The 54,382-nt window shown below is 67.8% G+C and carries 52 protein-coding genes and 3 pseudogenes; 35 read left to right on the forward strand and 20 right to left on the reverse strand.

Annotated features, from left to right (window positions below):
- The 3 genes and pseudogenes from CVUC_RS02765 to CVUC_RS02775 form a co-directional block, all read right to left on the reverse strand.
- Positions 1–692 (reverse strand): flagellin (locus CVUC_RS02765; protein ID WP_101685784.1); only part of this gene is annotated, 692 nt, incomplete at its 3' end.
- A 318-nt stretch (positions 693–1,010) separates the two neighbouring features.
- Positions 1,011–1,127: pseudogene (locus CVUC_RS20765) on the reverse strand (hypothetical protein); the annotation flags it as partial.
- Between the two features lie 78 nt (positions 1,128–1,205).
- The gene (locus CVUC_RS02775) at positions 1,206–2,027 is read right to left on the reverse strand and encodes a flagellin (protein ID WP_010918677.1); all 822 of its coding nucleotides are present in this window, start codon (positions 2,025–2,027) and stop codon (positions 1,206–1,208) included.
- A gap of 171 nt (positions 2,028–2,198) precedes the next feature.
- Between CVUC_RS02775 and CVUC_RS02780 the strand changes: the two genes are divergently transcribed.
- Entirely contained in the window at positions 2,199–2,333 is a 135-nt protein-coding gene (locus tag CVUC_RS02780; RefSeq protein WP_101685786.1) for a hypothetical protein, read from the forward strand.
- A gap of 132 nt (positions 2,334–2,465) precedes the next feature.
- Here CVUC_RS02780 and wrbA read toward each other — a convergent pair whose 3' ends face one another.
- On the reverse strand, positions 2,466–3,065 hold the full coding sequence (wrbA, locus tag CVUC_RS02785) for an NAD(P)H:quinone oxidoreductase (RefSeq protein ID WP_096032612.1): 600 nt from the start codon (positions 3,063–3,065) through the stop codon (positions 2,466–2,468).
- A 138-nt stretch (positions 3,066–3,203) separates the two neighbouring features.
- On the opposite strand from wrbA, the gene CVUC_RS02790 reads away from it, so the two are divergent.
- Positions 3,204–4,103 carry a LysR family transcriptional regulator gene (locus CVUC_RS02790; protein ID WP_096032611.1) on the forward strand — a complete coding sequence of 300 codons (900 nt, stop codon included), beginning with the start codon at positions 3,204–3,206 and terminating at the stop codon, positions 4,101–4,103.
- A 126-nt stretch (positions 4,104–4,229) separates the two neighbouring features.
- Here the strand turns inward: CVUC_RS02790 and CVUC_RS02795 are convergent, their stop codons facing one another.
- From CVUC_RS02795 to CVUC_RS02810, 4 genes are all read right to left on the reverse strand, one after another.
- Complete coding sequence (locus CVUC_RS02795) at positions 4,230–7,181, reverse strand: TIM-barrel domain-containing protein (RefSeq protein ID WP_096032610.1); 2,952 nt, start codon at positions 7,179–7,181, stop codon at positions 4,230–4,232.
- A complete protein-coding gene (locus CVUC_RS02800; protein ID WP_096032609.1) occupies positions 7,082–8,731 on the reverse strand; it encodes a beta-galactosidase in 1,650 nt (549 codons plus the stop codon). Before CVUC_RS02800 ends, CVUC_RS02795 begins: the two co-directional genes overlap by 100 nt.
- A gap of 306 nt (positions 8,732–9,037) precedes the next feature.
- Positions 9,038–10,552 carry a tryptophan halogenase family protein gene (locus CVUC_RS02805; protein WP_096032608.1) on the reverse strand — a complete coding sequence of 505 codons (1,515 nt, stop codon included), beginning with the start codon at positions 10,550–10,552 and terminating at the stop codon, positions 9,038–9,040.
- Between the two features lie 126 nt (positions 10,553–10,678).
- Positions 10,679–13,606, reverse strand: coding sequence for a TonB-dependent receptor (locus CVUC_RS02810; protein WP_096032607.1), 2,928 nt, complete (start codon positions 13,604–13,606; stop codon positions 10,679–10,681).
- Positions 13,607–13,942: 336 nt separating this feature from the next.
- On the opposite strand from CVUC_RS02810, the gene CVUC_RS02815 reads away from it, so the two are divergent.
- From CVUC_RS02815 to CVUC_RS02880, 15 genes and pseudogenes are all read left to right on the forward strand, one after another.
- Entirely contained in the window at positions 13,943–14,863 is a 921-nt protein-coding gene (locus CVUC_RS02815; RefSeq protein ID WP_096032606.1) for a 2-dehydro-3-deoxygalactonokinase, read from the forward strand.
- Positions 14,860–15,468: a 2-dehydro-3-deoxy-6-phosphogalactonate aldolase gene (locus CVUC_RS02820; RefSeq protein ID WP_096032605.1), complete on the forward strand. Its 609-nt coding sequence runs from the start codon at positions 14,860–14,862 to the stop codon at positions 15,466–15,468. Before CVUC_RS02815 ends, CVUC_RS02820 begins: the two co-directional genes overlap by 4 nt.
- A 162-nt stretch (positions 15,469–15,630) precedes the next feature.
- Positions 15,631–16,359 (forward strand): FadR/GntR family transcriptional regulator, encoded by a 729-nt coding sequence (locus CVUC_RS02825; RefSeq protein WP_010918668.1) that lies wholly within the window; start codon positions 15,631–15,633, stop codon positions 16,357–16,359.
- Positions 16,360–16,440: 81 nt separating this feature from the next.
- The gene (locus tag CVUC_RS20770) at positions 16,441–17,244 is read left to right on the forward strand and encodes a helix-turn-helix domain-containing protein (protein WP_164468270.1); all 804 of its coding nucleotides are present in this window, start codon (positions 16,441–16,443) and stop codon (positions 17,242–17,244) included.
- A gap of 135 nt (positions 17,245–17,379) precedes the next feature.
- On the forward strand, positions 17,380–17,724 hold the full coding sequence (locus CVUC_RS02835; protein ID WP_024265624.1) for a hypothetical protein: 345 nt from the start codon (positions 17,380–17,382) through the stop codon (positions 17,722–17,724).
- A 71-nt stretch (positions 17,725–17,795) separates the two neighbouring features.
- A complete protein-coding gene (locus tag CVUC_RS02840) occupies positions 17,796–18,245 on the forward strand; it encodes a hypothetical protein (RefSeq protein WP_096032603.1) in 450 nt (149 codons plus the stop codon).
- A gap of 44 nt (positions 18,246–18,289) precedes the next feature.
- Positions 18,290–19,462: an acetyl-CoA C-acetyltransferase gene (locus CVUC_RS02845; protein WP_096032602.1), complete on the forward strand. Its 1,173-nt coding sequence runs from the start codon at positions 18,290–18,292 to the stop codon at positions 19,460–19,462.
- Positions 19,463–19,606: 144 nt separating this feature from the next.
- Positions 19,607–20,239, forward strand: a complete 633-nt coding sequence (locus CVUC_RS02850; protein WP_205685768.1) for a glutathione S-transferase family protein — start codon at positions 19,607–19,609, stop codon at positions 20,237–20,239.
- 159 nt (positions 20,240–20,398) lie between these two features.
- Complete coding sequence (locus CVUC_RS02855; protein ID WP_096032601.1) at positions 20,399–21,727, forward strand: PQQ-dependent sugar dehydrogenase; 1,329 nt, start codon at positions 20,399–20,401, stop codon at positions 21,725–21,727.
- Between the two features lie 154 nt (positions 21,728–21,881).
- The gene (locus CVUC_RS02860) at positions 21,882–22,283 is read left to right on the forward strand and encodes a hypothetical protein (protein WP_096032600.1); all 402 of its coding nucleotides are present in this window, start codon (positions 21,882–21,884) and stop codon (positions 22,281–22,283) included.
- A gap of 38 nt (positions 22,284–22,321) precedes the next feature.
- Positions 22,322–22,441, forward strand: a complete 120-nt coding sequence (locus tag CVUC_RS02865) for a hypothetical protein (protein ID WP_096032599.1) — start codon at positions 22,322–22,324, stop codon at positions 22,439–22,441.
- A gap of 80 nt (positions 22,442–22,521) precedes the next feature.
- Positions 22,522–22,599 (forward strand): annotated as a pseudogene (locus tag CVUC_RS20235) (hypothetical protein); the annotation flags it as partial.
- A complete protein-coding gene (locus tag CVUC_RS02870) occupies positions 22,596–24,047 on the forward strand; it encodes a carotenoid oxygenase family protein (RefSeq protein WP_096032598.1) in 1,452 nt (483 codons plus the stop codon). The pseudogene CVUC_RS20235 and the gene CVUC_RS02870, both read left to right, overlap by 4 nt.
- Positions 24,048–24,145: 98 nt before the next feature.
- The gene (locus tag CVUC_RS02875) at positions 24,146–24,469 is read left to right on the forward strand and encodes a hypothetical protein (RefSeq protein WP_096032597.1); all 324 of its coding nucleotides are present in this window, start codon (positions 24,146–24,148) and stop codon (positions 24,467–24,469) included.
- A 226-nt stretch (positions 24,470–24,695) separates the two neighbouring features.
- Positions 24,696–26,072, forward strand: a complete 1,377-nt coding sequence (locus CVUC_RS02880) for a flavin-containing monooxygenase (protein WP_096032596.1) — start codon at positions 24,696–24,698, stop codon at positions 26,070–26,072.
- On the opposite strand, the pseudogene CVUC_RS20240 reads toward CVUC_RS02880, so the two are convergent.
- Positions 26,071–26,189, reverse strand: a pseudogene (locus tag CVUC_RS20240) (hypothetical protein); the annotation flags it as partial. The gene CVUC_RS02880 and the pseudogene CVUC_RS20240 sit on opposite strands and share 2 nt — an antisense overlap.
- An 11-nt stretch (positions 26,190–26,200) precedes the next feature.
- On the opposite strand from CVUC_RS20240, the gene CVUC_RS02885 reads away from it, so the two are divergent.
- The 9 genes from CVUC_RS02885 (at position 26,201) to CVUC_RS02925 (ending at position 33,647) form a co-directional block, all read left to right on the forward strand.
- Positions 26,201–26,452, forward strand: a complete 252-nt coding sequence (locus CVUC_RS02885; protein ID WP_096032595.1) for a DUF2164 domain-containing protein — start codon at positions 26,201–26,203, stop codon at positions 26,450–26,452.
- Positions 26,453–26,535: 83 nt separating this feature from the next.
- Positions 26,536–27,171 carry a TetR/AcrR family transcriptional regulator gene (locus tag CVUC_RS02890; RefSeq protein ID WP_024265622.1) on the forward strand — a complete coding sequence of 212 codons (636 nt, stop codon included), beginning with the start codon at positions 26,536–26,538 and terminating at the stop codon, positions 27,169–27,171.
- Positions 27,172–27,202: 31 nt separating this feature from the next.
- The gene (locus tag CVUC_RS02895; RefSeq protein WP_096032594.1) at positions 27,203–28,345 is read left to right on the forward strand and encodes an alpha/beta hydrolase; all 1,143 of its coding nucleotides are present in this window, start codon (positions 27,203–27,205) and stop codon (positions 28,343–28,345) included.
- Between the two features lie 159 nt (positions 28,346–28,504).
- Positions 28,505–29,500 carry an NADPH:quinone oxidoreductase family protein gene (locus tag CVUC_RS02900; protein ID WP_164468072.1) on the forward strand — a complete coding sequence of 332 codons (996 nt, stop codon included), beginning with the start codon at positions 28,505–28,507 and terminating at the stop codon, positions 29,498–29,500.
- A gap of 213 nt (positions 29,501–29,713) precedes the next feature.
- Positions 29,714–29,848, forward strand: a complete 135-nt coding sequence (gene rpmH, locus CVUC_RS02905; RefSeq protein ID WP_004622337.1) for a 50S ribosomal protein L34 — start codon at positions 29,714–29,716, stop codon at positions 29,846–29,848.
- A 93-nt stretch (positions 29,849–29,941) separates the two neighbouring features.
- Positions 29,942–30,391: a ribonuclease P protein component gene (rnpA, locus tag CVUC_RS02910; RefSeq protein WP_096032592.1), complete on the forward strand. Its 450-nt coding sequence runs from the start codon at positions 29,942–29,944 to the stop codon at positions 30,389–30,391.
- A 7-nt stretch (positions 30,392–30,398) separates the two neighbouring features.
- Positions 30,399–32,246: a membrane protein insertase YidC gene (gene yidC, locus CVUC_RS02915; RefSeq protein ID WP_096032591.1), complete on the forward strand. Its 1,848-nt coding sequence runs from the start codon at positions 30,399–30,401 to the stop codon at positions 32,244–32,246.
- Positions 32,246–32,935, forward strand: a complete 690-nt coding sequence (yihA, locus tag CVUC_RS02920; RefSeq protein ID WP_096032590.1) for a ribosome biogenesis GTP-binding protein YihA/YsxC — start codon at positions 32,246–32,248, stop codon at positions 32,933–32,935. Before yidC ends, yihA begins: the two co-directional genes overlap by 1 nt.
- Positions 32,936–33,161: 226 nt before the next feature.
- Positions 33,162–33,647: an ASCH/PUA domain-containing protein gene (locus CVUC_RS02925; protein WP_096032589.1), complete on the forward strand. Its 486-nt coding sequence runs from the start codon at positions 33,162–33,164 to the stop codon at positions 33,645–33,647.
- 64 nt (positions 33,648–33,711) lie between these two features.
- Here the strand turns inward: CVUC_RS02925 and CVUC_RS02930 are convergent, their stop codons facing one another.
- From CVUC_RS02930 to CVUC_RS02945, 4 genes are all read right to left on the reverse strand, one after another.
- Positions 33,712–34,167 (reverse strand): chemotaxis protein CheW, encoded by a 456-nt coding sequence (locus CVUC_RS02930; RefSeq protein ID WP_164468071.1) that lies wholly within the window; start codon positions 34,165–34,167, stop codon positions 33,712–33,714.
- Positions 34,168–34,326: 159 nt separating this feature from the next.
- The gene (gene cydX, locus CVUC_RS02935; RefSeq protein ID WP_096032587.1) at positions 34,327–34,446 is read right to left on the reverse strand and encodes a cytochrome bd-I oxidase subunit CydX; all 120 of its coding nucleotides are present in this window, start codon (positions 34,444–34,446) and stop codon (positions 34,327–34,329) included.
- An 18-nt stretch (positions 34,447–34,464) separates the two neighbouring features.
- Positions 34,465–35,616 carry a cytochrome d ubiquinol oxidase subunit II gene (cydB, locus tag CVUC_RS02940; RefSeq protein WP_096032586.1) on the reverse strand — a complete coding sequence of 384 codons (1,152 nt, stop codon included), beginning with the start codon at positions 35,614–35,616 and terminating at the stop codon, positions 34,465–34,467.
- A gap of 14 nt (positions 35,617–35,630) precedes the next feature.
- Positions 35,631–37,193: a cytochrome ubiquinol oxidase subunit I gene (locus CVUC_RS02945; RefSeq protein WP_096032585.1), complete on the reverse strand. Its 1,563-nt coding sequence runs from the start codon at positions 37,191–37,193 to the stop codon at positions 35,631–35,633.
- Between the two features lie 123 nt (positions 37,194–37,316).
- Here CVUC_RS02945 and cydD point away from each other — a divergent pair, with 123 nt between their 5' ends.
- Together cydD and CVUC_RS02955 are read left to right on the forward strand one after the other, a co-directional pair.
- On the forward strand, positions 37,317–38,957 hold the full coding sequence (cydD, locus tag CVUC_RS02950; RefSeq protein ID WP_101685787.1) for a thiol reductant ABC exporter subunit CydD: 1,641 nt from the start codon (positions 37,317–37,319) through the stop codon (positions 38,955–38,957).
- Positions 38,954–40,555, forward strand: coding sequence for an ATP-binding cassette domain-containing protein (locus CVUC_RS02955; protein ID WP_096032584.1), 1,602 nt, complete (start codon positions 38,954–38,956; stop codon positions 40,553–40,555). Before cydD ends, CVUC_RS02955 begins: the two co-directional genes overlap by 4 nt.
- 8 nt (positions 40,556–40,563) lie before the next feature.
- Here CVUC_RS02955 and CVUC_RS02960 read toward each other — a convergent pair whose 3' ends face one another.
- Positions 40,564–40,671, reverse strand: coding sequence for a hypothetical protein (locus CVUC_RS02960; RefSeq protein ID WP_024265619.1), 108 nt, complete (start codon positions 40,669–40,671; stop codon positions 40,564–40,566).
- Between the two features lie 109 nt (positions 40,672–40,780).
- Here CVUC_RS02960 and CVUC_RS02965 point away from each other — a divergent pair, with 109 nt between their 5' ends.
- Positions 40,781–42,268 carry a PAS domain S-box protein gene (locus CVUC_RS02965; protein WP_096032583.1) on the forward strand — a complete coding sequence of 496 codons (1,488 nt, stop codon included), beginning with the start codon at positions 40,781–40,783 and terminating at the stop codon, positions 42,266–42,268.
- Complete coding sequence (gene fixJ, locus CVUC_RS02970) at positions 42,261–42,869, forward strand: response regulator FixJ (RefSeq protein ID WP_096032582.1); 609 nt, start codon at positions 42,261–42,263, stop codon at positions 42,867–42,869. The genes CVUC_RS02965 and fixJ overlap by 8 nt, the downstream gene beginning before the upstream one ends.
- A 10-nt stretch (positions 42,870–42,879) precedes the next feature.
- Here fixJ and CVUC_RS02975 read toward each other — a convergent pair whose 3' ends face one another.
- Together CVUC_RS02975 and CVUC_RS02980 are read right to left on the reverse strand one after the other, a co-directional pair.
- The gene (locus CVUC_RS02975; protein WP_096032581.1) at positions 42,880–44,073 is read right to left on the reverse strand and encodes an LptF/LptG family permease; all 1,194 of its coding nucleotides are present in this window, start codon (positions 44,071–44,073) and stop codon (positions 42,880–42,882) included.
- Positions 44,074–44,182: 109 nt separating this feature from the next.
- The gene (locus CVUC_RS02980) at positions 44,183–45,550 is read right to left on the reverse strand and encodes a glycosyltransferase family 4 protein (RefSeq protein WP_096032580.1); all 1,368 of its coding nucleotides are present in this window, start codon (positions 45,548–45,550) and stop codon (positions 44,183–44,185) included.
- An 88-nt stretch (positions 45,551–45,638) separates the two neighbouring features.
- Here CVUC_RS02980 and CVUC_RS02985 point away from each other — a divergent pair, with 88 nt between their 5' ends.
- A complete protein-coding gene (locus tag CVUC_RS02985) occupies positions 45,639–46,823 on the forward strand; it encodes a glycosyltransferase family 4 protein (protein WP_096032579.1) in 1,185 nt (394 codons plus the stop codon).
- Between the two features lie 340 nt (positions 46,824–47,163).
- Here CVUC_RS02985 and CVUC_RS19805 read toward each other — a convergent pair whose 3' ends face one another.
- A complete protein-coding gene (locus CVUC_RS19805; protein WP_024265616.1) occupies positions 47,164–47,454 on the reverse strand; it encodes a hypothetical protein in 291 nt (96 codons plus the stop codon).
- Positions 47,455–47,772: 318 nt separating this feature from the next.
- Positions 47,773–48,150, reverse strand: coding sequence for an oxygen-responsive sensory/signaling system negative regulator FixT (gene fixT / locus CVUC_RS02995; RefSeq protein ID WP_024265615.1), 378 nt, complete (start codon positions 48,148–48,150; stop codon positions 47,773–47,775).
- A 175-nt stretch (positions 48,151–48,325) separates the two neighbouring features.
- Here fixT and fixK point away from each other — a divergent pair, with 175 nt between their 5' ends.
- Entirely contained in the window at positions 48,326–48,976 is a 651-nt protein-coding gene (gene fixK, locus CVUC_RS03000; RefSeq protein ID WP_010918638.1) for a transcriptional regulator FixK, read from the forward strand.
- Between the two features lie 2 nt (positions 48,977–48,978).
- Here the strand turns inward: fixK and CVUC_RS03005 are convergent, their stop codons facing one another.
- Positions 48,979–50,295, reverse strand: a complete 1,317-nt coding sequence (locus CVUC_RS03005; RefSeq protein WP_024265614.1) for an MFS transporter — start codon at positions 50,293–50,295, stop codon at positions 48,979–48,981.
- Positions 50,296–50,428: 133 nt separating this feature from the next.
- Here CVUC_RS03005 and motA point away from each other — a divergent pair, with 133 nt between their 5' ends.
- The 3 genes from motA (at position 50,429) to mnmD (ending at position 53,691) form a co-directional block, all read left to right on the forward strand.
- Positions 50,429–51,295 carry a flagellar motor stator protein MotA gene (gene motA, locus CVUC_RS03010; RefSeq protein ID WP_010918636.1) on the forward strand — a complete coding sequence of 289 codons (867 nt, stop codon included), beginning with the start codon at positions 50,429–50,431 and terminating at the stop codon, positions 51,293–51,295.
- Between the two features lie 111 nt (positions 51,296–51,406).
- A complete protein-coding gene (locus CVUC_RS19810) occupies positions 51,407–51,733 on the forward strand; it encodes a hypothetical protein (RefSeq protein WP_024265613.1) in 327 nt (108 codons plus the stop codon).
- A 182-nt stretch (positions 51,734–51,915) separates the two neighbouring features.
- Entirely contained in the window at positions 51,916–53,691 is a 1,776-nt protein-coding gene (gene mnmD / locus CVUC_RS03020; RefSeq protein ID WP_096032577.1) for a tRNA (5-methylaminomethyl-2-thiouridine)(34)-methyltransferase MnmD, read from the forward strand.
- Positions 53,692–53,943: 252 nt separating this feature from the next.
- On the opposite strand, the gene CVUC_RS03025 is transcribed toward mnmD, so the two are convergent.
- A partial coding sequence (locus CVUC_RS03025; protein WP_145991834.1) for an OmpA family protein occupies positions 53,944–54,382 on the reverse strand: 439 nt, incomplete at its 5' end.

Genomic DNA, 54,382 nt, shown 5'->3' on the forward strand with positions numbered 1-54,382 from the left:
TTGCCCACGCCGGCGTCCAGGCTGTCCTGCAGCTTGCCGACGAAGGTCAGGTGAGTGTCCAGACCCGTCGAGCTGGTGCCCAGCGAGGCCAGCTTGTTGGTCGCCGTCTGCAGCGCCGTGTCGATGGTGCCGATCATCGTCTTGGCGGCGGCGGCGGTGGTGAAGGTCGAACTCGCGGTCAGGCCCAGGCCGGTCAGGGTCAGGGTCTTGGCGGTGACGGTGAAGCCCGAACCGTCCGAGTTGGCCAGGAAGGTCAGCTTGGCGGTCGAACCATTGGCGATGCTGACGCCGTTGAACTTGGCGTTCGAAGCAGCCTTCGTGATCTGGTCACGCAGCGAATCGAAGTCCGACTTCAGGGCGTTGAACGAGGCGGTGTTCAGCGAGGTGTCGGAAGCGGCCAGGGCCTTTTCCTTCATCTTGCCGAGCAGGTCGGTGATGGTGTCGCCGGCGGCGAGCGCGACGTCGATCGTCGACTGGCCGCGTTGCAGCGAGTCCTTCACGGCGTTCATGCTGTTGGCGGTGGCCGACTGGTTCTTGGCGGTCGCCCAGATGGCGCCGTTGTCCTTGGCGCTACCGATCTTCTTGCCGGTATTGATACGCTGTTGAACCTGGGTCAGCTCGGCGTTCGTCGAGTTCAGGTTTTGCAGGGCGATGAGCGCGCCCGAGTTCGTGTTGATGCTGTTCAGCGCCATAACGAAACGCTTCCTTTGGAGGTTGCCGGTGTCGTTTTGACGACCGGTGGGCGTTTTGCCCACCGCACCAGTACCTAAACGCTCTTTCTATAGTTTTCACAAGAATAGTATAGACGACATTCATCAAGTACAGACATGAACAACCTAGATTTTAACGATAATATATGTTTACCTTGCAGGCGCGCTTAAACTTACGAGTTTTCAAAGAGCGCTAGAGCAGAAGCGCGCGCGAACAGCCCAGAATGGCTCACAGAACCTGCCCGGCATGAGCCATAGAAAAAGGCTGAATTCACATTGGATGTGGACGCGTTGTGGCGACCGCCCTCGCCCTTCGACAAGCTCAGGGTGAGGACGACTATTGGCCTCGGTTCGCACAAAATCCTCATCCTGAGCTTGTCGAAGGACGAGGATTTCCAACCGCGTGAGCGCCCACACTCAACGCGAATACAGCCATAGAAAAAGGGCGGATCCGAAGATCCGCCCTTCTCGACGACGAACGCGTCGAAGTCCGGCTTAGCGGAACAGGCTCAGGATCGACGACGAAGACTGGTTCGCGATCGACAGCGCCTGGACGCCCAGCTGCTGCTTGGTTTGCAGCGACTGCAGCTTGGCGCTTTCCTTGGCGAGGTCAGCATCCACCAGGTTGCCCACACCGGCGTCCAGGCTGTCTTGCAGCTTGCCGACGAAGGTCAGGTGAGTGTCCAGACCCGTCGAGCTGGTGCCCAGCGAGGCCAGCTTGTTGGTGGCCGTCTGCAGCGCCGTGTCGATGGTGCCGATCATGGTCTTGGCGGCGGCCGCCGTCGTGAAGCTGGAGGTCGCCGTCAGGCCCAGGCCGCCGAGGGTCAGGGTCTTGGCGGTGACGGTGAAGGCCGAACCATCCGAGTTGGCCAGGAAGCTCAGCTTGGTGGTCGTGCCGTCCGCGATGCTGACGCCGTTGAACTTGGCGTTCGAAGCGGCCTTCGTGATCTGGTCACGCAGCGAATCGAAGTCCGACTTCAGGGCGTTGAACGAAGCGGTGTTCAGCGAGGTGTCGGAAGCGGCCAGGGCCTTTTCCTTCATCTTGCCGAGCAGGTCGGTGATGGTGTCGCCGGCGGCGAGCGCGACGTCGATCGTCGACTGGCCGCGTTGCAGCGAGTCCTTCACGGCGTTCATGCTGCCGGCGGTGGCCGACTGGTTCTTGGCGGTCGCCCAGATGGCGCCGTTGTCCTTGGCGCTACCGATCTTCTTGCCGGTGTTGATACGCTGTTGAACCTGGGTCAGCTCGGCGTTCGTCGAGTTCAGGTTTTGCAGGGCGATCAGAGCGCCCGAGTTCGTGTTGATGCTGTTCAGCGCCATAACGAAACAACTCCTATTCGAGGTGTTCCGACGTCATTTTGACTGTCGGTGGGCATTTTGCCCACAAGCAGTATCCCGCAACGAGCTTTCCACTTCGTTGAGGAAAAACTGAAACAGAATTAAGAATTGAAGCTATTTTGTTAATCGTGAAACGAACATCAATGAATAGAGATGCTCTCGACGCGAGCCGACTTGTCTCAAAATGGCAGACTCTGCGGCGCGCCAATGATTCAGCAGAACACCCTCTCGGCGCTAACAGCACCTATGCTCGACAGGAACAGAGTCATTTCGCGCTCCGCGACCTGAGACCGTCGCGCGCGGAGCCCGCCCTTTTTCATAGAGAAAGGGCCGACCGGCTCCCTGGGAGGGGAAGGAGCCGGCCAGCCCTATCGCCGGTCAGTCAATGGGGGGGAGGCTGAGTGACCGGCGAGCGCCGGATCAGCCGTGCAGCTTGATGGAGGTTTCAGCGATCTTGCGGCCCTGATAGCGGGCGCCGGTCAGTTCGTTCTCGCTGGGCTGACGCGAGCCGTCGCCGCCGGCGATGGTGGTGGCGCCGTAGGGGCTGCCGCCGGTGATCTCATCGAGGGTCATCTGGCCGGCGTGACCATAGTCGAGGCCGACGATCGTGGTGCCGAAGTGCAGCAGGTTGGTGATGATCGAGAACAGCGTCGTCTCCTGGCCGCCGTGCTGGGTGGCGGTCGAGGTGAAGGCGCCGGCCACCTTGCCGTGCAGCGCGCCGCGCGCCCACAGGCCGCCGGCCGCGTCGAAGAAGGCCGCCATCTGCGAGGCCATCCGGCCAAAGCGGGTCGGCGCGCCGACGATGATCGCGTCATAGTCGGCCAGGTCCTCGACCTTGGCGACCGGAGCGTCCTGGTCGAGTTTGAAGTGCGCGCCCTTGGCGATTTCGAGCGGCACGGTTTCGGGAACGCGCTTGATGTCGACGCTGGCGCCGGCTTCGCGCGCGCCCTCGGCGATGGCCTTGGCCATGACTTCAAGGTGGCCGTAGGACGAATAGTAGAGAACCAGAACCTTGGCCATGAGGGCCTCCCTTGGGTTTGAACGATGGGCGAGACGAAACGTCCCGGCGTTGGCGAAGGTTTTGCGCCGGAACATCCTTGCGAAACAGCCGAATAAAATCGTCTATTATGTTCGATAAATTCGAACGATGAGGCGGTCTTGAACGAACCCGGCGCGCCGACCCTGGACCAGTTGAACGTTCTGCTCGCCGTGGTGGAGACCGGCGGCTTTGCGTCAGCCGCGCGACGGCTGAACCGCGCCAACTCAGTGATCAGCTACGCGATCGCCAATCTGGAGGCGCAGCTGGGCCTGGTCTTGTTCGATCGTGACGCGGCCAAGCGGCCGGTGCTGACCGAGGCCGGCAAGGTGGTGGTGGCCCAGGCGCGGGTGATCGCCGGCGACGTGGCCAACCTGCGGGCCAAGGCCAAGGGCCTGACCCGGGGCCTGGAGGCCGAGGTCAATCTGGTGCTGGACGTGATGCTGCCCACCGCCCGCGTGGTCGACGCCTTGCGGGCCTTCCGCGAAACCTTCCCGACCGTGACCCTGCGCCTGCATGTCGAAGGCCTGGGGGCGGTGACCCAGATGGTGCTGGACCGCGCCGCGACCCTGGGCGTGGCGGGGCCGCTGGAGGTCGTCCATGGCGGCGACGAGCTGGACTATATCGCCGTCGGCTCGACCAGGTTGATCCCGGTCGCGGCGCCCGACCATCCGCTGGCGAAAGGCGCCAATCCGCCGGGCGCGGGACGCAGCCACACCCAGCTGGTGCTCACCGACCGCTCACGCCTGACGCAAGGCCGCGACTTCGCCGTGGCCAGCGCCCACACCTGGCGGCTGGCCGACCTTGGGGCCAAGCATCTGTTGCTGAAGGAGGGCTTTGGCTGGGGCAACATGCCCGAGCCCATGGTCCGCGACGACCTCGCCGCCGGCCGCCTCACGCGCCTGGACATGCCGGACCTGAAGGAGGCGATCTATCCGCTGCACGCGGTCTATCGCACCGATACGCCGCCGGGACCGGCGACGGCGTTCCTGATCGAACGGTTTCGGGGACAGGCGGGGTGAGCCCTCTCCCCTTGCGGGAGAGGGTGGCCCGCGCAGCGGGTCGGGTGAGGGGTCGCGCGGCGACGCCGAGAAACCCCTCATCCGTCGCCTCCGGCGACACCTTCTCCCGCAAGGGGAGAAGGAACATCAGTGCTTCCGCGCCACGACCACCACCGGCTGACCGGCGTACTCGATCGTAGCGTCGCCCGCCGCGTCGAAGTCGGTCGGCTTGGCGCCCGCGCCGATAAAGCGGATCTTGAACACCCGCTTGTCCTGCATGCCGTCGAACTTGCCCGAGCGCGCGCCGATCACGACCCGACCCGTAGCGTCGTCATAGCTGATCGGGATGCGGCTGTAGGCCCCGCGCTGATAGGCCGTCGACAGGCCGTCATCCTCGTAGAGCTCGTACTTGCCGTCCTGGCCCGCATAGATCACCAGGGTGATCGGCAGGTTGGGCTTCTCGCCGACATACTGTTGGACCTCGGTGGTCGGCACGATCGCGCCGGCCTTCACGAACAGCGGCATGCGGTTCAGCGGCGCGGCGGCCTGGATCGTCTGGCCGCCGGCATAGGCCTTGCCGGTCTCAAAGTCGTACCAGGTGGTTCCGGCCGGCAGATAGACCGCGCGCGAACGGGCCTTGAACTGGGTGACCGGGGCCACCAGGAACGCGGGACCATATAGGTACTGGTCGTCGATGTTGCGGACCTTCAGGTCGTTGGGGAAGTCCATCACCAGGCCGCGCATCATGCTGCCGTCGCGGTGATAGGTCTCGCCCGCCAGGGTCAAGGTGTAGGGCATCAGCCGGTAGCGGAGCTTGTTGTACCAGACGAGCGACTCGTAGGCCGGCGTCCCTTCATCGGCGAGGTTCCAGATCTCGCGGAACGGCTCTTCGCCGTGGCTGCGGAACAGCGGGCTGAAGGCGCCGAACTGGAACCAGCGCAGGTTCAGCTCCTGCCATTCGGGCCAGTGCTGGGCCTCCTTGCGCAGGTAGCGATCCTCGACCGAGAAGCCGCCGATGTCGGTGGTCCAGTTGGGCACGCCCGACATGGACAGGTTCACCCCGGCCGAGATCTGGTCGCGGAAGTCGTCCCAGCGCGCCACCACGTCGCCGCTCCACAGCGCCACGCCGTTGCGCTGGATGCCGCCGAAGCCCGAGCGCGACAGGATGAAGCTGCGCTTGTTCGGATCCAGCTCGCGCTCGCCCTCGAACACGCCGGTCGTGTGGACCAGCGGGTAGGAGTTGAAGAACTCCGCGCCCGGCCCCATCGCGGTCGGTCCCATGCGCAGGGTGCGCTCGGCGACATCGACGTTGGAGTGCAGGTCAGGCTCGTCGGCGTCCATCCACCAGGCGTCGACGCCCAGGCCCTTCAGGTTGTCCTTGACCTGACGCCAGTAGATGTCCCGCGCTTCCTTGGCGTACGGGTCGTAGAACGAGTTCAGATAACCCGGCCCCACCCAGTCCAGAGCGCCCTGCTCGATATTGCGCTTGTACATGAAGCCCTTGGCGTCGAGCTCCTTGAAGTTGTCGGTGGTCGGATAGAACTTCGGCCAGATCGAGATCATGAAGCGGGCGTTCATGCCGTGAACGTCCTGCAGCATCTTCTTCGGGTCGGGGAAGCGGGTCTCGTCGAACTTGTGAGTGCCCCAGCTGTCGTCTTTCCAGTAGCGCCAGTCGAGCACGATGTTGTCGAGCGGCACGTTGCGCTTGCGGTACTCCTTGACGACGCCGACCAGCTGGTCCTGCGTCTCGTAGCGCTGGCGGCTCTGCCAGAAGCCATAGGCCCAGCGCGGCATGGCCTGGGCCTTGCCGGTCAGGTCGCGATAACCGCTGATCACCTGATCCAGGTTCTCGCCGGCCACGAAATAGTAGTCGACCGCGTGGGCCACGTCCGAGGTCAGGGTCAGCGACTTCTGCTCGGCCGCCGGGATCGGGTTGTTGTGCAGAAGGGCGATATAGCCGTCGTTGGGCTCCCACTCGACCTTCACCTTGTGGCGGCTTCCCGCCTTCATCGGCGCGGTGAAGTTGTGGAACCACGGGTTCCAGTTCTGGCGCCAACGGTCGATCTTCAGTTGGCCGTCGATCCACAGCTTGGCGTAGCTGGACGAGTACAGCTGGAACTTCTGCTGGCCGCCGACCTGGCCCTCGACCGAACCTTCCCACACGACCTTGGCGCCGCGCAGCGGCTTCTTGTCGGGCCCGGTCAGCTCCGCCGGCCACTTGGGCAGGTCCTCCAGATACTGGTAGTCGATGTCCTGCTCGACGCGGGTCAGCTTCAGCTCGCCATTGATGTAGTACTTGGCCGTGAAGCCGCCCGGCTTGCCGCTGGCGTCGAAGATCTTCAGGTCGCGCGAGGCCAGGGCGTAGGGCGTGGGGTCGCCGAAGCGGGTGATGCCGTTATTGTCCCACAGCAGGCCGTAGTTGCGGGTGGACAGCACGAACGGCAGCGCGATGGCGCGGTTATACTGGGCCAGCTCGACGTCCTGGCCGTTGTAGTTCATCTGGCCGTTCTGGTGCTGACCCAGGCCATAGAAGCCTTCGTCCGTATTCGGATTAAAGCGCTGGCTGATGGCGTAGAAGCCCTTGCCGTCGAGGGTCAGCGGCTTGAAGTTCGACCGCGACTGCTCGGTCAGCACGGTCTTGCCGGCCGCGTCCTTGAACGACACCGCGCCGGTGGCCAAGGTCACTTCGGCCGTCGCCTTGCCGGCCTTGAGCACGACCTTGCCGCCGACCTGCTCGACGGTGAAGCCGCTGGTCTTGGGGGCCGCGATCACCTGCAGGCTGGGCGGGACGCTGATCGTGTCGGTCGGCGAGGCGGTGACGCGGATGGCCCGGTCGCTCATCACCTGCAGACGGACCTTCTTGGCCGGGCCATTGGCGGGCGTGATGACCACGCCGTCGGCGGTTTTCTCAAAGCCTCCATCCAGGGCCAGGGCCGAGGTCGAGGCCAGGAGGGCCAGCCCGAAGGCTGAGAGGGCAAGAATACGCATGGCTGTTCCCGTCAGTAGGTGGCGAGCTTGACCCGCAGGATCTGCGAGCCGCCGGTGAAGTTGAGGCCGTAGTCGGTCTGGTCGCCGTTCCACAGACGGTCGAAGACCCACTGGCCGTTCTCGAAATGGCCTTCCTCGACGCGCGCCATCATCATCGGCTTGCCGTCGGCCTTGGCGCGGCCGAACTCGACGCGGACATTGCGGCCGGTGACCAGGAATTCGTTGGGCGAAAGCTGGGCGACGAGGCCGCCGCCCTCGGGGCCTTGTGGGCCGGGCGGGCGATCCTTCAGCCAGGTCCAGTCCGAGGCGCCGAACTGCCACTTGCCGTAGCGCAGGCTGACGGTCCAGTCGCCCATGGTCGTCGTTTGCGCGGCGCGGTCATCAGGCTCGGCGCCGCCCCAGACCTTGCCCTCGAAGGACAGTCTGGCCAGCTCGCGAGCCATCGGCGCCAGCAGGCGATAGTTGGCGGCGAAGACCTCGATCAAGGCCTCGTCGACCTTGGCCGCGCCCAGCGGGTAGTTGCCATAGCCGGTATAGTCCATGCCGAACGGCGACCAGCCGATGCCCTGCTTGCCCAGGGTGGAGAACACATAGCGGGCATAGGCCGGATCGTTGCCGGTCTCGGCGACGAACAGGGCGTTGTTTGGCCGGGCGTAGTGCTTGAGCACCGCCTCGTACTTGACCGACTCCTTCATGTAGATGTCGGGCGCGATCAGGTCGATCGACGGGGCGGCGGCCTGCCAGACGCCGATGACGTTGTCGGTCGGCCCGCCGGCTGAATAGGTCTTGGGATCGCCCGGCTTGATCGGATCGCGCAGGGCGGCGTTGACGTACATCGGCAGCGGATAGACCGCCTTGCCGGCGGCGGCGACCTGGTCGACGAAGCGGCCGATATGCCAGGCGTGGAAGAACTCGTCGGCGTCCTTGCCGAAGGCCTGGGACCAGGTTCCCGGCTTGGCCCCGACCGCCTTGACCAGAGTGGCGGGCGCGGGACCGTTGAAGACCTTCTGGGCGGCGGGACCAAAGTCGCGCACCGAGCCATAGGTGCCGGTCTCGTTCTCGACCTGGACCATGATCACGGTCTTCTGCACCGCGTCCTTGGCCTTCAGATGGGTCATCAGGGCGACGAAGGCCTTGCGGTCGGCGTCCAGGGTCGACTTCGCCAGCGGCGACATCGAATAGGAGCGCTCGCCGTCGTCCTTGATCAGCCGGGGAAAACGCTTGTCGTCCAGCTTGACCCACTCGGGCGCATAGGACGGCGAGGAGTTCTTCCAGGTGCCGAACCACAGAAGAACCAGGCGCACCTTGCGCTCGCGCGCCTGCTCCAACAGCAGGTCGAGATAGGAAAAGTCGAACTGGCCCTCGACCGGTTCGATCTGCTCCCAGGCGATCGGGACCTGCACGGTGTTGGCGCCGACCTTCTCGATGGCCGGCCAGACCTTGGCCATCTGCGAGGGCCAGGCGGACGAGTTGTTGACCTGAGCGGCCAGCATCAGGAACGGCGCGCCGTCGACCATCAGGGCGTGTCGGCCGTCCTTGGTCACCAGCTGCGGCATGGCGGCGTCGGCCGCATGGGCTCCACTGGCCAGAGGGCCGCCGACCAGCGCCAAGGCCAATCCGACCGCCGTCGCGAAGCGTGACATCCCCATCGCCTCCTCCACTCATGGTGCGCTCTACTTGGTAGCGCTACCAGCTATTGATGGACGATCGCCGGGCTCTGGAGCGACGGCAAGTCCGGGTTTGCTCACCGGTCAAAAAAATCCGCGCACCGTCGCAGGTGACGATGCGCGGGGGAGGACGTCGCGCGACCTCGGGGAGAGGCGCCGCGCGAAGCGCTCGAAGGCCGGTGAGGCCCTCCTCGCGCCACCGAACCGGTAAATGGCCCCGATCCGGCAGTGACCGAAACTATAATCATATAATTCAGACCAGCAAGCGGATTTGATAGCGTTGTCAGCAGACGCGTGACCTCAGCCCAGGGCTTCGGCCTTGCAGGTCGCCGCGATGAAGGCCTCGTGCGTGGGCAGGCGCGCGACCAGATTGGCGTTGGTCTGGCCGATCCGGCGGACGGCGGCGACCACCTCGTCATAGGCCGGCGCGTCGGCCAGACGGTCATAGTCCCTGGGCTCGATCCCCTGCCCCAGGAACACCGCCAGCCAGCTGGGCTCGGCGAACAGCTGCTCGTCGAAGCGGGCGATCTTGGCGCGGTTGCGGAACAGCTCGATCTTGTGGGTCAGGCTGTCGGGGATGGCCATGGTGCGGCAGTGGTTCCACAGCGGCGCGTCGTCCCGCTCGGTGGCGCAATAGTGCAGGATGATGAAGTCGCGGATCTGCTCGTATTCGATCTGGGTCAGGCGATTGTACTCGGCCTCGGCGGCGGGGTCGTAGCCGCCCAGCGGCAGCAGCGACAAAAGGCGCATGGCGCCGCTCTGGACCAGGTGGATGCTGGTCGACTCCAGCGGCTCCATGAAGCCGCCGGCCAGGCCCAGGGCCACGACGTTCTTGCTCCAGCTCTTCTTGCGGCGGCCGGCCGTGAAGCGCAGCGGACGCGGATCGGCCAACGGCTTGCCGTCCAGATTGGCCAGCAGGGTCGCGGCGGCCTCGTCGTCGCTGATGTGGGCGCTGCAATAGACATAGCCGTTGCCCGTGCGGTGCTGCAGCGGGATCCGCCATTGCCAGCCGGCCGCATGGGCGGTCGAGCGCGTATAGGGCGTCAGGGGCGCGGCGTTCTCGCACGGCACGGCCAGGGCGCGGTCGCAGGGCAGCCAGTGCGACCAGTCCTCGAAGCCCGCCTGCAGCGCCTCCTCGATCAGCAGCCCCCGGAAACCCGAGCAGTCGATGAAGAAGTCGCCCTCGACCCGGCGGCCGTCGCTGAGCGTCAGGCCCGAGACGAAACCGTCCTCGGGACGCAGCTCGACCTTGGCGATCTTGCCCTCGGTGCGCTGGACGCCCCGCGCCTCGGCGTAGGCGCGCAGGTAACGGGCGTAGAGACCCGCATCGAAGTGATAGGCGTAGCCCAGGCCCGGCACCCCCGGCGGCAGGTCCTTGGGCGGAACCGCGAACTTGCCCGCCTTGGCCGCCACCGTGGCCAGGGCGTAGGAATCAAGCTCGCCGCCCTCGCCATTGGCCCGCAGCCGCATCCAGTAGTTATGGAAGCTGACCCCCTCGATCGACTGACCGTAGGGCCCGAAAGGGTGGAAGTATTCGTGGCCCTGGCGCCCCCAGTTGCGGAACTGGATGCCCAGCTTGAACGTCGCCTGGGTCTTGCGGATGAAATCGAACTCGTCGATCCCCAGGATGCTGTTCAGGAACTGGATCGGCGGGATCGTCGCCTCGCCGACGCCGACCGTGCCGATCTCGTCGGACTCGACCAGCTCCACCTGCGCCAGCTTGCCCTTGAGGGCATGGATCAGGGTCGCCGCGGCGATCCAGCCCGACGTGCCGCCGCCGACCACAACGAACTTGCGATAAGGTTTTCCGTCCACGCGACGCCTCGAACTTCGGTTAGGTCGAGACGCTAGCCCTGCGCCCCGAAAACAAGAAGGCCCCCGCCGCGTCCATCCAGGCGGACGGGGCGACGGGGGCCGACGTTGATCAAACCTTACGAAACCTTAGAAGGTGCCGCGCAGAACGATCGAGTAGCGGCGGTCGGCCACCACCCAGTTGGTGTCGGTCAGGCCGATGGCCTTGTTGCCCGGATAGCTGACCAGCACCTTGGTCTTGGTGTTGGTCAGATTCACCGCCTGGAAGCCGACCTTCAGGTTGTCGTCGATCGTGTAGAAGATCGAGCCGTCCAACTGACCATAGTCATCAAACCAGGCCGGGATGTTCTTGTTGGCGGCCGAGGTCGTCTGCAGGAAGCGTTCACGCCAGTTGTAGGCGAGACGCGCGGAGACCTTGCCCAGGTCGTACAGGGCCGCGACGTTGTAGCTGGTCTTCGACAGACCTTCGAGCGGCAGGTCGTCGCGCGCGCCGCCCACCAGGCTCGACACCTGGCTGGAGTCGTAGGGGTTGGAGGCGGCGTTGCGGGCGCCCTCGCTGTCGACATAGGTGAAGTTGGCTTGCGTGCCGAGGCCCTTGAGCGCGCCCGGCAGGAAGCTGAAGTACTGCTGATAAGCGACTTCGAAGCCTTTGATCGTGCCGTGGCCGGCGTTGTACGGCTGGGTCACCAGAACGTCGCGGGTCACGCCGTTGTTGGTGAACTTCACCGTGTTCACGCCGTTGGTCACGAAGTTGTAGATGTCCTTGTAGAACACCGTCGCCGTCAGGCTACCGGTCGAGGCGAAGTACCACTCGTAGGCCAGGTCATACTGGGTCGAGCGGGTCGGCTTCAGCTCGGGGTTACCGCCCGTGGCGGTATACTGAAAGACGCAGTTGCTCTGCGCGCCGTCCGGAATGGAGGTCGAGCAGACCGAGCCGTTCAGATAGCCGTTGGTCGCGCCAATCGAGAAGAACGGCTGCAACTGACCAAAGTCCGGACGGACGATCGACTTGGCCGCCGCGAAGCGCAGGAACATCTGCGGCGTGATCTTCAGGCGGGCGTTCAGGCTGGGCAGGACGCTGACATAGTCGCGGCCGCCGGTCAGGTCCCGCCTGGCGCCGTTGCCAAAGGCCAGCTCAGCTGCGGGCACGGTGGGCGTATTGTTCCGGGAGAACAACTGCAGGCCCTTGCCCTCGCTCTCGGTCTTGACGACGCGCAGGCCGATATTGCCGTCGATCTCGCGCCCTTCGCCCCACAACGACACCTCGTTGCCGAAACGCAGCAGGGCGTAGGCCGCCAGGGTCTTTTCCTTCTGGCGGTTGACGCCGCCGCCGCTGCCGCCGGCGGTCAGGCTGTCGTAGTCGCCGTTGAAGGTTCCCCACCAGCCGCCGTTGGCGGCAGCCAGCTTGGCCACCAGGGCGCCGCCGGCGGCGTAGTTCTGGACCAGGGACGCAGTCGGCAGGATGAACGTGGCCGGCAGGTTGGTCGCGCCGCGGAAGTAGTTCGTGAACGGATAGAGCTCGTAGTAGCCCTGATAGGACGCCAGGTTGTTGATCGACGGCGCCGACCAGCTGGGCGCGACGGCGCCCCAGTTATAGGTCGTCTCGCGGGTGGTGGACTCGCGATAGGTGTTGCGCACGCCGAAGCGGAACGAGCGCAGCCAGCCGCCTTCGTCGAAGGTGTAGGCGCCGTCGAAGCGCTGGGCCCACTCGCTGGCGTCGTTGCGGTCATGGTGATCCATGGCCGCGCTCAGATAGTAGCTGGCGGGGTTCGACGTGTAGGCCTTGTTGTTGTTCATGGTGATCGCCGGCAGGTCGCCGGTCAGGTCCAGCGTGGCCGGAGCCGCGTCGGAACCCAGCGCGTTGAACACCGTGAAATCGACGGTCTTGGTCTTGGCGTAGATGTACTGAATGTCCGCCGAGAACGCCCACTTGTCGTTCGGATTGTAGTTGACCTTCAGCGCGTAGTCCGAGGTCACCGAGCTGCGGTCGGCGAAGCGGGTGTCGAGGGTCGACGAACCCAGGCTGTTTCCGCCCGGCGACTGGGCCAGCGTGCCCTTCAGGAAATGGCCCGCCGAGTCATAGGTGAACGTCGTGCCGGCGGCCGGACCGTTGCTCGAACCCGGGTTGAAGCCCACGGCGCGCTCGGTCGAGGCTTGCGAGGCCGACGACCGCAGGAAGGTCAGAGCCGCGTCCCACTGATCGTTCGGACGCCATTGCACGGCGGCGCCGATACCCTTGCGTACACGCTCGAAGTCCAGGCTGCGGTAGCCGAAGCCGCCGGGAACATAAACCGTCCTGCCGGGGACGAGATCGGTGCGGGCGAAGTACGGATCGACCGAGATCGTGTCCGTGCGGCTGGCCAGTTCCGACTCCGACAGGCTGACTAGGAAGCCCAGCTCGCCGATATTGGTGTCCCAGCGGTCGCTGTAGAGCGCCGAACCGGTCGGCTTCCACTTCTTGGACATGTCGCCGATGCTCATGTCGGCGGAGAAGGCCATGATGCGCTTGGCGCTGTCGAACGGCAGACGCGTGCGCAGGTTGACCGTGCCGCCGACGCCGCCTTCGACCAGATCGGCAGACGGGTTCTTGTAGACGTCCACGCCGGCCATCAGTTCGGGCGGGACATCTTCGAAGCTCAGGGAGCGGCCGCTCTTGGCCGAGAAGCTGTCACGGCCGTTCAGTTCGCCGCGAACCCACGACAGGCCGCGAACCTGGACGCCCGAACCTTCGACCGAGATCCGGTCGACGTCACGGCCATACGAGGTGCGGGCGATGGTCACGCCGGCGACGCGCTGCAGGGCTTCAGTGACGGAGCGGTCCGGCAGGGCGCCGATGTCGGTCGAGGTGATCGAGTCGACCAGCTGCTCGGCGTTCTGCTTGATCTTCTGGGCCGACTGGATGGCCGCGCGTTGGCCGGTGACGACCACTTCTTCGACGGTCTGGTCGTCCTGCGCCGTCTGCTGCGCGAACACGACGCTCGGCGCGGCGAGGCACAGCACCAGCGCAGAAGCGCCGGCCAGCATGAGTTTCCGATGAGACGAATCAAGGCGCTGCATGGCCGTTCCCTTCCCCCTGTTCAGGAGCCGTCCCGGTCCGTTCTGCGGAGACCGGTTACGCGCGGCCCCTCGCCGCTGCTCAAGGCGGAACCTATAATCGTATAATTGATACCTTCAAGTCGAATTTGATAGCGCTATCATTTCTCGCACCACACGGCGCCGTTTTGGACACACCACCGCGTTGACACCGGTCGCTTCCTTGAAGAGGAACGAAAGCGTCTCCACCCCCGGCGCGCCGGGGCCCCGATTGTTGCCCCGCATATTGTACTATAAACGATCCCTGACGGACTTCCCGCTTGGCGCTTTCGCACGGGCCGTGAGACTGGAATCGGCCTGATGGACCAGAGCATCGTGATCGTCGGCGACTGGGGCGGCTCGCGGCTGCGCCTCTGGCTGCGCCAGGGCAAGAGCGTGATCCACCGGCGGGACGGCCCTGGCGTCACCGCTCTGACCGACAGCCCGGAAAAGACCTTCCTGGACCTGGTCGGCGACTGGCGCGAGGCCGGTCCCGACCATGCGATCCTGTGCGGCATGGTCGGATCCCGGATGGGCTGGACCGAGGCGCCCTACGCGCCCTGCCCCGCCACGACGGGCGAGATCGCCGCGCGCGCCGTGCGCATCGAAGCCGCCGGCCTGCCGGTGCGGATCGTTCCGGGCCTGTCTTGCGTGAACCCGCTGGGCGGACCCGATGTGATGCGCGGCGAGGAAACCCAGATCCTCGGCGCAATGTCGCTGGACGCGGCGCTGCGATCGGGCCGCCATCTCCTGGTGCTGCCCGGCACCCACAACAAGTGGGCCGTGGTCGAGGACGGCCAGATCACGACCTTCCTGACCGCCCCGATCGGCGAGACCTTCGCCCTGCTCAAGGCCCACTCCACCCTGGGCGCCGGCGGCGGCAGTCTGGCCGAGGGCTCGGCGGCGGGCTTCGCCCGTGGCCTGACGCGCATCGCCGAACAGGGCGCGGGGCGCCTGACGCACCTGATGTTCGAGACCCGCGCCCGCCAGCTTCTGGAAGCGATGACGCCCGCCGACGCCATGGGCTTCCTGTCGGGCCTGCTGATCGGCGCCGACGTCGCCGCCGCACGGGACTGGTTCGGTCCGATGGAGGCCGTGACCGTGATCGGCGACGGGCCGCTCGCCGCGCTCTATGTCCAGGCCCTGGCCGCCACCGGCGTCACCGCGTCCGCCGTGGACGGCGACGCTGCGGTGCTGGCGGGCCTTTCGATGATCACCAGACACCAGGACGCCTCGTCGTGAACCTCTCTCCCCTGCCCCCCATTGTGGCCATCCTGCGTGGGGTGAAGCCCGACGAGGTGGTCGATATCGCTGCGGCGCTGGTCGAGGCCGGCGTCGGCGCGATCGAGGTGCCGCTGAACTCCCCCGACCCGGTGGAGAGCATCCGCCGGCTATGCGACGCCTTCGGGGATAAAGCCCTGTGCGGCGCCGGCACGGTCCTGACGCCCGAAGCGGTGGACGCCGTGGCCGAGGCCGGCGGCCGGCTGATCGTCACCCCCAACACCGATCCCGCCGTGATCGCCCACGCGGTGGCGCGCGGCCTGACGGTCATGCCCGGCTTTGCGACGCCCACCGAGGCGTTTGCGGCCGTCAAGGCCGGCGCCCGCGCCCTGAAGCTGTTTCCGGCCGGGACCTTCGGCCCGGGACACATCAAGGCGGTCAAGGACGTGCTGCCCCGCGAGGTGGCGGTCTATGCCGTGGGCGGGGTCGGCGCGAGCAATCTCGACGCCTGGCGGGCCGTCGGCGTTGACGGGATCGGCGTCGGCGGCGAGCTCTATCGCCCAGGCGACCGCGCCGCCGACGTCGCCGAACGCGCCGCCCGGCTGGTGGCCGCCTGGAATGGCTGAGCCCTTTTCGCGGCGCCGGGCGGCCTTCGCCCCAAACACGCTTGCCGAACGCCACGGCGAGGGCTGTACTCACCGCAATCGTCCCGTTGCGGATGGAGCAAACCAAGCTACACAGCAGCGAGCGCCCTTTCGCTTCGCCGTCGCAGGAAAGAAGAGCCGCAGATGCGCACTCAGCCCGGCCTGAGTTTGACCTATGGCCTGGTCGAGCAGCTCGGTCAGGCCATCGTCACAGGCGAATACGCCAAGGGCGGCTTCCCGACCGAGGGGGAGCTGTCCAAGCAGTTCGGCGCCAGCCGCACCGTGACGCGCGAGGCGGTGAAGATGCTCACCGCCAAGGGCCTGCTGAGCGCCCGCCCCCGGCACGGCACCGTGGTGGAGCCCGAGGCCGAGTGGAACATGCTCGACCCCGACGTTCTGCGCTGGCTGCTGGAGCGCAAGTTCTCGCTGCGGCTGCTGGCCGACTTCACCGAGATGCGGATGGGTATCGAGCCCACCGCCGCCGCCCTGGCGGCGCGGCACGCCGACGAGGCGGGCCTGGAGGAAATCCGCAAGGGCCTGCGCCGGATGAAGGCCGCCGCCGAGGGCGAGGACGACCCCTTGTCGGCCGATATCGCGTTCCACATCGCGATCCTCAACGCGACCAAGAACCCGTTCTATCGCGAGCTGCACGAGCTGGTGAACACCGCCCTGCGGATCTCGATCCGCTTCACCAACCGCATCAAGGGCCGCACCGCGTCGATCCCCTCGCACGAGGATGTCTACAACGCGATCGCGGCGCGCGACTGCGAGCGGGCTGCGGCGGTGATGCGCGAGATCATCGTCGACGTGCTGGAGCTGATCCGCGCCGCCTCGCCCGCGACCGAGAGCGAGGCTGCGCGCCGCGAGGCGTAAGGCGCCCGGGCCGGACTTCATAGCCAAGGTTTAATGTTCCGGCGCCTTGCCGAACTGAAGCGTTCGCATAAGGTTCTCGGCATGGCAAAGGGCGAACCCACCCTGTCGGATCAGGTCGAGAACCTTGATCGCCTCACCGAGCGTGAGCGCGAATGCCTTCGCCTCGTCGACCGCCATATGAGCTCCAAGGAAATCGCGCGCGAGCTTGGCCTGTCCAAGCACACGGTCGACTGGCACCTGGACAAGGCTCGCCGTCGCCTGGGCGCGGTCGATCGCTACGATGCGGCGCGGCGGGTTTTCGCGCGCGCTCGTCAGGGGCTAGCCCCCCCTCCGATCGCGTCGGGGTCCGATCCGATCTGGCTAGGCGCTGAGGCTTTCGCACGCTCTGCTGAGGGCGTTGAGGAAGGAGCCTCCCATGACCCAGCAGACGCCACACACCGACCTGACGCCGCGCCAGAAGGACGCCATTGGCAGGGCGGCCCATCTGCGCCGAGAAGTGATGAGCTTTCAACAGGACTGGCCGCGCCTGAACTCGGCCGACCTGCTGCCGCCCATCACCTGGAGCGAGCTGGAGCGGCAGCTCAGCAGCCTGTCGGCGACGCCGGTTGGAGCGTCCATGGTTCACGACCTGGTGGCGGCCACCCGCAAGCAGGCCACGTTCAAACCCACCGAACTGCTGGTGCGGGAGATCCTGTGCATCGCCAGCGCGGTGATGGACGAGACATTCCCGCCGGACTCCTCCTCGTCGGACTCGGAGGCGGAAGACCTAACCATCTAAGTCTTCCCCTACGACTAGCCTTCATCGCGACCGTTATGATCGTGACCGCTTTGGCTTTCGGTTCGATCCTGGCAGGGCTCCACGCGCTCGAAGGTTTGTTCCCCTAGAGTCCTTTCCGATCTGATCGAACAAATCAGATCGGACCAAAGGGCCCTAATCAGCGTTCGCCCCGGGAGCTGGGCTTCACCCCGCACATGAACCCTTGCAACGCGCCGACATCGCTCGGCGCGAGGAGACAGCGCATGCTTAAGGAACGTCGCCTGGCGGCCGAGACCGTGGCCGAAGCTCTGTTCGCCGCCGAGAAGGCCATCGACGCGGCCATCACCCAGACCGCCGCCCTGGCGGGTCTGATGCCCGCCACCCGCCAGTCCGCCAACCTTTCGGCCGTCGTCGGCCAGGAGGCGCTGATGGGCGCGATCGAAACGATGCAGGCCCTGGCCCTGGCCCGCCAGAACATCGTGGCCACCCACAAGCAGCTGTCGATCGCCCAGCACGACATCGGCCTGGGCGCGGTGTCCTTCGGCACGGGCGGCGAGAAGCCCAAGGCGCCGCCGTCCGGTCGCCTGGCCGTGGTCGACGCGGCCTGAACCTCTGCGCTCCCCTCCGACACCGTCGGAGGGGAGTTGCAATTCCGCGCCCAGGGTTCAACCTGTCGGCGATGACCTTCGGCGCGCTCTACCAATGGGCCAATCTGGTGGCCCTGCTGCTCTCGACCGGCGTCGCCCTTTGGCGCGGACGCTGGCCGGAACGGGCGGCCGCCACCGCAATGATCCTGGCCTGGTCGGCCAGCGCGGTCCTGCACAACGCTGACCAGCTCCATGGCCCCCAGGGCCTGATTATGGCGGTCGACCTCGCCCTTTTTCTGGTGCTGCTGAGCATCGCGCTGAAATCGGATCGCTGGTGGCCGATGTGGGCCTGCGCGTTCCACGCACTTACGGTCGTGCTGGCCCTGGCCATGCTGGCCGACCCCAGGGTCTGGAGCCGCTCGGGCTTCATCGCCAGCGGCGTGTTCAGCTACCTGACCATGCTGTCCCTGTTCCTCGGCGCGCTGGGTCAGAAGCCCGGCGGCAAGCCGCCAGCGCCTGACGCCGCGTCACGGCTGACATAGTCTCTGGCGCCTGTTTTTCTCCCGCCAACCAAGAGGAGGAACTGATGGGCGAAGCCTATATCGTGGCGGCCGCGCGCACGGCCGGCGGGCGCAAGGGCGGACGGGTCTCGGGCTGGCATCCGGCCGATCTGGCGGGCGAGGTGCTGAACGCCCTGGTCGACCGCAGCGGCGCCGATCCGGCTCTGATTGAGGACGTGATCATGGGCTGCGTGGGCCAGGTGGGCGAGCAGGCCATCAACATCGCCCGCAACGCGGTGCTGGCGTCCAAGCTGCCCGAGAGCGTACCGGCCACCTCGGTCGACCGCCAGTGCGGCTCGTCCCAGCAGTCGATCCACTTCGCCGCCGCCACCGTGATGTCGGGCGCGATGGACATCGTCATCGCCGCCGGCGTCGAGAGCATGAGCCGCGTGCCGATGGGCCTGTCGTCGGCCCTGCCCTACAAGAACGGTTTTGGAACCTACAAGAGCCCCCGCATGGAGGAGCGCTATCCGGGGATCCAGTTCAGCCAGTTCGCCGGCGCCGAGATGCTGGCCAAGAAGTACGACCTGTCGCGCGAGCAGCTGGACGCCTTCGCTCTGGCCAGCCACCAGCGCGCCATGGCCGCGACCAAGGGCGGCAAGTTCGCCGCCGAGATCGTTCCGATTAAGGTGACCCTGCCCGACGGCTCGGTTGAGACCCACGACGCCGACGAGGGCATCCGCTGGGACGCCACGATGGAGTCGATCGGCGGCGTGAAGCTGCTCAGCGAAGACGGCCGCCTGACCGCCGCCACCTCCAGCCAGATCTGCGACGGCGCGGCCGGCGTGATGATCGTCAACGAGCGCGGCCTGAAGGCCCTGGGCGTCCAGCCCCTGGCCCGCATCCACCACATGACCGTCATCGGCCATGACCCGGTGATCATGCTGGAGGCCCCGATCCCGGCCACCCAGAAGGCGCTGGAGCGGGCCGGCATGAAGATCGACGACATCGACCTCTACGAGGTCAACGAGGCCTTCGCTTCGGTGCCGACCGCCTGGATGCAGGTGACCGGCGGCGATCCGGACAAGCTGAACGTCAACGGCGGCGCCATCGCCCTTGGGCACCCGCTGGGCGGCTCGGGCGCCAAGCTGATGACCACCCTGGTCCATGCCCTGAAGGACCGCGGCGCGCGCTATGGCCTGCAGACCATGTGCGAAGGCGGCGGCCTGGCGAACGTGACGATCGTCGAGCGGCTTTGATTTCCCCTTCTCCCCTTGCGGGAGAAGGTGTCATCCGCAGGATGACGGATGAGGGGTGGCTCCGGCGCCGCCGAGAAACCCCTCACCCGACCGCCTTCGGCGGCCACCCTCTCCCGCAAGGGGAGAGGGATTGGAGAAGCCCCCATGATCACCCTCTGGCACTGCCGTGACGCCCGCTCCTTCCGCCCGCTGTGGGCGCTGGAGGAGCTGGAGCTGCCCTACGACCTGAAGCTCCTGCCCTTCCCGCCGCGCTTCCTGGCGCGGGAATATCTGGACGAGAACCCGCTGGGCACCATCCCGCTGCTGGTCGACGGCGACACGCGGATGACCGAGTCCTCGGCGATGATCGAGTATCTGTCGATGCGCCACGGCGGCGGACACCTCTCGGTCCGTCCCGAGGAGCCGGGCTACGGCGCCTATCTGAACGGCCTGCTGTTTGGCGAGGCCACCCTGACCTTCCCCCAGACCCTGGTGCTGCGCTACACGCGGCTTGAGCCCGAAGAGCGCCGCCAGCCGCAGGTCGCGGCCGACTATGCGCGCTGGTTCCTGGCCCGGCTGCGGGGCGTTGAGACCCTTCTGGAGCGCGCGCCCTTCGTCGCCGCCGATCGCTTCACCGGCGCCGACATCTCGGTGGCCTATGCCCTGCTGCTGGCTCAGTCGCTGAAGCTGGACAGCGACTTCCCGCCGGCCGTGGCCGCCTACTGGGCCCGCATGCGCGAGCGGCCGGCCTTCCTGCGCGCCCAGGTCGCCCAGCAGGACGGGCCGCCCAGCGTTTAGCCGCCCCTACCCCCGCAAGGCCTGGGTCACGATCCGCGCGCAGGGAGCAGGACGGGCGAACAAGGGCCGGGACATCACCCCGGGCAACCCGTATCGTTCTGGCTGGGACCATAATCATGACCCTGCGCGTTGAACGCAGGCTGAAGGGGAGAAACGCCGATGCGTCGACAGGTTCGCGAAATCTTGATCATCGGCGCGGCGGCCTGCGCCCTCGCCGCCTGCGGCCAAAGCCCGGGCCAACAGAACACGACGGTCGGCTACGGTCCCAACCCGACCCTGCCAGAACCCAGCCGGACCCTGCTGCCGACGGTCAAGATCTCGGAGGTCGTCGGCTGGTCCAACGACGCCAAACCGCGCGCGCCGGCCGGCTTTGAGGTGCAGCCCTTCGCGACGGGGCTTGATCATCCGCGCTGGCTGCTGGTCCTGCCCAACGGCGACGTGCTGGTGGCCGAAAGCAACAAGCCCGCCCGCAAGGACAAGCCCAAGGGCCTGCGCGCCTTCGCCGAGTCGATGCTGATGAAGAAGGCCGGCGCGGGCGCGCCCAGCGCCGACCGGATCAGCCTGCTGCGCGACCAGGACGGCGACGGCATCGCCGACCTGAAGACCCCGTTCCTGGTCAATCTGCACTCGCCGTTCGGCATGGCCCTGATGGGCAGCACCCTCTACGTCGCCAACGCCGACGCCATCGTCGCCTTCCCCTACACCGAGGGCGCGACGACGATCTCCGCGGCGCCCCGCAAGATCGCCGACCTGCCCGGCGGGCCGCTCAATCACCACTGGACCAAAAACATCATCGCCAGCCCGGACGGGACCAAGCTCTACGCGGCCGTCGGCTCCAACAGCAATGTCGGCGAGAACGGCATGGAGAACGAGGTCGACCGCGCCGCGATCCTCGAGGTCGACCTGGCCACGGGCAAGAAGCGGGTGTTCGCCTCGGGCCTGCGCAACCCCGTGGGCCTGTCGTGGAACCCGGCCAATGGCCAGCTGTGGACCTCGGTCAATGAGCGCGACGAGCTGGGCAATGACCTGGTGCCCGACTACATGACCTCGGTCCGCGACGGGGGCTTCTATGGCTGGCCCTACAGCTATTTCGGCCAGACCCTCGACACGCGGATCAAGGACAAGGACCGTCGCCCTGACCTCGTCGCGCGCGCCATCGTCCCCGACTACGCCCTGGGCGCCCACACCGCCTCGCTGGGGCTGAGCTTCTATACCGGCGCCAGCTTCCCGGCCCGCTACAAGGACGGCGTGTTCGTCGGCCAGCACGGCTCGTGGAACCGCAATCCGCAGGCCGGCTACAAGGTGGTGTTCATCCCCTTCAGCGGCGGCAAGCCGGCGGGCGGGGTCGAGGACTTTCTGACGGGCTTCCTGAACGCGGAAGGCAAGGCTCAGGGACGGCCGGTGGGGGTGACGGTCGACAACGACGGCGCGCTGCTGGTGGCCGATGACGTCGGCGACGTGGTCTGGCGGGTCAGCGCGGGGCGGTAGGTTTAGCCTTGCGCCGTCATCCCGCGCTTGATGCGCGGGTAGGCGACGGAATGAAGTTCTGGTCTGGGTGGTGAGAAGACCTTCAGGACGATAGTTTAACCGGGAAGAGTAATGCTCTAGCCCCTTTTCAAGCTTACACCACCGAGGAACGGCGATGGCTGCGCCGGCACGCACGTACATTCGGTTCGTCTGCTATCAGACCGTAGAATCTCAGCGGCAGCGGCTCGGCCTCTTTCAAGCTCTGGATCATGCGCGTGAAAGCGACTTCGCGCCGTCATGGGCGCTGAAGGAGATTGGTGAGATCTATGGATGGTTCAAGAAGAACTTGGCAGTGCCCGGCCAGTTCTCGCGCGGGGGCTGGAAGGGTCGCGGTCAGCCAGGCCTGTCTTGGTTCAAGCCCGCAGCGACCGAGCATATTCGCCAGATGCACCGCCTAAAGCTGGCTCTCGAGGCCTGCGGCGTACACGTCGATCTTCTCACCACCCGGGATCCAGGCGAAATCATCTGGCAGGATCAGCACCAGTTGGTCGCGGAGCCAGGCGCACGCAAATTCTAATGGCCGCCTGCATCTGCAAAACCCGACCTCCCCGGCGAATGCCGGGGTCCAGATCGAACCCACTCACGCTTATCCTTTCAGCGCGGAGCCAGGGCGCGTCATCCCCAGACGTTCCGGATGAATCTGGGCCCCGGCATTCGCCGGGGAGGTCGGGATAGAAGGACGTTAAGCTGACTATCTGAACGTCCCCTCCGGGTCGGAAGCGAGCTCAAGCCACTCTCCAGAAACCAGACCCTTCCCCCCGCCCCAAAGGGAAACTTGCGTAACAAGACTGACTAGCCGTAAGCTCCGTTCAAACAGGAGGATCCGCCCATGAAAGTCGAACGCCTGCCGCCCGTGCGGACCTCGCTGGGGCCGACCAACCACCCGTACATGACCGGCCCGTGGACGCCGCAGCACGAGGAGGTCAACGCCTGGGACCTGGAGGTGCTGGAGGGCGCGATCCCGGCCGACCTGGACGGCGTCTATCTGCGCAACACCGAAAACCCGGTGCATGACCCGATCGGCCGCTACCACCCGTTCGACGGCGACGGCATGATCCACCAGATCGAGTTCAAGGGCGGCGCGGCGACCTATCGTAACCGCTTTGTCCGCACCCGCTGCTTCGAGGCCGAGCAGGAGGTCAATGAGGGCCTGTGGGGCGGCCTGATGGACGGCCCCGGCGTCTCCAAGCGTCCGGGCTTCGGCGCCCACGGGGCGTTGAAGGACAGCGCCAGCACTGACATCGTCGTCCATAACGGCGAGGCCATCGCCACCTTCTACCAGTGCGGCGAGGCCTATCGGCTGGATCCGCTGACCCTGGAAAACCTGGGCGTCGCCAGCTGGGCGCCGCTGGAGGGCGTCTCGGCCCACCCGAAGGTCGACGAGGCCACGGGCGAGCTGATGTTCTTCAACTACTCCAAGGCCTGGCCCTACATGCACTATGGCGTGGTGGGGCCGGACGGGAAGCGTAGGCTCTATCAGGGCGTGCCGCTGCCGGGGCCGCGCCTGCCGCACGACATGGCGTTCTCGTCCAAGTACGCGATCCTCAACGACCTGCCGGTGTTCTGGGACCAGGAGCTGATGGCCCGCGACATCCATGCGGTGCGCCTGCACAAGGGCATACCGAGCCGCTTTGCCCTGGTGCCGCGCGAGGGCGGCGAGCCGCGCTGGTTCGAGGCCGAGCCGACCTATGTTCTGCATTGGCTCAATGCGTATGAAGACGGCGACGAGGTGGTGCTGGACGGCTACTTCCAGGAAAAGCCGATCCCCCGCCCGCTGGAAGGCGCCCCCGACGGCCACGGCCACCTGATGGCCTATCTGGACGAGCACAGCTTCCTGCCCAAGCTGCACCGCTGGCGCTTCAACCTGAAGACCGGTGAGACGACCGAGAAGCACCTGGACGACCGGGTGCTGGAGTTCGGCATGTTCAATCAGAAATACGCCGGCAAGCCCTATCGCTACGCCTATTCCACCACCGCCAAGCCGGGCTGGTTCCTGTTCAACGGCTTCGTCAAGCACGACCTGGAAACCGGCGAGAGCTGGTCGATCGCCCTGCCCGAAGGCCGCTACGCCAGCGAGGCGCCGTTCGCGCCCAAGGTCGGCGCGGTCGACGAGGATGACGGCTATCTGGTCAGCTTCATCATCGACGAAAACAAGGGCGCGTCCGAGTGCCTGATCGTCGACGCCAAGCGCTTCGAGGTCGTCTGCCGCATCGCCCTGCCCCACAAGCTGAGCAGCGGCACCCACAGCGTCTGGGCGGGACGCGAGATGCTGCGGGGTTAGGCTCACCTGTCATCCCGGCTCGGCGCGCTTCGCGCTTGGCCGGGATGACAAGATTTATGGTTAATCGCCCCTTTACCCGGCGGGGCTAGGATTGCGCCATGCGCCGCGTCCTGCTCGCCCTGCTGGTCCTGACGACAGCCGCGCCGGCCCTGGCCGGTCAGGCGAGGATTCCCACCGCGCCCAAGCCCAAGCCCGCCGCCGTGGCCCAGACGCCGATCGCCACGCCGAGCTTCGTCCTGCCCGCGCCGATCCCGCTGGCCGTGGGACGTCCCGGCGGCGATGTCACCCAGTGCAAGGCCACCTGCGCGCGGACGCTCTATTTCTGTCATTCCGCCGGTGACGACGACAGCTGCGGCGGCCGCTGGGCCCAGTGCAACGCCGCCTGCACGGCGACGTACTCGCCGGCGCGGGTTGGGCGGTAGGGCGAAAGCGCCCCCTCCGTCTCGTCGCTTCGCGCCGAGCCACCTCCCCCGCTTCGCAAGGGAGGAAGACATGTTTCCCCTCCTGCCCCGCTCGCGGGGGAGGTGGCGCGCGGCGAAAGCCGCGTGACGGAGGGGGCGCTACCCACGCCCCTTCCGCAACGGCCGCTTGCCGCATCGCATAACGCTGATACGCTCACCTGAACAACGATAAGTCAGAGGGCGGGACATGACGGGCAAGCTCCCAAAAGCATGCGTCATCGGCGCGGGTTGCAGCGGCTTCACCACCATCAAGCGGCTGAAGGACTACGGGATCCCGTACGACTGCTTTGAGATGTCCGACGAGGTCGGGGGCAACTGGTACTACAAGAACCCCAACGGCCTATCGGCCTGCTACGAGAGCCTGCATATCGATACCAGCAAGTGGCGGCTGGCCTTCGAGGACTTCCCCGTGCCGAAGGACTGGCCGGACTTTCCGCATCACGCGCAGCTCTTCCAGTACTTCAAGGACTATGTCGATCACTTCGGCCTGCGCCCGACCATCACCTTCAACACCAAGGTCGAGAGCGCCAAACGCACCGCCGAGGGCCTGTGGGCGGTGACGCTGTCGAGCGGCGAGACGCGGCTCTATGACGTGCTGTTCGTCTGCAACGGCCACCACTGGGACCCGCGCGTGCCGGAGTATCCGGGCGAGTTCGACGGCCCGGCCTTCCACGCCCACGCCTATTGCGACCCGTTCGATCCCGTCGACATGCGCGGCAAGAACGTCGTGGTGGTGGGCATGGGCAACTCGGCCATGGACATCGCCAGCGAGCTCTCCCAGCGGCCGATCGCGAAAAATCTCTGGGTCTCGGCCCGGCGCGGGGTCTGGGTGTTCCCCAAATACCTGAACGGCAAGCCGGCCGATAAGACCGCCCTGCCCGCCTGGATGCCGCGCAAGCTGGGCGTGGCCCTCTCCCGCTCGGTGCTGAAAAAGACCATCGGCCGGATGGAAGACTACGGCCTGCCCAAGCCCGACCATGAGCCGCTGGAGGCCCATCCGTCCGTCTCCGGCGAGTTCCTGACCCGCGCCGGCTGCGGCGACATCAAGTTCAAGCCGGCGATCAAGGCGCTGGAGGGCAAGCGCGTGCGGTTCGCCGACGACAGCGTCGAGGACGTCGACGCCATCGTCTTCGCCACCGGTTACAAGATCAGCTTCCCGTTCTTCGACGACCCGGCCCTGCTGCCCGACGCCGATCACCGCCTGCCGCTGTTCAAGCGGATGATGAAGCCGGAAGTCTCCAACCTCTTCTATATGGGCCTGGCCCAGCCGCTGCCCACCCTGGTGAACTTCGCCGAGCAGCAGGCCAAGCTGGCGGCGGCCTATCTGGCCGGGAAGTACGCGCTCCCGGCTCCCGCCGAGATGGCCCGCATCACCGCCAAGGACGAGCACCGCCACACCGGCCACTTCTATGACTCGGCCCGCCACACCATCCAGGTGGATTTCAACGTCTATTGCGCCGACCTGAAGAAGGAGATCGCCAAGGGCGAGGCCCGGGCGCGGAACGCGGGCGGGAAGCTGCCGGTGGCGGCGCGGGCGGAGGGTCAGGCCTTGGCCGCCGAATAAAAAAGGTGTCATCCCGGAAGCGCGCGGCGCTATCCGGGACCCAGGGGCCGGCGACATTGCGGTTGCCCCTGGGTCCCGGCTCTCCGCTACGCTGCGGCCGGGATGACACGCTGAAAGATTGACCCCCCATGCCCAAGATCACCTTCGACAAGGACACCCGCGCCAGGCTGGTCGGCGGCCTTTCCGACTATCTGCGGACGGAGCTCGATCTGGAGGTGAAGGGCTTCGACGCCGAGTTTCTGCTGGACTTCATCAGCGAGCGGCTGGGCCCCTACTACTACAACCAGGGCCTCCACGACGCTGCGGCCCTGTACCGCGAGAAGCTGGAGGCGATCACCGAGGCGGTGTGGGACATCGAGCAGCCGGTGAAGCCGTTGTGAGCGAAGGGGCTTGCTCGGCATGGTCGATTGGGGCCACGATCATGACGGGGCGTCACGATCGCCCCGAGCTTGAGTCGTTTTCCATGTCGAACATCGCCTATTTCCCCAAGCCCCATATCGACCAGCGACCGGGCAAGCGGGAACGCACCAAGACCGCCAACCGTCAGGCGATCCTGGACGCGGCGCGCGAGGTGTTCGGCGAGTTGGGCTATGACGCCGCCACGGTGCGCGACATCATCCGCCGCACGGGTTTGGCCTCGGGCACCTTCTATAACTACTACAAGTCGAAGGAAGAGGTGTTCGAGGCCCTGGCCGACGACGGCGCCCGGCGCTTCCGTCCGCTGCTGCGCGCGGAGTCCGAGAAGGCGACCGACTTCGAGTCGTTCGTGCGCGGCGCGATCCTGGCCTATTTCAACTTCGTCGCGAACGAGCAGGAAGCCTGGCGCCTGGACCGGCCGCCCGGCGAGCCGCTGCCGCACGCGCGTTCGACGCCCGAGGTGGTGGCGGTGTTCGACGAGGTCCGCGAGGCCTTCGCCCGGGTGCTGGCGCGCGAGCACGCCCCGCCGGTCGACCTGGACTATCTGACCACCGCCTGCATCGCCGTAGCCCGCGAGATCGGCGAGAAGATGCTGGAGCGCCGCCCCGTCGACACGCAAGGCGCGGCCGACTTCGCCGTGAAACTGATCCTGGGCGGGCTTCCCGCCCTGCCGCGGTTGTAGGGCGCATGACGATCTCCGGCCCCTCATCCTGGTGTCATCCCGGCTCAGCCCCCGGCTTTCGCCGGGGACCGGCCGGGATGACACGGATATTGAGTGCGTAAGAACAACAAAGAAGCAGGGAAAAACCATGGCATCCGACGCCGCCCAGAAGACGATCCTGAAACTGATCCTGTCCCTGCCCAGCCCGATCCTGCGGGCCATGTCCGGCGGCGGGGTCGTCTATAAGGGCGGGCGCACCCTGGACCCGCGCTTCCAGTTCTTCGCCAATGCGGCCAAGAAGCTGCCGCCGATGACCAGCCTGTCGCCCGCCGAGGCCGTGGCCGGCAGCGCCAAGGGCCTGGCCGCCGTGCAGGGGCCGCTGGAGACGGGCGTGCGCACCGAGAGCCTGTCGGTGGAAGGGCCCAACGGCTCGATCCCCTGCCGCGCCTATCGCCCGCCGCAGACCGACGCCAAGGCGCCGCTGATCGTCTACGCCCACATGGGCGGCGGCGTGATCGGCGACCTGGAGACCTGCCACGCCTTCTGCTCGATCCTGTCGCGCATCTGCAGCACGACGGTGATCTCGGTCGACTATCGCCTGGCTCCCGACCACAAGTTCCCGGCCGGCCTGGAGGACGTGCTGGCGGCCTATCGCTGGGCGCGCGACAACACCGCCCGCTTCGGCGCGGCGCCCGTTCCGCCGGCGATCGGCGGCGACAGCATGGGCGGCAACTTCTCGGCCATCATCGCCCAGGAGATGAAGCGCACGGGCGAGCCGCAGCCGACGCTCCAGATCCTGATCTATCCGGCCGTGGACGTCGCCAGCGAAACCGCCTCGATGACCACCTATGCCGACGCCTATCCGCTGACCCGCGCGACCATGGACTGGTTCATGGGCCACTATATCGGCGCCGACGCCGACCCGGCCGATCCGCGCCTGTCGCCGGACAAGACCGCCGACCTGACGGGCCTGGCCCCCGCCGTGGTCGCCACCGCCGGCTTTGATCCGCTGGTCGACCAGGGCGAAGGCTACGCCAAGCGGCTGCAGGCGGCCGGCGTGCCGGTCAGCTACCGCTGCTATGACAGCCTGGCCCACGGCTTCACCGCCTTCACGGGCGCCATCCCCGCCGCCGACGACGCCTGCCGCGAGATCGCCTGGCTGGTGCGCGAGGCGTTCGAGAAGCGGACGCTGTGATCGCCCCTTGATTCCCGTGTCATCCCGGAAGCCTCGCAGAGGCTATCCGGGACCCAGGGGCGGCAAGCGCGGCACGTCCTCACCCCCCTGGGCCCCGGCTCTACCCCCGGCTCGAGGCCGGGGTCCGGCCGGGATGACACCCTTGTTTGGGATGGAAGCTTGAACACGCAACCCACCATGCGCGCCCTCGTCGTCGAGGACCTCGCCCCGAACTACGCCGGCTGCGCGATCCGCGAGGTCGCCACGCCCCAGCCCGGACCCCGCGAGGCGCTGGTTCGGGTGCGGGCCGCCAGCGTCAATTTCCCCGACCTCCTGATGACGCGCGGCGAGTATCAGCTCAAACCGCCCCTGCCCTTCACCCCGGGCCTGGATCTGGCCGGCGAGGTCGTGGCGCTGGGCGAGGACGTGACGGGTCTGGCGATCGGCGACGCCGTGGTCGGCGGGGCGCGGCTGGGCGGATTCGCCGAGTACGCGGCGCTGTCGGCGGGCGCTCTCAAGCCCAAGCCGGCCCGCCTGTCCTTCGCCGAGGCTGCGGCCTATGGCGCGGCCTATCTCACCGCCTATGTCGCCCTGGTGCGCCGCGCGCGACTGGAGCCCGGCGAGTGGGTGCTGGTGCATGGCGCGGCCGGCGGGGTGGGTCTGGCGGCCGTGGACCTGGCCAAGGCGCTCGGCGCGCGGGTGATCGCCACCTCGGCCTCTGACGCCAAGCTCGAGCAGGTGAAGGCGCTCTACGCCCCCGACGCGACCGTCAACGTCACCCAGGGCTTCCGGGAGCAGGTGAAGGCCATCACCGGCGGCCATGGAGCCGACGTGATCTACGACCCCGTCGGCGGCGACGTCTTCGACGAGAGCGTGCGCTGCATCGCCTTCGACGGGCGCTTGCTGGTGATCGGCTTCACCTCGGGGCGGATCCCCAACGTCTCGGTCAATATGCCGCTGATCAAGGGCTTCTCGGTGATGGGCGTACGGGCCGGCGAATATGGCCGCCAGTTCCCGGAGAAGGGCCGCGAAAACGCCGACGCGATCTGGACCATGGCCAACGAAGGCGTGATCCGGCCGCATGTCCACGCCGAGCTGCCGCTGGACCGCTGGCGCGAGGCCTTCGACCTGCTGGCCGAGCGCAAGGTGGTGGGCAAGGCGGTGATCACGCCGTAAAGGCTGTCATCCCGGCCAAGCGCGAAGCGCGCCGAGCCGGGACCGCCAGATACGCTGAGCCTGCGGGGGTCCCGGCTCTTCGCTGCGCTCCGGCCGGGATGACAGGCCCTTCAACCGACTCAGGTTGACATCCCCGCGACGTTCTTTTATCCACCGCGCCTCACTCGCGAGCCACCCGGCCCGCGTTCAACGTTTATTATTCGGAGCCACGTCGTGAAGCGCACCTTCCAGCCGTCGAAGCTCGTGCGTGCCCGCCGTCACGGCTACCGCGCGCGTATGGCCACCAAGAACGGCCAAAAGGTCGTCGCGCGTCGCCGCGCCAAGGGCCGCAAGCGCCTGACCGCCTAATTCTCTTTCCTCCTTCGGGAGGTAAGACGATGATCAAAGCCGCCTTTTCCACAGACCTGTCTTCAGGTTCTCGCCGGAAAGGCGGCTTTTTTCATGGCTGAAGCGCCGCAAACCCTGAAGTTCGAGCGGCTGCGCAAGCGCCCCGACTTCCTGCTGGCGGCCAAGGCCCCGGCCCTGTCGCGCGGCGCGGTGTTCATCCAGATGCGCCAGCGCGCCGACGAGGACCCCACGGTGCGGGTCGGCTTCACCGCCACCAAGAAGATCGGCGGGGCCGTCGAGCGAAACCGCGCCAAGCGCCGCCTGCGCGAGGCCGCCAGGCTGGTCCTGCCCCTTCATGCGCGCCCCTCGCATGACTATGTGTTCATCGCCAGAGGCGGCACGGGGACACGCGAATGGGCGCGTTTGCTTGACGATGTCAAAACCGCGCTGATAAGCCTCGCCGCCGACCTAGATCGCGGGGGAACCAAGGTTTCCCGGCGTTCGAACGGCGCTCTTCACGACGCCGCCCCTTCATCTCAACCCGATCCCACAGTTTCCGGTTAAGCGCTCCATGCAGAACGACAACAAAAACACGCTGATGTTCATCGTCAGCGCGTTCGCGATCCTGATCGGGTACCAGTTCTTCGTCCTGGGTCCGCAACAGAAGAAGGCCGAGGCCGAGTTCCGCGCCAAGAAGGCCATCGAACAACAGTCGGCCGCCAAGGCCGGCGTGACCCTGGACGCCAACGGCAATCCCGCGCCGCTGCGCCTGTCGCGCGACGCGGCCAAGGCGCTGAGCCCGCGCATCGAGGTCGACACGCCGGCCCTGTCGGGCTCGATCGCCCTGAAGGGCGCGCGCATCGACGACCTGTTCCTGCGCAAGTACGACGAGACCACCAAGAAGGACTCGCCGCCGGTCGAACTGTTCCGCCCCGAGGGCGCCGAGCACGCCTGGTTCGCCGATTTCGGCTGGGCCGGCGCCAACCTGCCGGGCCTGCCCGACAGCCGCACCGTCTGGACCGCCGCGCCGGGCCAGGTGCTGCGTCCCAATTCGCCGGTGACCCTGACCTATGACAACGGCCTGGGCCTGACCTTCACGCGCGTGATCGCCGTCGACGACCAGGCGATGTTCAGCGTCACCGACAGCGTCAAGAACAACGGGACCAACGGCCTGCAACTGGCCCCCTACGCCACGGTCCAGCGCCAGGGCATCAGCGACGCCCTGGGCAAGAACCAGATCGTCCACGAGGGCGCGATCGGCGTCCTGGGCGCGACCGACGAGCAGAAGCTGGAAATGGCCAAGTACGGCAAGTGGAAGAAGGACAAGCCGCTGCAGTCCTTCGACTCGGTCGGCGGCTGGACCGGCATCACCGACAAGTACTGGCTGGCCGCCCTCATTCCAGGCCAGAATCAGGCGATCAAAGCCCAGTATCGCGTGACCAACGTCGCGGGCATCGACGTCTATGACGTCAACTTCCTGGGCCCGGTGCAGGTGCTGAACCCCGGCGCCACCGTCAGCCAGACCACCCGCCTGTTCGCCGGCGCCAAGACCGTGCCGCTGCTGCGCAAGTACGAGTACGGCGCGACCCCGGCTCCCGCCATCTGGGAGTTCTGGAACAAGACCAAGGCCGAAATCCCGCGCTTCGACGACGCCGTCGACTGGGGCATGTTCCGCTTCTTCACGCGCCCGATCTTCAACATCCTGGAAGTCTTCTACAAGCTGGTCGGCAACTTCGGTCTGGCCATCCTGCTGCTGACCGTCGTGCTCAAGCTCGTCCTCTATCCGATGGCCGACAAGAGCTACGAGTCGATGGCCAAGATGAAGAAGATCGCCCCCGAGGTCGAAAAGCTGAAGGCCAAGCACAAGGACGATCCGGCCAAGCAGCAGCAGGAGATGATGGCCCTGTATCAGAAGGAAAAGATCAACCCGATGATGGGTTGCCTTCCGATGCTGATCCAGATCCCGGTCTTCTACGCCCTGTACAAGGTGCTGACCGTCACCATCGAAATGCGCCATGCGCCGTTCTTCGGCTGGATTCAGGACCTGTCTGCGCCCGATCCGACCACGATGTTCAACCTGTTTGGTCTGATCCCCTGGGATCCGGGTTCGCTGCCGCTGATCGGCGCGATGATCGCCCACCTGGGCGTCTGGCCGCTGCTGTACGGCTTCACCATGTGGCTGACCACGGCGATGAACCCGCCCGCCGGCGACCCCATCCAGCAGAAGATCTTCCAGTGGTTCCCGGTGATCTTCACCTTCACCCTGTCGGGCTTCGCCGTGGGTCTGGTGATCTACTGGTGCTGGTCGAACGTTCTGACCATCTTCCAGCAGTACATCATCATGCGCCGCTACAAGGTCGAGAACCCGATCGACCAGATCATCGCGCGCCTGCGGGGCAAGACGGCCGGCGCGACCTGATGAGCGAGGAACAGAAGCTCCCCAAGGAACCGCCGGTCCTGCTGCCGGGCGCGGCGGACTTCACCGAGGAGCAGATCGAGGCCGCGCGCGTGTTCTTCGCCCAGCCGGTCTCGTTCATCATGGGGGCGGTGCGCATGGACGCCATGCCGCCGTCCGACCTGCCCGAGGTGGCCTTCGCGGGCCGCTCGAACGTCGGCAAGTCCAGCCTGATCAACGGTCTGGTGAACCAGAAGTACCTGGCCCGCGCCTCGAACGAGCCGGGCCGCACGCGGGAGATCAACTTCTTCCTGCTGGCGGAAAAGGTGCGGCTGGTCGACCTGCCCGGCTACGGCTTTGCGCGGGTCTCCCGCTCGATCGCCGACAAGTTTCAGGACCTGGGCCGCGCCTATCTGCGCGGCCGGGCCAATCTCAAGCGCGTCTATGTGCTGATCGACGCTCGCCACGGCCTCAAGAAGGTCGACCTGGAGGCGCTGGACGCCCTGGACGTGGCGGCGGTGTCCTACCAGATCGTCCTGACCAAGGCCGACAAGATCAAGCCGGCCGAGGTCGACAAGGTCGTGGCCGAGACCCAGAAGGCGATCGCCAAGCGCGCCGCGGCCTTCCCGCGCGTGCTGGCCACCTCGTCGGAGAAGGGCCTGGGCATGCCCGAACTGCGCGCCGAGATCGTGCGCCTCTGCATCGACGAGTGACTTGAGAAACCGATCTCCCCGGCGAATGCCGGGGTCCAGATCGAACCCAGGAGCGTGTCGGCGCCGATGAGGCGAATGGCGCGCTCACCCAAACCCATCCGGATGAATCTGGGCCCCGGCATTCGCCGAGGAGATCGGTTTGGGGATATGTTCGAGCCGTTAACCCCACGCTAGGGTTCTCCCGCCAGAACCCCGCCTCCCTGTTTTCCAGAAAAGCCTCCCCGCCATGAACCGCCACGACCTGAAGACCTGGCCCAAGTACTTCGCCGCCGTCCGCGCCGGCCAGAAGCGCTTCGAGATCCGCCGCAACGATCGCGAGTTCGCGGTCGGCGACATCCTGGTCCTGCGCGAGTTCGATCCGGCCACCGACACCTATACCGGCCAGTTCGAAGAGCGGCAGATCACCTTCCTGCTGTCGGAAGAAGACTATGGCGGCGTGATCCACGGCTTCGTGGCCATCGGCTTTGGCGACGTCCCGACCCACCCGACCGCGCCGGCCGAGGGCGCCCTGACCGCCAAGGACCTGGCGGCCTGGCACGAGACGGCCTCAGCCAACGCCTCCCTCCGCGCCCAGGAGGCCCGCAAGGTCTCCGAGAGCTACGCCAAGAGCCATATGAGCGTCGCAGCCGACCGCCATGGCGCGGTGGCCGACGCAGCCGAGGCCGAGGCCAGCTTCCACGCCCAGGCGGCGCGGATCGTCAGCCAGGGCTGAGACCAAAGAAAAAGGCCGCCGGGGCGAACCCGGCGGCCTTTTTCTTTTCCGATGTCTGAACCGATCAGGCCGCTTCGCTGACCTGGGCCGGGAACACGTCGTCCATGCGCAGATAGGTGATCAGGCGGTTTTCCATCGAGATGATCGCCTGGATGTAGCGCAGCTCCTCGACGCCGACGTCCGGGGCCGGCTGCAGGCTGTCGCGCGGCACGGTGAAGGTTTCCGACACCGCGTCCACCAGGATGCCGGCCAGACGGTCGCGGCACTCGACGACCACGATCACGTGGCGGGTCTCGGGGATCGTGACGCCCAGGCCCAGACGATTGCGCAGGTCGATGACCGGCATGATCGCGCCGCGCAGGTTGATGACGCCGCGCATGTAGTTGGGCGCATGCGGGATCGGCGTGGCCGGTGTCCAGCCTCGGATTTCCCGCACCGTCTTCACGTCGATGCAGAACTCCTGCTCACCGATGCAGAACGAGATCAGTTCCAGCGCGGGCGCGGCGTTGTCGGTCATCACGGTACCCCGATACGAATGGTTCGACCCGGAGCTGCGATCGACGCGCTCTGGGTCAATGCCAGAAAACCCCATATCGCGTTTAACAACCGTTAATTGGTGAACGAAGGAGGCGCGTTGCAATGTCGCGCCCCCTCAATTCGGGTCCATGCGGACGCCGGCTCAGCCTTCGTCGAGGCCTTCATCGCCCTCGTCGGACAGGGCGAACTCGTACCACATGCCGTTCAGCACGCCGAAGGCGACGGCCAGGCCAAGACCTAGGATCCAGGTGAAGTACCACATCGGTTCGTTTCCTTCGGATCAGTAGAGATCGGGGTTGACGGCCAGGGCGGCCGTGGTGCTGCGGCCCCACAGGACCTTGTAGACCCAGGCGGTGTAGGCCAGCACGATCGGCAGGAAGACGATCGTCACCACCAGCATGATGAACAGCGTCAGGTGGCTGGACGAGGCGTTCCACACCGTCAGGCTCGAGCGCGGGTCCACGCTGCTGGGCAGGATGAACGGGAACATCGACAGGCCCACCGTGGCGATGATGCCCACCGCCGAGGCCGAGGAGCCGGTGAAGGCCATCCAGGCGCTCTTGGCGCGCAGCCCCAGCAGGGCCAGGGCGGCGCCGGCGAAGCCCAGCACCGGGGCCAGGATCATCCAGCCGTGGCGGCCATAGTTGTCGAGCCAGGCGCCGGGCTCTCGCACGGCGGCCGCCCCGCGTAGCGGGTTGGAGGGCCCCGCCGCATCGGCCAGACCCTCGATCCGGAAGCCCATGCCCCCGAACGCCACCCAGAAGCCGCCGGCCGCGAACAGCACGATGCTGGCCAGGCCCGCGAGCTCGCCGATCCGGCGGGCGCGTTCGGCCACGGGGCCTTCCTCGCCCTTGACGGTGATCCAGGCCGCGCCGTGCAGCACCAGCATCGACACCGACAAGAGGCCGCACAGCAGGGCGAACGGCGAGAACAGGCCCAGGAACGAGCCGTCATAGAAGGCGCGCAGGTCGCTATCCAGCCGGAAGGGCGCGCCTTGCAGCACATTGCCCAGGGCCACGCCGAAGCACAGCACCGGCACAAAGCCGCCGACGAACAGCGCCCAGTCCCAGAACGCCCGCCAGCGGGGGTCCTGCCGCTTGGAGCGGTACTTGAAGCCCACCGGCCGCAGGATCATCGCGGTCAGCACCACGAACATCGCGAGATAGAAGCCCGAAAAGCTGATGGCGTAGACGAAGGGCCAGGCCGCGAAGATCGCGCCGCCGCCCAGGATGAACCACACTTGGTTGCCTTCCCAGGTGGCGCCGACGGTGTTGATCACCATCCGGCGTTCCTCATCGGTCTTGGCGACGAAGGGCAGCAGGGCGCCGACGCCCATGTCGAAGCCATCGGTCAGGGCGAAGCCGATCAGGAGAATCCCGACCAGGGCCCACCAGATCACGCGCAGCGTGGCGAAATCGACGGGGATTTCCATTGTGAGGCGCTCCTTTAGGCGACGGCGGCTTCGGGTTCGGGCGAACCGTCGGGGGCGGGATCGTGCAGGGCGTACGGGCCGCGCTTGATGGTCTTGAGGATCAGACCGACCTCGACCACGGCCAGCGCGCCGTACAGCAGGGTGAAGACCGCGATGCTGATCAGCAGTTGCGGAACCGTCAGGCTGGACGCGCCCAGGAAGGTGGGCAGAACGCCCTCGACGGCCCAGGGCTGACGACCGACCTCGGCCAGCACCCAGCCCATCTCGGCGGCGATCCAGGGCAGCGGAATGGCCGCCACCGCCAGGACCAGGAACCACTTGGTCTGGTGCTTGCGCAGGGTGACCAGCACGAAGGCCGTGGCGAACAGTAGGATCATCAGGAAGCCGATCCCGGCCATGATACGGAACGCCCAGAACATCACCGGCACCGGCGGCACCACATCCCAGGCGGTCTGCTTGATCAGCTCAGGACTGGCCTGACGCGGATCGGCGATGTGGCGCTTCAAGAGCAGGCCATAACCGAGGTCACGGCGGTGCTGCTCGAAGGTGGCGCGCGCGGCCATGTCGTTGGGATTGACCTTCAGGGCCTCGACCGCGCCATAGGCGATGACGCCCGACTCGATGCGATCCTCAGCCTTGGCGACCAGCTCGAAGATGCCTTCCACCGGCTTGTCGAGGCTGCGCGTGGCGATCAGGCCCAGCACATAGGGGATCTTGACCTCGTAGTGGGTCTTGCGGTCGGCCATGCTGGGGATGCCGAAGGCGGCCAGGCCCGCCGGCGCGGGCTCGGTCTCCCACATGGCCTCCAGGGCGGCCAGCTTCATCTTCTGGTTATCGGTGAGCGCGTAGCCGCTCTCGTCGCCCAGCACCACGACCGACAGCGACGAGGCCAGGCCAAAGGCGGCCGCCACGGTCATCGACCGCTTGGCCACGCCCGGATACTTGCCCTTCAGCAGATAGAAGGCCGAGACCCCCAACACGAAGGCGGCGGCGATCACGTAGCCGGCGCTGACCGTGTGCACGAACTTGGCCTGGGCCACCGGGTTGAACAGCACCTCACGGAAGCTTTCGACCTCCATGCGCATGGTGTCGGTGTTGAACGCCGCCCCGACCGGGTTCTGCATCCAGCCGTTGGCGATCAGGATCCACAGCGCCGACAGGTTGGTGCCCAGAGCGACCATGAAGGTCACGAACAGGTGGCCCACCCGGGACAGCTTGTCCCAACCGAAGAACATCAGGCCCACGAAGGTGGCTTCCAGGAAGAAGGCCATCAGGCCCTCGATCGCCAGCGGCGCCCCGAAGATGTCGCCGACATAGTGCGAGTAGTAAGACCAGTTCATCCCGAACTGGAATTCCATGGTGATCCCGGTCGCCACCCCCAGTACGAAGTTGATGCCGAACAGCGTGCCCCAGAACCGGGTGATGGTTCGCCAGATCGGGCGCTTGGTCATCACATAGATGCTCTCCATGATGACCAGCATGAACGACAGCCCCAGGGTCAGGGGCACGAACAGAAAGTGGTAGAGGGCGGTGAGCGCGAACTGTAGTCGCGACAGGTCTACGACAGCGGGGTCCATGGACAGCTCCGAGGCGAACGGCCGATGATCAGGCCGATCGAGAGGCTTGCTCTAGACCCACCCAACCCTCCGTTCCTTGATCCGGATCAAGGCGAGCGGATATCGCCACCCTACACTCAACTGATGGGCGCCCGCATAGTGCAGTTCGATCGTCGCGATCTCGCCAAGACCTGGCTCAAGCAGTGGGAGCGGACCGTCGCGCCGACGGTCCGCCGCGCGAGCCTGCTGGCCTTGGTGGACGGCCTGGCGGCCATCGCCTTCGCCGCGGGGCTGGCGCTGAGCGTCGATGCGATCGCGCAGGGGCTGGGCGCGGCCTCGCTGGCGATCTGGCTGGCCGTCGCCGCCCTCGCCCTGGCGGTCCGAGGCGTCCTGGCGATGGCGACCGGCGTGCTGGGCGCCCGCGCTGCGGCCAACGCCAAGGCCGCACTGCGCCTGACCCTGTCGCGCGCCGTGTTCGCCGGCCCGCGCCGCCCCGCCGGCGAAGCCGCCACCGCCCTGGTGGAGGGCGTCGAGGCGCTGGACGGCCACGTCGCCCGCTTTCTGCCTACGCGCCTCTCCGCCGGCGTCCTGCCCCTGCTGATGATCGCCGCCGCCGCGGTCGCCAGCCCGATCGCCGCCGTGATCATGCTGGGAACCTTGATCCCGTTCATCCTGGCCATGATCCTGACCGGGAGCGCCGCCGCCAGCGAGGCGCGCGCCCAGTTCCAGGCCCTGGAGCGGCTGTCAGCCCTGTTCCTCGACCGGGTCCGCGCCCTGCCCGTGGTGCTGGCGTTCCAGGCCGAGGGCGCCACGACGACGGCCCTGACCCGCTCGGCGTCCAACCTCGCCGAGCGGACGATCCGGGTGCTGCGCGTGGCCTTCCTGTCCTCGGCGGCCCTGGAGTTCTTCGCCGCCCTGTCGGTGGCCCTGGTGGCGGTCTATTGCGGCTTCAACCTGCTGCGGCTGCTGCCCTTCCCGGTTCCCGAACAGCTGGACCTGGCGCGCGCCTTCTTCGTGCTGGCCCTGGCCCCCGAGGTCTACGCCCCCATGCGCCGTCTGGCCGCCGCCTATCACGACCGCCAGGCCGCCGAAGCCGCCGCCGAAAGCCTCTCGACCTTCGAGGCGCCCGCCCCTCGCCCCGCCCGCGCCCCGCTGACGGCCGCGCCGTCGCTTCGCTTTGACGGTGTCGAGATCCGCTATCCGGACACCGACGCTCCGGCCGTGCGTGACTTCGACCTCGTCGCGCCGGCGGGCTCCATCACGGCCCTGGTCGGGGCCAGCGGCGCGGGCAAGAGCTCGATCCTCAACGCCCTGCTGGGCCTGGCGCCGGTGACCGCCGGTGCGATTTCCGTCAACAATAATCCGCTTACGGATATTTCGAGCGACGCCGCCTGGGCGGGACAGTCGCCGCTGATCCTGCCGGCCTCGATCGCCGACAACATCGCCCTCGCCCGCCGCGACGCCGGCCGGGCCGAAATCGCTGCGGCGGCCGAGCGCGCCGGTCTTGGCCCCGCCCTCGCCGCGCGTCCCGGCGGTCTGGACTTCGTGCTCGACGAGCGCGGCTCGGGCCTGTCCGGCGGCGAGCGTCGCCGGCTGTCCCTGGCCCGCGCCCTGCTCAAGCCCGCTCCGATCCTGCTGCTGGACGAGCCGACCGCCAATCTCGACGCCGAGGCCGAGGCGGCGATGATCGAGGCCATCCGCGAGGCCGCGCGGGGGCGCACGACCCTGATCGCCACCCACTCCGAGGCGGTGGCCGCCCTGGCGGACAAGGTGGTGCGGCTATGACGCGCTCGCCTGTGACCAGCCCGCTCGACGACCTCATCCGCGCCCAGAAGCGCCAGCGCGCCGCCGGCCTGCGCCTGGCCGCCCTCAGCACCGTCACCGTGGGCGCGGCCTCGACCCTGCTGCTGGGCCTGTCGGGCTGGTTCATCGTGGCCAGCGCGGCGGCCGGCGCGGCGGGCCTGGCGGCCGCCCATGCGTTCAACGTGCTCTTGCCCAGCGCGGGCATACGCTTCCTGGCGATCCTGCGAACCGCCGCGCGCTATGGCGAGCGGCTATCGGGACACGCCGCGGCGCTGCGCGCCCTGGCCGCCATCCGACCGGCGGTGTTCGAGAGCCTGGCCGCCGCGCCGCCCACCGAGTCGCTGGCCCTGTCACGCGGCGAGGCCTCGGCGCGGCTCGTCCAGGACGTCGACGCCATCGAGACCCGCTTCGTGCGCCTGTCCGCGCCGTGGAGCGCCGCCGCCGGCCTGGGCGCGGGCGTGGCGCTGGCCCTGCTGGCCGGATGGATCCCGGCCCTCTCGATCCTGACCGCCGCAAGCGCGGCGACGCTGCTGGCCCGCGCGCTGGCCCGGCGCTACTCCGCCCCCGCCCGGGCCGCCATCCAGGCGCGCACCGGCGCCCTCAAGGACTCGGTGGCCGCCCTTGTCTCGGCCTCGGCCGAGCTGCGCGCCTATGGTCTGGCCGACTGGGCGGGCGAGACGCTCAACGCCCGCGCCGCCAGCCTGGAGGACGCCCGACGCGCCGCCGCCCGCGCCCAGGGCCTGATCATCGCCAGCCAGTCGGTGATCGCCGGGCTCGCGGTCGCCGCCGCCGTCGCCAGCGCCGCGCCCGCCGACGCGGCCCTCGCCGCCCTCGCCGGCCTGGCGGCGGTGATGAGCCTCGACGCCCTGACCAGCCTGGCCAGCGCCTTCGACCAGGACGGCGCGGCGCGCGAGGCGCGCGAGCGGCTGAACGCCGTGCTGCGCCATCGCCCAGGGCCGGCCTCGGCCTCCGCGACGCCGCAGTCCCTGACGCTGCTGGGTCAGACGCTGGGCCCCGGCGAGCGGCTGGCGGTGTCGGGACCGTCGGGCTGTGGCAAGACCACCGCCATCGAGGCCCTGCTGGGCCTGCGCGAGGCCGGTTCCGAGACGCCGCGCGGCGCCTTCGCCTGGCTGCCGCAGGACGCGGGTCTTGTGGCCGGCACGGTGCGCGACAATCTGCGCCTCGCCGCGCCCAAGGCCAGCGACGAAGACCTGTGGGCCGCGCTGGACGAGGCCTGCCTCGCCGACCGCGTGCGCGCCGCGCCCGAGGGTCTGTCGGCCTATGTCGGCGATGACGGCGAGCGGCTGTCGGGCGGCGAGCGGCGGCGTCTGGCCCTGGCCCGCGCCTATCTGCGTGATGCGCCCTGGCTGCTGCTGGACGAACCCACCGAGGGCCTGGACCCGGTCACCGAGGCGGCGGTCGTCGCGCGGCTGGATGCGCGCTTGCAGCGCACCGGACAGGGCCTCGTCTTGGTCAGTCACCGCGCCGCACCCCTGGCGATCTGCCCGCGGAGGGTTCAGTTCGGCGCGCAAGAAAAAGGCCCGGCGACCGTGTCGCCTAGCCTCGTTTCCACCCTATGAACTGGCGCTTATTTCAGATTGACCCGGATATGGGTCGTGAACAGCGCGACGGCGAAGGCCGCGAACGCGCCGATCACCAAAGCCAGATAGGCCGTTTGTCCACCCGACATCGACAGTCTCCTTTGCTGGAGACGCCAAGCTGGCCGAAGGTCGAAGCGCCCGCCTTGACCTGGCTCAAACGGGCGCGGCTATAACGGCGTGACATTCAGAAAGCCGCCACCGACGATGAAGCCGACCCGGAGCCTATCCGCCAGCCTGTTCAGCGACCCGCACCCGGCCGCCTATCTCGCCGCGTTTGCGGCGGTGATGGCGACGGCGGTGGCGCGACTCTACCTCCCCGAGGCGTTCACGGCCCCGTCGTCCTTCCTGCTGTTCGTGCCGGCGGTCCTGATCAGCGCGGCGCTGGGCGGCGTGGGTCCTGGCGTGTTCGGCACCACCTTCGCCTGGGCGGCGGTGTGGTGGGTGACGCGCGACATCCCGTTCGACCTGGTCAGCGGCCTGTCGGCGGCGATCTTCCTGTCGGTGGGCTTTGGCATGGCCGTGGGCGGCGGCTGGTTCCACGCCGCGCGGAGACGGGCGGCGGCGGTCAATGACCACCTGCGCTCGATCCTCGACACCGTGCCCGACGCCGTGGTGGTCATTGACCGCGCCGGGATCATGACCTCGTTCAGCCCCGCCGCGCAGCGGATGTTCGGCTGGACCGAGGCCGAAGCGATCGGCAAGAACGTCAGCCTGCTGATGCCCGAGCCCTATCAGTCCGCCCACGACGGCTATTTGGATCGCTATGCGCGCACGGGCGAGAAGCGGATCATCGGCGCGGGCCGGGTCGTCGTCGGCCGTCGCAAGGACGGCTCGACCTTCCCGATGGAGCTGGCGGTCGGCGAGACCCGGGGGCCGACGCCTTCGTTCACCGGCTTCATCCGCGATCTGACCGAGCGCCAGGAGACCGAGACCCGCCTGCAGGAGCTGCAGAACGAGCTGGTCCACGTCTCGCGGCTGACCGCGATGGGCGAGATGGCCTCGACCCTGGCGCACGAGCTGAACCAGCCCCTGTCGGCCATCGCCAACCTGCTGACCGGCTCGCGCCGGCTGATGGATCGCGGCCGCGAAGCCGACCAGGCCAAGGTGCGCGACGCCATCGACCGCGCCGCCGCCCAGGCCCTGCGGGCCGGCGAGGTGATCCACCGCATGCGCGACTTCGCCCGGCGCGGCGCCAGCGAGCGCGAGGCCGAAAGCCTGTCGAAACTGATCGAGGAAGCCTCGGCCCTGGCCCTGATCGGCGAGAAGGAGCGTCAGGTCGACGTGCGCCTGAAGCTTGATCCAAAGGCCGACGACGTGTTCGCCGACCGGGTGCAGATCCAGCAGGTGCTGCTGAACCTGATCCGCAACGGCATCGACGCCATGCAGGCCCAGGAGCCGCGCAAGCGGGCCCTCCTGATCAGCACCGACCTGACCGAGGAAGGCTGGTCCGAGGTCAGCGTCGCCGACACCGGCCCCGGCATCGCGCCCGAGGTGCTGGAGCGCCTGTTCCAGCCGTTCATGACCACCAAGCCGCAGGGCATGGGGGTGGGCCTGTCGATCTCGCGCTCGATCATCGAGGCGCACGGCGGCCGCATCTGGGCCGAGGCGAATCCTGGCGGCGGCGCGCTATTCCGATTTACGCTACCGCCAGCCGAGTCTCTGGCCGGCGAGAAGGAGACCATCGATGACTGACGCCCCCGTGGTCCACGTGGTGGATGACGACGAGAGCGCCCGCGAGTCCTTGGCGTTCCTGCTGGAGTCGGCCGACTTCGAGGTCGTCGCCTATGCCAGCGCGCCCGCATTCCTCGACGCCCTGCCGCAGGCCAGGCCCGGCGTCGTCATCACCGACGTGCGCATGCCCGAGATGAGCGGCCAGGACCTGGTGGCCCGCCTGTCGGCGCTGAAGGTCAAGATGCCGATCGTGATGATCACCGGCCATGGCGACATCCCGATGGCGGTCGAGGCCATGCGCTCGGGCGTGATCGACTTCCTGGAAAAGCCGTTCTCGGAGTCGCGGATGCTGGACGCGCTCAAGCGCGCCTTCGCCACTGTCGAGGCCGCGCCGGTCTCTGACGACCAGCAGGTGATCCTTAAGCGGATCGAGAGCCTGTCCGAACGCGAGCGTCAGGTGCTGGACGGGGTCGTGGCCGGCCACGCCAACAAGGTGATCGCCCGCGACCTGGGCATCAGTCCTCGCACGGTCGAGATCTATCGCGCCAAGCTGATGACCAAGATGCAGGCCGACAACCTGGCGGCCCTGGTGCGCATGACCCTGTCGGTGCGCGGCGGCTGAGCCCCATCGGTCATCTTGGAAGCGCGGGCTGACGACGGACCGTCTTGATCACGGCCTGCGCCACCGCGGCGACCTGTTCGATGAACCAGCTGACCGGGTTCTCGCCCGGTCGTCTCTGGCTGACCCCGAAGGTGGCGATGCAGATCGCCGCGAAGATCGCCGCCGGCAGGGCGATGGCGACCAGGGCGGTGACGCGGGGGGCGGTGGCCTGTCCCAGCACCATCAGGATCTCGAAGGCGAATAACAGCACCCCGCCGGCGGCGACCGCCGCGCCCGAGCCCGCGCGCTTGGCGCTCAGACCAAACGGCACCGCGATCAGCGGTAACAGCGGCAGGATCAGCGCCCGGGCCAGACGCGCGTAGAGCGCCGCGAGCAAGGTCTCACGCGGCAAAGCGGCGGGCTCCAGACCAAAGCCCTGGCGCGCCAGTTCGATCAGCGTCAGTTCACTGACGTCCTCGCCGCGTAGCCGCAGCAGCCCCGCATCGCCGGAGGGCACGTCGAACATCAGGCGCGAGAAATTGACCACATAGCTCTGGGCGCCGGCCACGGTGCTGATCTGACGTCCGTTGGTCAGCTCCAGCGCGATCTGGCTGTCGGCCGGGTTCTTGTGGACCACCGCGGACACGGCGGTGAGGATGTCTTCACGCCCGTTCGGATCGATGCGCCGGATGAAGACCTGCTGCAGATAGCGGCCGCTGGCGTCGGTCCGATCGGCGGTGAGGAAAAAGTCCGAGCCCGCCGACAGCAGCGCCTTGGGCCGCACATCGCCGTTCCAGCCGGCGTTCTCGGCCGCGTGCAGCACCGCGTGATAGGCGTAGCGGCTGTAGGGCTGCACGAACCCGAACAGGATCACACTCAACACCATGAGCAGGACGCCCATCGCCACAAACGGCGCTGTGAAGCGGGTCAGCGACGTGCCGCTCGCCAGGATCGCGTCGATCTCGGAGCTCTTGTTCAAGCCGTTGACGACCACGAACAGGCCGATGAAGAAGCCGCCGGGCAAGGTCAGGCCCACATAGTGCGGCGTCAGGTTGACCAGCAGTTCGGCGAGATACCGCAAGCCCTCCGTCGTCTGCGACAGCAGATCGAACGACCGCATCAGGCGCTCCATCAGGAACGCCACCATCGTACTGATCAGCACCGCCGACATCGGCGCCAGGGTCCGCCGCAGCAGGTAGCGATCGAGCGTGTTCGGAAAGATCAAGGCGGAACTCGTCGTACCGAGCGCCCTTTGCCGATCCGATCTGACCCGTCAGCTCGGCGAAAAGACGCTATTGCAAAGGTTTAGAGCGCGGCGATCCGACCACCACACTCTAGGGCGTCGACAGCGCGGCGGCCTGGGCGTCGATGAGGCTGGCGCGCCGTCCGGTCCGGGCGCGCAGTTCGTGCGGGCTGACCTCGGCGCGGCTCGGCGCCAAGGCGCGCGCGTCCAGGGCCTCGGCATAGATGTCCACCACCTCGTCGAGAATTTCGGTCCACCGATAGGCCGCGCTGCGGTCCAGGGCCTTGGCGCCCATCCGGCGCAGACGATTCTGGTCCTGACAAAGGCTCAGGAGCGCCTGGGCGTAGCTGGCCGGATCGCTCGGCGCGCAGAGGATCGCGTCGCGACCATCGCGCAGCAGCGCGCGGGTGTTGGGCGCGTCGGCGCAGACAATGGCCAAGCCCGACGCCATGGCCTCCAGATTGACGTTGCCGAAGGTCTCGGTGGTGCTGGGGTTGAGGAATATATCCGCGCTCGCCAGGGCCGTGGCCAGGGCCTCGCCGGTCAGAAAGCCCGCGAAGGTCGCCATCGGAAGCCGTTCCTGGAACCAGGCGCGCGCCGGGCCGTCGCCGATGATCAGCACCTGCGGCGACGGGCCCGAGGCCGCCAGGCGATCGATCGTATCGGCGAACGCCGCGAGCCCCTTCTCCATCACCAGACGTCCGAGGAACACGATGACCGGGCGATCCGGATCAAAGCCCTGCGCCGCCCGCCAGGCCGCGCTGCGTCGCGCCGGATTGAACAGGTCGGCGTCCACGCCGCGCGCCCAGGTCCGGACCTGAACACCCAGGTTCTGCGCGCGCAGTTCCTCGCCGATCGCCGGGGTCGGCGTCATGACAAAATCGCACGCGCCATAGAACTGCCAGAGCCGCCGCCGCGCGAGCGCGCGCAAGCCGCCCAGCCCGTAGTAGTCCAGATACGAATCGAACAGCGTGTGCAGGCTGGCGACGACCGGCGTCTTGAGGCGCCGGCCCAGCTTCAGCGCGGCCGCTCCCAGCAGGTCCGGCGCCGACAGATGGATCAGGTCCGGCGCGAACGCCTCGACATCGCGCCGCACCGCCGCCGGAAGACCCAGCGCCAGACGGTAGTCCCTGCGAAACGGGATGGTGACCGAGGGCACCGACACCAGCTCGCCGACGGGCGCAAAGGCCGGCGTGGGCGAGGTCGGCGAATAGATTCGCACCTGCGCGCCGGTCGTGCGCTGCACGTGGTCCACCAGCCTGTTCAGCGACTTGTTGGCCCCGTCGAGCGTGTAATTGTAGTTCCCCGAGAACAGGGCGATCCGCGCCGGACGCGCGCCATGGGTGAACATCGAGGCCTTAGAATCCATCGCCATGCTTTCCCGTGAGCGCCTCGGGCTTGGCCCGGGCGGCTTCGCTTCCCCCCGGAAGCGGCTCAGCCCATGACTTAGAGCAGGCAACGCCGTCGTTTTTGTGAAGGTCCTCTACGCACGACCGTCATGGTACTGATTTACCGGTGGCGGACGTGTTCTTTTGGGGGGCCGCCGGATGCGGATCGTGGACGTCGCCGAGTTCTATTCACCCACCGGCGGGGGCGTTCGGACCTATATCGACCGCAAGCTCGAGGTGGCCGAGCAGCTGGGCCACGAGCTGTTCGTCATCGCCCCGGGACCGGAAGACCGATTCGAATCACGCCGATCGGGCGGCGTCATCTGGGTGCGGGCGCCGCGCCTGCCGTTTGACGCCAACTACTACATGTTCTGGGACGCCGCGCCCGTGCACAAGCATCTGGACGCCCTGGCGCCCGATCTGGTGGAAGCCTCGTCGCCCTGGCGCGGCGCGTGGGTCGTCGCCGGATGGCGGGGCCGAGCCGCCCGCGCCATGTTCATGCACGCCGACCCCGTGGCGATCTATCCGCAGCGCTGGTTCGGCGGGGTGGCCAGCCCCGAGCGCGTCGACCGGTGGTTCGAATGGTTCTGGCGCTATCTCCGCTCACTGCGTCGCCATTTCGACACCACCGTCGCCGGCGGACACTGGCTGGCCAAACGCTTCGAGCAGCATGGCCTGGGCCCTGTGGCGGGCATCCCCTTGGGCATTGATCGCGCCGCCTTCTCGCCCGATTTCCGGGATCCGGCGTTGCGCGCGCGGCTGCTGGAGGCCTGCGCCATGCCCCAGGACGCCAAGCTGGCTCTGGCGGTGGGCCGGTTCCATCCCGAGAAGCGCTGGCCGATGGTGATCGAGGCGACGGTGAAGGCGTCCAAAGCCACGCCGATCGGCCTGGTGGTGGTGGGCGATGGCATCGACCGCGCCCGCGTGCGGCGCGCCGCCGCCGGTCAGCCGAACGTGCACCTGATCCCGCCGATCCGCGATCGTCCCCTTCTGGCGGCCCATCTGGCCAGCGCGGACGTGCTGGTGCACGGCTGCGACTCCGAGACCTTCGGCCTGCTGCCCGCCGAGGCCATGGCCAGTGGCCTGCCCCTGGTCGGCCCTGATCGCGGCGGCTTCGCCGATCTGGCCCAACCCGAGAGCGCCGAGATCTATCGCTCCGGCGATACGAGCGCCGCCGCCGCCGCCCTCCTGCGGCTGCTGGCGCGCGATCCCGCGCAGCTCCGGGCCGCAGCGCTGCAGGCGGCGGCGAGTGTCCGGCCCGACGTCGACCATTTCGCCGAACTCTTTGATCACTATCGGACGGTCGCGGACCGCGCCTTGGCCGGCGGAGAGGCGAGGCCATGACCGCATCGCCGCCCCTTGAGACCGCTTCGCCCCCGCAAGAGGCCTGGGGCCCCATGGCGCCTTCGCTCTGGTGGAATGTCCTGGGCGTGGCCGTCTCGGTGGGACTGGTGGCGGCGATCCTGTTCCAACTGGACAGCGCGGCCGCCGACGGGATGAAGATGATCGTCCAGCTGCCGATCGCGGTCTGGCCGGCGATGGTCCTGCTGTATCTGACCCAGCCGATCTGCGACTTCGCCGTCTATCGGCGGACCTGGAACCTGCCCCTGTCGGGCTTTGGGGTGCTGCTGCGCAAGAACGTGATCAACGAGATCGTGCTGGGCTACAGCGGCCAGGCCTATCTCTATGTGTGGGCCCGGCGCGCCAGCGGCGCGGATGTCGCCCCGTTTGCGGCGATCAAGGACGCCAGCATCATATCGGCGCTGCTGGGCAACCTGCTGACCCTGGTCCTGACGGCGATCAGCGTCACACAGCTCACCGAACTGGGCCTGGTCAAGCAGCTGGGCCCGGCGCTGTGGTCCGGCCTGATCCCCATCGCCATCTCGATCGGACTGGTGGCTTTCGGACGCTGGGTGTTCTCGCTGTCGCCCCGTCTTCTCCTGTTCGTCACCAGCGCCCATACGCTGCGCATCATCGTCTCCACCGCCCTCACCGTGATGATCTGGCGCATGGCCCTGCCCGAGGTCGAGGCCCAGCTTTGGCTGGTGCTGATGGCCGTTCGTTATCTGGTGTCGCGCATTCCGCTGCTGGCCAACAAGGACCTGGTGTTCGGCAATCTGATGGTCTTCCTGCTGGGTCCGCAGGCCCCGGTGGCGGTGCTGCTTGCGGCGCTGGCCCTGGCGACCCTGCTGATGCACCTGGGCGTCATCGTCATCCTGGGCGCCGTGGCGCTGGCGCGGCATCTGGCCAAGCGGATTACGCGCAGCGCCCCGTCAGCCGGTATCCCTTAGGTTTAGAGGCCCGGCGCCGCGCGAGCCAGGAGGGCCGACAGCTCGCGACCCAGCTTGTCGTCCAGCAGCGGCTTTTCCACCAGGGTGACCCCGGTCACCCCCCGCCGCGTCAGGCGCTGGGCGTCGCCGGTCAGGACGATGGTCGGCCGCCCGGCGGTGGGGGGCGGTACGGAGGCGTCGCCGTCATCGATGACCACGCACGCCGCCGCCCCACAGTCGGAACACGCCAGACAGCCGTCCGTGTCGGCGGGCGCGCGCACCGCATAACCGTCGGTCTCCAACGAGAAGCGCAACGCGTCGCGCAGGGCCTCGTCCTCCACCAAGAGGAGGATCATGGGACGGTCGGTTTCGCCGTCCGACAGGTCGGGCCGGTCGCACATGCGTCGCAAGCCGCCACAAGGGCAGGCCGCGCGCCTTGATCGGCGTCAAAATCGCCGCCATCAGCATCGCCGCCTAAGGGACTCCCCTTAGCGGACCGCTCCTTAGGCGCATGCCCCGAATTTCGAACCCGTTTGAGATGGCGCAAAAAACCCACAACAAATGAGGGGGTTTCCCATGCTGTCTCCGATCCGCGCCAAGACGTTCGAAAACGACTACTCGCTCGACGCCGTCCTGCCCGCCCCGGGAGCCTGCGCCCGCTTCCACCGCGACGAAGAGATCTTCGGCGAGGGCGAGGCCGCCGACTATGTCTATCAAGTGATCTCGGGCGCGGTGCGCACCTATCGGATCCTGCGCGATGGCCGCCGCCAGATCGACGAGTTCCATTTCGCCGGCGACTATTTCGGCCTGGAGATGACCGAAACCCACCGGATCAACGCCGAGGCCATGTCGGACGCCACCGTGCGGATGATCCGCCGCGGCGCGCTCAGCGACCTGGCCGCCCAGCGCGGCGATGCGGCCCGGGCGCTCTTCCGCCTGACCGCCGAGGGCCTGCAGCGCTGCCAGGACCACGTGCTGATGCTGGGCCGCCGCTCGGCCCAGGAACGGGTCGTGGGTCTGCTGCTCGACATCGCCACCCGCACCCGCGCCGACGCCGAGCTGGACGTGCCGATGAGCCGCCAGGACATGGCCGACTATCTGGGCCTGACGATCGAGACCGTGTCGCGCACCCTCACCAGCCTGCAGGACGAGGGCCTGATCGCCCTGCCGACCGTCCGCCACATGGTGCTGAAGGACCGCCGCGCGCTGGAGCGTCTGGTGGCTTAAAGCTAGACGCCGCCCTCGTCGGACCGCTCCAGGCCCGCGATCGTCGCTTCCTTGTCCGCGTCGCCCTGGTTGACCGAGCGCAGCATCACCTGCCGCATCGCATAGACGAGCATGGCGAGCAGGATCACCGTGTTGAGCACGAACGGCGCCCAGCCGATCTGCTCGTAAAGCAGCACGAACAGCGGGGCGACCACGACGTTCAGACCGTTGATGGCGGCGATCGCCCCGGCGGCGCCGGCCTGGTCCTTGGCCTCCACCGACAGCGACGCCCCCGCCGTGAAGCCGGGACGGGCGAAGCCATAGCCCAGGCTGGCGATCGCATAGCCGATGGCGACGGCCGCATAGTCGGGTGCGAAAGCCACGACGATGTTACCCAGGGCGGCGGCGGCCACGCCCCAGCGCATCAGCTCGCGCGGCCCCATGCGGAACATGCGGATCAGGCCCCATTGGGCCAGAAGCCCCGCCACCGCGCCCGCCGCCATGGCCAGGGTGATGAAGCCCTGGGCCTTGATCGGCGACAGGCCCAGCTTGTCGATGATCAGAAAGCCCAGGGTCTGGGTCTGGGCCGTCTGGCAGGTGGCGACCAGAAACCCGTAGATCAGAAAGGGCTTGAGGCGCGGGTCCTTCCACAGGGCCGCCCCCTCGCCGCGCCAGGGAAGACCCATGCCGCGCCGGCGCGGCGGCGTGTCGCCCCGACCGGGCGTGAAGTTTTCAGGCAGACCGCGATGCACCACCACCAGCATCCCCGCCGCCAGGGCCGCGAAGGCCACCATCGGTCCGGCCAGTCCGACGCCGGGCAGAACGAACAGCGGGGCCAGCAGCGGCCCGACCACCGTGCCCAGGCCAAAGGCGCCGGCCAGGCTGGCCATGGTCTGGGTGCGCTCCTCGCGGCTGGTCCGTTCGGCCAGATAGGCCTGGGTCGCCGGATTGGCCGCTGAGCCGAAACCACCGAACAGCGCCCGCGCCAGCAGGAACAGCACAAAGATCACCATCGGCGGCGCCAGATGGTGCAGACCCGCCGAGACCACGATCGCGCACAGGGTCATCGACACCGCAAAGCCCGCCAGACCCAGCATGATCAGCGGCTTGCGCCCGCGCAGGTCCGACTGCCGGGCCCAGAACGGCGAGGTCACCGCCCACAGCACCGCCGACAGCGAGAAGATCCCCGCGACCAGGGCGTCAGGAATGCCGATCTCGCGGCCGATCGCCGGAAGGACCGACAACATGCCGGTGTTCCCCAGGGCGGTCGCCACCGACACGCCGAAGAGAATGGCGAACGCCCGCCGGTTGGTCCGGCCGTCTTGAGTGTCCCCAGTCATCAAACAACCGTTAGACCCGCGTTCCCGCCCGCGCAATGTGTCGCGGGCTCGCCCGCGAAGTCTCGACAGGCGAGAACCTTGGATTAATCATTAATCGGCATGATGCGCCGATAAATTCGGGGCGCGCCACACTATGTTCCAGATCATCGGCATCGTTCTGCTCTTCGCCATGGTGTTCGGCAGCTACATCATGGCTGGCGGCAAGATGGACGTGATCATCCACGCCGCGCCGCACGAACTGATGGCCATCGGCGGCGCCGGCGTGGCGGCCTTCCTGATCGGCAACTCGGTGACCGTGATCAAGGCCACCCTGGGCGGCTTCGGCACCATCTTCAAGGGCCCCAAGTGGAAGGCGCAGGACTATCGCGACCTGCTCAGCCTGCTGTTCCTGCTGACCAAGACGATGAAGTCCAAGGGCGTCATCGCCCTGGAAGCCCACATCGAAAAGCCGCACGAAAGCACGATCTTCTCGCGCTACCCCAAGATCGCCCACGACCACTTCGCCGTCGATTTCATCTGCGACACCCTGCGGATGATGACCATGAACCTGGAAGATCCCCACCAGGTCGAAGACGCGATGGAAAAGCAGCTCGAAAAGCACCATCATGAGGCGCACGGCGCCGCCCACGCCCTGACGCAGCTGTCGGACGGTCTCCCGGCTCTGGGCATCGTGGCCGCCGTGCTGGGCGTCATCAAGACCATGGGCTCGATCACTGAGCCGCCGGCGGTGCTGGGCACCATGATCGGCGGCGCTCTGGTCGGTACGTTCATGGGCGTGTTCATGGCCTATGGCCTGGTCGGCCCGATGGCCACGCGCCTGGGTGGGGTGCTGGACGAGGACCATAACTTCTACAAGATCATCCAAGCGGTTCTGGTCGCCCACCTGCACGGCAACGCCGCCCAGATCTCGGTCGAGATCGGTCGCGGCAACGTGCCCAGCGCCTATCAGCCCAGCTTCGCCGAGCTGGAAGAAGCCCTGTCGCAAATGCCCAACGAATAGGTCGGGGACACCCTACCGACTCGTAACTTGCGCGGCCTCTCGAACCGGTATTCCTTTCCGAGCCGAAGACGTCGCCGCCAAGGCGACGCGGCCAATCGAAGGGGAAACCTCATGACCTCCACCCTGATCCGCAAGCTGCTGATCGCCGGCGTCGCCGTCTCGGCCCTGTCGCTGGCCGCCTGCGGCAAGAAGGAAGAAGCCGGCGCCGACGACGCCGCCGCCAAGGCCGCGGCCGCTGACGCCTCGACCGTGACCGACGCCGCCTCGGCCAAGGACCAGGCCGCCGCCGACGCCAACAAGGCCGCCGCCGACGCCGCCGCCGCGCCGGTCGATCCGGCCGACGCCGCCGCCGCCGGCGCCACCTCGACGACCGCCCCCGCCGAAGCGGCCGCGCCGGCCGAGGCCGCCAAGCCGGAAGAGAAGAAGGCCGCGCACTAGGTTCGAGAAACCTCGCCCTTCGACAAGCTCAGGGTGAGGTTTTCGACGGCGAGCGCACAATAGTCCTCACCCTGAGCCTGTCGAAGGGCGAGGACGGGCTCACCAGCCTCTCTCAAAGGGCCGTTCCCTGGAACGGTCCTTTTTCGTTGACCAGAGCCCCTCCAAGGCGCTGTACGAGCCCCATGACCCCCACCGCCCCTTCCCCGCTGGTCTGGCGCGACGATGGCCTGCCGCGGTCCAGTCTGTACGGCGACGTCTACTTCTCCAGCGTCGATGGGCTGGCTGAGACGCGGGCGGTGTTCCTGGCCGGCTGCGGCCTGCCCGAGCGCTTCGCCGAGCGGCGCGACTTCGTGGTGGGCGAGCTGGGCTTCGGCTCGGGGCTGAACATCGCCGCCCTGCTCGATCTGTGGCGACGCGAAAAGCCGCCCGGCGGCCGACTGCACATCTTCTCGATCGAGGCCCACCCGCTGTCGCGCGACGAGGCGGCGCGGATCCTGGCCCACTGGCCTGAACTTGGCGAGGCGGCGCAGGTGCTGCTGGACCACTGGCCCGGCCGCGCGCGAGGCTTTCATCGGGTGGACCTGCCGGGGTTCGACGCCGTGCTGGACCTGGCGGTGATGGATGTGGTCGAGGCGCTGGAGGCCTGGGACGGCCTGGCCGACGCCTGGTTCCTGGACGGCTTTTCTCCCGCTCTGAACCCCGCGATGTGGCGCGACGAGGTGCTGGCGGCGGTCGGCGCGCGCTCGGCGCCCGGCGCGCGGGCGGCGACCTTCACGGTGGCCGGCGCGGTGCGTCGGGGCCTCTCGGCGGCGGGCTTCGAGATCGCCAAGCGCCCCGGCTTTGGCCGCAAGCGCGAACGTCTTGAGGCCTGGCGACCGGGTGCGCGGCCGGTGGCGCAGCGGCCCGAGACCCTGGCGATCATCGGCGGCGGGATCGCCGGCGCCGCGCTGGCGCGCGCGGCCCGCGCGGCGAGTGTCGAGGTCACGGTCATCGACGATCCGGACGCGGTGGCCGCCTCAGGCAATCCCGCCGCCCTGGTCACCCCGGCGCTGGATGCGGGCGGCGGTCCGCGCGCGGCGCTTTACGCCCAGGCCCTGTCTCGCGCCGTGACGCTGTACGAGGCGCAGCCCGACGCCGTGCTCGCCCGCGAGGTGCTGCAGCTGGCCGCCGGCGAGCGCGACCCCGCCCGCTTCGCCACGGTCGCGGACCAGGACCTGTTCGAGCCCGGAGACATGCGGACGCTGAACGCCGACGACACCCGCGCTCGCCTGGAGACGCCCACGCCTGCGCTGGCCATGGCGGGCGCGCGGGTGATCGCGCCGGCCGAGGTGACGGCCGCCTGGACGGGCCCCGTCGTGCGTCGTCGGGTGGCGAAGGCCGAACGCGACGGCGAGGGCTGGCGACTGCTCGACGCGGCGGGTGAGATCATCGTGCGCGCCGACCGGCTGGCCCTGGCCGGCGGCGCGGCGGGGGCGGATCTGCTGGCCGAGGCTCCCCTGCGCCCGGTCCGGGGACAGGCCAGTTGGACGCGCGGTCATGGCGCCCCGGCGACGGCCTTTGGCGGCTACGCCATCCCGACCCGCGAGGGCCTGCTGTTCGGCGCCACGCATGACCGCGACGACACTCAGACCGACGTGCGCCCCGAAGACCACGCGCGAAACCTCGCGACGCTGGCCAAGGGCCTGCCGGCGCTGGCCGCACGCCTGGCGGGCTCGACCTTCGAGGGACGCGCGGCCATCCGCGCCACCACGCCCGACCGGCTGCCGTTGGCCGATCTTCGAGAAGACGGCGTCATCGTTCTGACCGGCCTGGGTTCGCGCGGCTTTTGCCTGGCGCCGCTGTTGGCCGAGCATCTGGTCGCCCGCCTGCTGGACGTCCCCTCGCCGCTGCCGCGCCAATTGTCGCACCTGCTCAAACTGACGCGTTTCGACTCGCCTGTGACGCGTAGCCGCGTATAGTCGAACGCGGTTATCGGAGCTTCTCCGGCGACGGCGAAACGCTCTGAGCCCCACGAGAACACATCTGGCCGGCGCCCCCTTAAAAGCCGGCCACGTGACGGCGGACCGCCGCCCTCTTGGCCCGCCGGATCAGACGCTCCCGACGCCCCATCGGGAGCGTCTTTTCGTTGGGCGCTCGGCTCTGAGATCACCCACCCAGAAAAAAGGGGCCGGCCTCGCGGCCAGCCCCCAATTCCAGCGATCAAGGCTTCCTTATTGGAAGTTGATCGAGACCGACGAACGACGGTTCAGCGGTTCCTTGACGCCATCGCCCGTCTCGACCGCCGGGGCCTTTTCGCCCTTCCAGTCGACCGCCACGGTGGCGGCGTTCAGGCCCATCCCGACCAGACCGTCGGCCACGGCCCGCCCACGGCGTTCCGAGAGCTTGCGGTTATAGGCGTCCGAGCCCGAGGTGTCGGTGTGGCCGGTGACCACGACGCGGGTCGCGTTACCGCCCTTGGCGTAGTCGGCGGCCTGCTGGACCACGGCCTGGGCTTCCGGCGTCAGCACATACTGATCGAACGGGAAGTAGACCACGAACTCGCGCGCCTCATAGGCCGGAGCGGTCGGCGGCGGCGGCGGCGGGGGAGCCGGCTCGGGCGGAGGCGGCGGCGGCGGCGGAGGCGGGGGCGGAGGCGGCGGAGGCGGCGGG

It is taken from the genome of Caulobacter vibrioides (assembly GCF_002858865.1).
Taxonomy (GTDB): Bacteria; Pseudomonadota; Alphaproteobacteria; order Caulobacterales; family Caulobacteraceae; genus Caulobacter; species Caulobacter vibrioides.

Coding starts and splice junctions, on each gene's coding strand:
- CVUC_RS02775 (WP_010918677.1), bottom strand. CDS start 2,027: ATGGCGCTGAACAGCATCAACACGAACTCGGGCGCTCTGATCGCCCTG.
- CVUC_RS02780 (WP_101685786.1), top strand. CDS start 2,199: ATGCTCTCGACGCGAGCCGACTTGTCTCAAAATGGCAGACTCTGCGGC.
- wrbA (WP_096032612.1), bottom strand. CDS start 3,065: ATGGCCAAGGTTCTGGTTCTCTACTATTCGTCCTACGGCCACCTTGAA.
- CVUC_RS02810 (WP_096032607.1), bottom strand. CDS start 13,606: ATGCAGCGCCTTGATTCGTCTCATCGGAAACTCATGCTGGCCGGCGCT.
- CVUC_RS02815 (WP_096032606.1), top strand. CDS start 13,943: ATGGACCAGAGCATCGTGATCGTCGGCGACTGGGGCGGCTCGCGGCTG.
- CVUC_RS02825 (WP_010918668.1), top strand. CDS start 15,631: ATGCGCACTCAGCCCGGCCTGAGTTTGACCTATGGCCTGGTCGAGCAG.
- CVUC_RS20770 (WP_164468270.1), top strand. CDS start 16,441: ATGGCAAAGGGCGAACCCACCCTGTCGGATCAGGTCGAGAACCTTGAT.
- CVUC_RS02835 (WP_024265624.1), top strand. CDS start 17,380: ATGCTTAAGGAACGTCGCCTGGCGGCCGAGACCGTGGCCGAAGCTCTG.
- CVUC_RS02840 (WP_096032603.1), top strand. CDS start 17,796: ATGACCTTCGGCGCGCTCTACCAATGGGCCAATCTGGTGGCCCTGCTG.
- CVUC_RS02845 (WP_096032602.1), top strand. CDS start 18,290: ATGGGCGAAGCCTATATCGTGGCGGCCGCGCGCACGGCCGGCGGGCGC.
- CVUC_RS02850 (WP_205685768.1), top strand. CDS start 19,607: ATGATCACCCTCTGGCACTGCCGTGACGCCCGCTCCTTCCGCCCGCTG.
- CVUC_RS02855 (WP_096032601.1), top strand. CDS start 20,399: ATGCGTCGACAGGTTCGCGAAATCTTGATCATCGGCGCGGCGGCCTGC.
- CVUC_RS02860 (WP_096032600.1), top strand. CDS start 21,882: ATGGCTGCGCCGGCACGCACGTACATTCGGTTCGTCTGCTATCAGACC.
- CVUC_RS02865 (WP_096032599.1), top strand. CDS start 22,322: ATGCCGGGGTCCAGATCGAACCCACTCACGCTTATCCTTTCAGCGCGG.
- CVUC_RS02870 (WP_096032598.1), top strand. CDS start 22,596: ATGAAAGTCGAACGCCTGCCGCCCGTGCGGACCTCGCTGGGGCCGACC.
- CVUC_RS02875 (WP_096032597.1), top strand. CDS start 24,146: ATGCGCCGCGTCCTGCTCGCCCTGCTGGTCCTGACGACAGCCGCGCCG.
- CVUC_RS02880 (WP_096032596.1), top strand. CDS start 24,696: ATGACGGGCAAGCTCCCAAAAGCATGCGTCATCGGCGCGGGTTGCAGC.
- CVUC_RS02885 (WP_096032595.1), top strand. CDS start 26,201: ATGCCCAAGATCACCTTCGACAAGGACACCCGCGCCAGGCTGGTCGGC.
- CVUC_RS02890 (WP_024265622.1), top strand. CDS start 26,536: ATGTCGAACATCGCCTATTTCCCCAAGCCCCATATCGACCAGCGACCG.
- rnpA (WP_096032592.1), top strand. CDS start 29,942: ATGGCTGAAGCGCCGCAAACCCTGAAGTTCGAGCGGCTGCGCAAGCGC.
- yidC (WP_096032591.1), top strand. CDS start 30,399: ATGCAGAACGACAACAAAAACACGCTGATGTTCATCGTCAGCGCGTTC.
- yihA (WP_096032590.1), top strand. CDS start 32,246: ATGAGCGAGGAACAGAAGCTCCCCAAGGAACCGCCGGTCCTGCTGCCG.
- CVUC_RS02925 (WP_096032589.1), top strand. CDS start 33,162: ATGAACCGCCACGACCTGAAGACCTGGCCCAAGTACTTCGCCGCCGTC.
- cydX (WP_096032587.1), bottom strand. CDS start 34,446: ATGTGGTACTTCACCTGGATCCTAGGTCTTGGCCTGGCCGTCGCCTTC.
- cydB (WP_096032586.1), bottom strand. CDS start 35,616: ATGGAAATCCCCGTCGATTTCGCCACGCTGCGCGTGATCTGGTGGGCC.
- CVUC_RS02945 (WP_096032585.1), bottom strand. CDS start 37,193: ATGGACCCCGCTGTCGTAGACCTGTCGCGACTACAGTTCGCGCTCACC.
- cydD (WP_101685787.1), top strand. CDS start 37,317: ATGGGCGCCCGCATAGTGCAGTTCGATCGTCGCGATCTCGCCAAGACC.
- CVUC_RS02955 (WP_096032584.1), top strand. CDS start 38,954: ATGACGCGCTCGCCTGTGACCAGCCCGCTCGACGACCTCATCCGCGCC.
- CVUC_RS02965 (WP_096032583.1), top strand. CDS start 40,781: ATGAAGCCGACCCGGAGCCTATCCGCCAGCCTGTTCAGCGACCCGCAC.
- fixJ (WP_096032582.1), top strand. CDS start 42,261: ATGACTGACGCCCCCGTGGTCCACGTGGTGGATGACGACGAGAGCGCC.
- CVUC_RS02985 (WP_096032579.1), top strand. CDS start 45,639: ATGCGGATCGTGGACGTCGCCGAGTTCTATTCACCCACCGGCGGGGGC.
- CVUC_RS19805 (WP_024265616.1), bottom strand. CDS start 47,454: ATGATGCGCAGCGTATGGGCGCTGGTGACGAACAGGAGAAGACGGGGC.
- fixT (WP_024265615.1), bottom strand. CDS start 48,150: ATGTGCGACCGGCCCGACCTGTCGGACGGCGAAACCGACCGTCCCATG.
- fixK (WP_010918638.1), top strand. CDS start 48,326: ATGCTGTCTCCGATCCGCGCCAAGACGTTCGAAAACGACTACTCGCTC.
- CVUC_RS03005 (WP_024265614.1), bottom strand. CDS start 50,295: ATGACTGGGGACACTCAAGACGGCCGGACCAACCGGCGGGCGTTCGCC.
- motA (WP_010918636.1), top strand. CDS start 50,429: ATGTTCCAGATCATCGGCATCGTTCTGCTCTTCGCCATGGTGTTCGGC.
- CVUC_RS19810 (WP_024265613.1), top strand. CDS start 51,407: ATGACCTCCACCCTGATCCGCAAGCTGCTGATCGCCGGCGTCGCCGTC.
- mnmD (WP_096032577.1), top strand. CDS start 51,916: ATGACCCCCACCGCCCCTTCCCCGCTGGTCTGGCGCGACGATGGCCTG.